Here is a 57,671-nt window from a genome sequence, read left to right on the forward strand (position 1 = left end):
TAAACGATCGGCATTAGGAGAGTTCTCCGGCTTTTTTGTTATTTCACCTGCTGACCAGGCTGCGCACCGCTGTCCGGGCTGAGCAGGAAGATATCTTTCCCGCCAGGGCCTGCGGCCATCACCATGCCTTCGGAAACACCAAAACGCATTTTACGCGGTGCCAGGTTGGCGACCATGACCGTCAGGCGACCAATCAGCGCCTGCGGATCCGGATACGCGGAGCGAATACCGGAGAAGACGTTACGCTTCTCACCGCCGATATCCAGCGTCAGACGCAGCAGTTTGTCAGAGCCTTCAACAAACTCCGCGTTCTCAATCAGCGCAATGCGCAGATCGACTTTGGCGAAATCATCAAAGGTGATGGTTTCCTGAATCGGATCGTCCGCCAGCGGGCCGGTGAGCGGCGCGCTGTTCAGTGCTTTCACTTCTTCTTTGGAGGCTTCCACCAACGCTTCAACCTGCTTCATGTCGATGCGGTTATAGAGTGCCTTAAAGGTGTTCACCTTGTGGCCGAGCAGCGGCTGTTGAATGCTTTCCCAGCGCAGTTCGGTGTTCAGGAAAGCTTCGGCGCGTTCAGACAGAGACGGCAGAACCGGCTTCAGGTAAGTCATCAGCACGCGGAACAGGTTGATACCCATGGAGCAGACAGACTGCAGATCGGCATCGCGGCCTTCCTGCTTCGCAACAACCCATGGAGCCTGCTCATCAACGTAGCGGTTAGCGAGATCCGCCAGCGCCATGATTTCACGGATGGCTTTGCCAAACTCACGGCTTTCCCAGGCTTCACCGATGGTCTGCGCCGCGTCGGTGAAGGTTTTGTACAGCGCAGGATCGGCCAGTTCAGCGGCCAGCACGCCGTCAAAGCGCTTGGCGATGAAGCCTGCGTTACGGGACGCCAGGTTCACCACTTTATTGACGATGTCAGCGTTGACGCGCTGCACGAAGTCTTCGAGGTTGAGGTCGATATCATCAATACGGGAGGAGAGCTTCGCGGTGTAGTAGTAGCGCAGGCTGTCGGCATCAAAGTGGTTCAGCCAGGTGCTGGCCTTGATGAAGGTGCCGCGAGATTTGGACATCTTGGCGCCGTTCACCGTCACGTAGCCGTGCACGAACAGGTTGGTCGGCTTACGGAAGTTGCTGCCTTCCAGCATGGCTGGCCAGAACAGGCTGTGGAAGTAGACGATGTCTTTGCCGATGAAGTGGTACAGCTCGGCGTCGGAATCTTTCTTCCAGTACTCGTCAAAGCTTGTAGTATCGCCGCGTTTGTCGCACAGGTTTTTGAATGAACCCATGTAACCGATTGGCGCATCCAGCCAGACGTAGAAATATTTGCCCGGCGCGTTCGGAATTTCGAAACCGAAGTACGGTGCATCGCGGGAGATATCCCACTGCTGCAGGCCATGCTCGAACCACTCCTGCATTTTGTTGGCAACCTGCTCCTGCAGCGCACCGCTGCGGGTCCACGCCTGCAGCATCTCGCTAAAGGACGGCAGGTCGAAGAAGAAGTGCTCGGAGTCACGCATCACCGGCGTGGCGCCGGAAACCACGGATTTCGGATCGATAAGCTCGGTCGGGCTGTAGGTGGCACCGCAGACTTCGCAGTTATCGCCGTACTGATCCGGCGATTTACATTTCGGGCAGGTACCTTTCACGAAACGGTCCGGCAGGAACATGCCTTTTTCCGGATCGAACAGCTGAGAGATGGTGCGGTTCTTGATGAAACCGTTCTCTTTCAGGCGGCCGTAGATAAGCTCGGACAGCTCGCGGTTCTCGTCGCTGTGCGTCGAGTGATAATTATCGTAGCTGATGTTAAAGCCAGCGAAGTCGGTCTGATGTTCCTGACTCATTTCGGCAATCATCTGCTCCGGAGAAATGCCGAGCTGCTGAGCTTTCAGCATGATCGGCGTGCCGTGGGCATCGTCGGCGCAGATGAAATTGACCTGGTGGCCGCGCATTCGCTGGTAACGGACCCAGACATCAGCCTGGATATGCTCCAGCATATGACCGAGGTGGATGGAGCCGTTGGCGTACGGCAGTGCGCACGTTACCAGAATTTTTTTCGCGACTTGAGTCATAGTGAACATTACTTCCTGCTTTTGAAAGGGGTGTCGATAGTACCAAAACGCCCGTTGATACGCTATGTGCGAAGACCCTCCGAAGAATTATTACCGTCGTGCGGCACTCGCAGTTACAATTAGCACTCCAGAACAACGAAAAAGGAGTCGGGATGAGTTCGCAATCCCAGGCCACATCCCCGGAACGTCTGCGCGCGATGGTCGCGGGCACGCTGGCCAATTTTCAGCACCCAACCCTGAAACACAATCTCACCGCCCTGAAAGCGTTGCATCACGTGGCGTGGCTCGACGACACCGTTCATGTTGAAATTCAGATGCCGTTTGCGTGGCACAGCGCGTTTGAAGAGCTCAAAGAGCAGTGCAGCGCTGACCTGCTGCGTATCACCGGTGCGAAAGCGATCGACTGGAAGCTGTCGCACGCCATTGCCACCCTCAAACGGGTAAAAAATCAGCCCGGTATTAACGGCGTGAAGAACATTATTGCCGTTAGCTCAGGGAAAGGCGGCGTGGGCAAATCCTCTACTGCCGTGAATCTGGCGCTGGCGCTGGCCGCCGAAGGGGCAAAAGTCGGTATCCTCGATGCGGATATCTATGGCCCTTCAGTACCGATGATGCTGGGTGCAGAAGGGGGGCGTCCGACCTCCCCGGACGGCACCCATATGGTGCCGATCGTGAAATTTGGTCTTGCCACCAACTCCATTGGTTATCTGGTGACCGACGATAACGCGATGGTCTGGCGCGGCCCGATGGCCAGCAAAGCGCTGATGCAGATGCTGCAGGAGACGCTGTGGCCGGACCTCGACTATCTGGTGCTCGACATGCCGCCAGGCACCGGCGACATTCAGCTGACGCTGGCGCAGAACATTCCTGTTACCGGCGCGCTGGTGGTGACCACGCCGCAGGATATCGCGCTGATTGACGCCAAAAAAGGCATCGTCATGTTCGAGAAAGTCGAGGTACCGGTCCTCGGCATTGTTGAAAACATGAGCATGCATATCTGCAGCCAGTGCGGCCACCATGAGCCTATTTTCGGCACCGGTGGGGCAGAACGCCTGGCGGAGCAGTATCACACTCAGCTGCTGGGGCAGATGCCGCTGCACATCAATCTGCGTGAAGACCTGGATCGCGGCACGCCGACCGTTGTGGCTCGCCCGGACAGTGAATTTACCACGCTGTACCGCCAGCTGGCTGGCCGCGTTGCCGCACAGCTGTACTGGCAGGGCGAAGTCATTCCAGGCGAGATTGCGTTTCGCGCCGTGTGATAGCCTCTGCGTAATCGAAAGCCACCCTGGGTGGCTTTTTTTTTCGCCCGTCAGCCGAGGATTTTTACGCCTTGCGGCGTGTTTATCCAGCGCGGGGCGAGAATGGTGTCTGACAAAAAGCAGGTCAGCTCATACAGCAGCCCCTGTAAGGTCTCTTCAACGCTGATGCTGAGCGGCTGCCCTGACAGCAGCTTGCTCAGCGCCAGGCAGTACTCGCAGAGCAATTCGCTTTCCGTTTCCATCGCCGGGCGGCAATCCGGCAGCACGTTGACGGTGAATTCGGCCATGCGATCGTCGGGAATGGGGTCGAGCAGCGTTGGCTGAAGCTGTGCCAGGCAGGTATGCAGGCGCTGGTAGAGATCGTGCTGTGTCTCCAGATGCTCGGATTCCAGGGCGCTGGCGGCCAGCTCCTCGCACTGCGTGGCGACGTCGACAAAATCGAGATTGGGATCGAATTCGGTAAAAAGCAGGGGATGAGTCCAGACGGCGGGTGCTTCCATGAATAACCTCTCCTGAGTGATACGATGACTGTATTTATATACAGTATATTGTATGCGCTGAGGCGACGCCGACAAGTGGGTTTCCCGGAACGAAGTTCTCAAAATCGAATGAAAATTATGTATGCAAAGGGACGGTGCTCAGGGAAGTAGGTAGTGCATTAACCAGTAGTCGCCCTCTGGCGAAATTCCGCGCGCTTCGGTATGCCAGCCGTGATGCTGATAAAACGCCAGAGCCTGCTCATTTTGCACCAGGCATTTCAGCGCACCGGTACCGGTAAAGGTCGCCTGCACGTGGCGCAGCAGCGCGCTACCCACGCCGTGCCCTTGCCATTGTGGAGCAACAAATAAATTGTGCAGAAAGTTATCGCTTTCCCACACGGAAGCGAACCCTGCCCGGTGACCGTCAATCTCGGCAACCCAGACCTGTTCATCAAGCGTTGCGGTATCGTAATCCTCCAGCGACCAGCCGGAGCTGTCAGCCCAGGGCCAGCTTTGTCTGCGCGAGTGAAGAAACAGAGTCCGAAGAAAAGGACGATCGGAAGGGGTTCCTGGGCGGATATTCATGGCTATCTCCAGGCATTATTGTACGACCTGTGAGCGTCGGTTACGCTCACAGTCTGCGCGGGCTCAGCGGTGATAGAAAATGTCGCCGTCGTAGGCTTTGATGATTTTACCGTCTGCATCGCTAATCAGCACATAGTTGCCGCCCATATAGGTCCAATGGGTGCCCGCATCTGGCGCAGGCAAATTGCGCAGGTTCCACTGCTTGATGTTGTACTCGTCCGTGCGGTACATCTCCGGCACGCTGTCCCCAATCTTGAAATGGGTAAAATCGGCAATGAAGTCGTTCAGCTCATACTGCTGGATCCCTGAGGTCGATACTGTTGCCGGTGCCGCTGATACTGCACCCGCTGTTGCCAGCAGTGCTGCCAGAAGCATCATTTTTGTTTTACGCATACCTTCTCCACATTCCTGTAATACATAACCTGGACTTAAAAATGCCGCCCCGTATCATTCCTGATGCACCCGCCTGCTGGCAAGCTTCTTGCGGGCAAAAAGTGTAAGCAAACCTCGAAAGCATACTGCGAATAGCATTCCCTGAGGCAGCAGACGGGCTTTTTGAGACGATTCCGGGTTTGGCTTACAATGCAGAAAGTGAATGGCTGGAGAAAAAGATGCTCAGACTGGAAGATCTGACCCTGTTCGTGCGCGCGGCGGCGTTGGGCAATTTTAGCGAAGCGGCGCGTGAGGCGGGGTTGCCGCCTGCGCAGGTGAGTACAGCCATTAAACGGCTGGAGACACAGCTCAACATTCGGCTGTTTGCGCGTTCGACCCGGAGCCTGCGATTAACCCCGGAAGGTGAAACCTGGCTGCCGTTTGCCACGCAGATGCTCGACACGCTCCATGCCGGAATGCAGCAGCTTCAGACTTCAGAAGATGAAATCCGCGGTACGCTACAGATTGCTGTGCCTTCAGATCTTGGCCGCAATCTCCTGCTCACGGTCTTTCAGGATTTTCGCCGCCGCCATCCTGCGCTGCGGCTGCGTATTCTGTTTTCCGACAACCTGGCCGACATTTTTAAAGATCCGGTGGACGTCGCTTTTCGCTATGGGCACAACGACGATGCATCGTTCATCTCTTTACCCGTCGCTGCGGAAAACCGTCGCGTGCTGGTGGCATCCCCCGACTGGATAAGCCGCCACGGCGAGCCGAAAACGCTGGAGGAGTTGCGCCAGCACAATGCTCTCACCTACAGCCTGCGCGGCAGACTCTACGATCGCTGGACGCTTTTTCGCGACGGGCAGATGCACGAGGTGCAGGTTTCCAGCGTGATGATGAGCGATGACGCGGAAGTGATCCGCCGTATGGCGATTGCCGGAGAAGGGATTGCCAATAAGTCGTGGCTGGACGTCAGCGATGATATTGCCGAAGGGCGATTGAAGATAATCCTGCCGGACTATCAGGGTGACCCGGTACCGCTGAATATGATTTGCCCGCACCGCAAACAGCTTTCGCCGGCGGTGCGTTTGTTATATGAAGTGGTAAGGGAAAAGTGCGTCCTAAAGCTGCAACATCTTCCGTTTTAGTGTGCTGACGATAGCCTGTCTATATGTCTGAATGATAAGGTAATAGTGTAAGGATTTTCCCTTCATTTTGGCGCTTAGTCTCTATTCATTGCCAGAGGATACGTTATTGTCCAGGGTGTCCAGCAAGGTGGTTCTGAAATTGAGAAGCGTTCTGGTCGACTAAACAGAGGGTATACCAACATGATTGCCACACCTGAAATTGTGACCGACAGGCTTATCCTTAAACCATTGCGCTCAGAAGATGCGCAGCAGATTCAGCGCAAATTTCCTCGTTGGGAGATAGTGCGCTATCTGATTTCAACCGTGCCCTGGCCTTTTCCTGAGGGTGCTGCACAGCATTACGTTGATAACGTCGCGCTTGCCGCCAGTAAAAAAGGGACAGGATGGTTCTGGAGCCTGCGACCCAAAGAAGACGAAAACGAGCTAATCGGCGTCATTTCACTGATGGATATCCCTGATAATAACCGCGGTTTCTGGCTGGTGCCGGAATGGCAGGGGAAGGGGCTGATGGCCGAAGCCTGCGAGGCGGTGAATGAATTTTGGTTTGAAACGCTGAACAAAGAGGTGCTCAGGGCGCCAAAAGCTGCTGATAATCAACGTTCTAAAAATCTGTCCATGCGAAATGGAATGCGTTTAGTCCGTACCGAAAAAGCGCAGTACGTATCCGGTGAGCTGGATTCAGAACTGTGGGAAATTACGCGGGAGATGTGGCGCGGGCGTCAGGGCTGAGTTGGAGAGACGTGTTTACATCCTCGGCCCGCAGCATTATCCTCCCCATGGTTTAACGTCACGTTAACCACAGAATTTGATTCAAATGACTCGGGGTGCCCTTCTTTGTGAAGGCTGAGAAATACCCGTATTACCTGATCTGGATAATGCCAGCGTAGGGAAGTCAGAACCCATATCGGGTATCGCTTCTTCACCGTCTGGCAGGAGCGAACCATGCAAGCTGACCTGCTAAACCCCGCGCTCGTTGCGCATACTTCACACCTTTTTCGTTCCCGCTCGCCGCTCGTTCACTGTATGACCAATGACGTCGTGCAGACTTTTACCGCCAACGTTTTACTGGCTATCGGCGCTTCTCCGGCGATGGTGATTGACGCTGATGAGGCTCGCCAGTTTGTCGCAATGGCGGATGCGTTGCTGATTAACGTCGGCACGCTGACGAAAGAACGTGCGTTGGCAATGCGTCTTGCCGTGGAAAGTGCGAGCGCGAACAATAAACCCTGGACGCTGGATCCTGTTGCCGTTGGCGCGCTGGCGCTGCGCACTGAATTTTGCCATCAGCTGCTGGCACTGAAGCCTGCGGCGATTCGCGGCAATGCTTCTGAAATTATGGCGCTGGCAGGGATGAGCCTGGGCGGACGGGGTGTAGATACCACGGACACCGCAGCGGCGGCATTGCCTGCCGCACAGGCGCTGGCCCGGCAAATTTCTACCGTCGTGGCGGTAACGGGTGAAGTGGATTACGTCACTGATGGACGGCGAACGCTGATGGTCATCGGCGGTTCATCGCTAATGACGCGCGTGGTCGGTACCGGCTGCGCTTTATCTGCGGTGGTGGCGGCAAGCTGCGCATTGCCGGGCGACAGGCTCGACAACGTGGCAGCAGCCTGCGGAATAATGAAACGGGCCGGAAGCCTGGCGACGGAAAACAGCGCCGGGCCGGGAAGTTTTGTCGCTGTGTTCCTTGATGCGCTGTATGGGGAGGGCCAGGCATGAAGCGGATTAACGCCTTAACTATCGCCGGCACGGATCCGAGCGGCGGCGCGGGTATTCAGGCCGATCTTAAAACGTTTTCAGCGCTGGGTGCTTATGGCTGTTCGGTCATTACTGCGCTGGTGGCGCAGAACACCCGTGGCGTGCAGTCGGTTTATCGGATTGAGCCTGACTTTGTTGCAGCACAGCTCGATTCGGTGCTCAGCGATGTGCGAATCGACACTACCAAAATAGGGATGCTGGCGGAAACCGATATTGTGGAAGCCGTCGCGGAAAGGCTCGCGCGATACCAGAGCCAGAACGTGGTGCTGGATACGGTAATGCTGGCGAAAAGCGGCGATCCGCTGCTCTCTGAATCGGCGGTTGAAACCCTGCGTAAAAGGCTGTTGCCGCAGGTTTCGTTAATCACGCCGAATCTGCCGGAAGCCGCTGCGTTACTGGATGCGCCACACGCTCAAAACGAGCGGGAGATGCTGGAGCAGGGACGTGCGCTGCGGGCTCTGGGCTGCGAGGCGGTGCTGATGAAGGGCGGGCATCTGGACGATGCGGAAAGCCCGGACTGGCTGTTTACCGCCGAAGGGGAACATCGCTTCACCGCACCGCGAGTACCAACGAAAAATACCCATGGAACCGGATGTACCTTGTCAGCGGCGTTAGCCGCGCTGCGTCCACGACATTCAGGCTGGCTGGAAACGGTGCCGGAGGCGAAACGCTGGCTCTCTGCGGCGCTCGCAAAAGCCGACTCGCTGGAGGTGGGGAATGGGATCGGTCCGGTGCATCATTTTCACGCCTGGTGGTAGTATACTGGCTGAAACTGTCTGTCAGGAAAATCAGAGATGGAACAAGCGCATACCCGGCTTCTTGCTCAACTGAATGAGCGCATCGCCGCCGCCGACAACACGCCGCTGTACCTGAAGTTTGCCGAAACGGTGAAGAACGCAGTGCGCAGCGGCTGGCTGGAGCACGGCAATATTCTGCCCGGCGAGCGCGATCTCAGCCAGCTCACCGGGGTATCGCGCATCACCGTGCGCAAGGCGATGCAGACTCTCGAAGACGAGGGTGTTGTGACGCGTGCCCGCGGCTATGGTACGCAGATCAACAACATCTTTGAGTATTCTTTGAAAGAGGCGCGCGGGTTTTCTCAGCAGGTGGTGCTGCGCGGGAAAAAGCCGGATACGCTGTGGGTCAACAAACGCGTGGTGGAATGCCCGGCTGAAGTGGCTGAGCAGCTGGCGATAGAGCCAAAAAGCGATGTGTTTCTACTCAAGCGCATTCGCTATGTCGATGAAGAGGCGGTGTCCATTGAGGAGTCGTGGGTGCCGTCGCATCTGATTGCGGATGCAGACGAGATCGGCATTTCGCTGTACGACTACTTCCGTAGCCAGCATATTTATCCGCAGCGCACCCGCTCGCGGGTCAGCGCCCGGATGCCGGACGCCGAGTTTCAATCGCACATCAAAATGGATGACAAAATTCCGGTGCTGGTGATTAAACAGGTGGCGCTGGACCAGCAGCAGCGGCCGATTGAGTACAGCATCAGCTACTGCCGCAGTGATTTATACGTGTTTGTGTGTGAGGAGTAGTTCGTCGCGCGTCGGTGCACAGTCGCCGCCGCGATGGCTTACCACCCACGATGCCACCGCATTGCCCAGCGTCACCGCTTCGTTTAAAGACCAGCCCGCAGCTAAACCGGCCAGCACGCCGCCCGCGTGGCTGTCACCCGCCCCGATGGTGTCGACCACCGTCGTCGGAAATGCCGCTGCTTGCCCGCAGCCTTTCTCACTGAAATACCATGCGCCGTCTTTGTCTTGCCTGACAATCAGCGGGGCATGCCAGCGTTCCAGCCACGCTTTGCCCAGCGCTTCAGTCTCGTCGGGAAGCTGGTAAAGTTCAGCCACGATCTCCGCTTCCTGACGGTTCAGGGTGATAAGCGGCTTGCAGGCCATGATGCGGGCGAAGCGCTCCGGTGGAATATCAGCAATACGCGGCCCGAAATCGATAAGCGCAGTGACGCCTGGCGTCAACGCCAGCCAGCCAATCAGCAAATCCGCGCAGGAGGCGGTGAGCTGATAGCCGGAAAGATAAACCAGACCGTCGGCATGGCGCGGCAGGCGTGCCAGCCATTCATTCGTCCATGCGTTTTCCACGCCGGTAAAGGACATGAAGGTACGCTCACCGTCGGGTTCAACCAGCGCCAGGCACCAGCCGTTATCACCTCTGTCGGTTTCAATCACGCTGGTGATGCCCTGCTTGTGCAGATTGTTACGCACGATGTCAGCCCAGACGCCCTGGCCCAGCGGCAGGGCATTGCAGGCATCGATATCCAGACGCTTCAGCGCCACGGCGACGTTCAATGCACAGCCGCCAATATTCACGCTTTGCTGCTGGAGCTCGATATCACAGCCGCGCCAGGGCAGGGCGTAGGCGTCGGCGATGACGTCAATCACCGCCGAGCCGATCACCGTCACCGGGCGCCGCTGCTGAAGCTGCCTCAGTTTGTCGCTCAGCATTTTTCCTCCCGCCGTTGACGGAACTGCAGCAGGGCATCGGCGTAGCGCCCAAAGTCGAGCTGATTCACTTCGTCCAGTTCCCGCTTCAGCGCAGGGTCAATGCCGTCGACGCCGTGCAGCGCGCCGCAGATAGCGGTTGCCATTGCGCCGATGGTGTCGGTGTCGCCGCCGAGGTTTGCGCAGAGGATGGCGCAGCGGTTCGGATCGGTTTCGGCCAGCTCCACCATTGCAATTGCACAGGCTACCGATTCAATGGTGCTGGTGCCCGCGCCAACCAGCTGGTAGAGCTGCTCGCAGGCGGATTCCACGCCGTGGGCTTCACGCACCGTTTTAAGCGCCAGCTCAATGCGCATCGCAAGAGAAGCATTGAAAGTGGTGACGCGTTTTTCCTGTGCGTGGTGGGCGATGGACGGTAGCGCATCGACAATGTTCTGCCAGCTTTCACCGTCAATCGCGCGGGAAACCGCCCAGCCAATGGCCACGGCGCCAGCGAGGGCGAGATCGGATTTGTGCGTCGGGCTGGAGGCCTGCGCGACATCATCAATAAAGGCATCCAGATTTGCCGTTGGCAGCACGCAGCCGAGTGGGGAAACGCGCATCGCCGCGCCGTTAGTCACGCCGTTGTTCTCAAGCTGGCTGACCGGCTTGCCGTCGCGGATCGCATTCAGCGCAATTTTTGACGTCGGGCCGAGCACGTTTTTATTGAACGCGTCGAAGCCCTCAGCCCATGCCAGGATGTGGCGACCGATGACGTCCGGGACGATTTCACCGTCGCATTCGATTAACGCGTCGGCCAGGCACAGCGCCATTGAGGTGTCGTCGGTAAATTCTGCGCGTTTGAAGTAGCAGGCGGCGTTATTTTCCGCCGGGCCATCGAGAAAACGGTCAATCCACCCGAAGTGCGCCTTCACGCGGGAGCGCGGCCACAGCTCAGAAGGCATTCCCATCGCATCGCCTAACGCCTGCCCATAGAGGGCACCGAGAATTCGTTGGTGTTTCATTTCACTTCCTCATGTGTCATCGCCATATCGCGTTCGTCGGTGTCGACGTGGATGGCGGTAATCTCTTTGTCCGATTCACGGAAGAACAGCATAAACAGCACGGCAATCACCGCGATCATCACCGCACCGAAGGTCCACATTCCGGCCCAGTTAAAGGTCAGTCCGTTAACGGGCTCCTTATAGGCGAACATTTTTTCCATCATCACCCCGCCCAGACGGTAGCCGAGCAGGCTGCCGAAGCCCTGACAGCAGAGCGTAATCAGGCCCTGCGCGGCGTTGCGCATCTGCACCGGCGCTTTTTTATCCACATAGATATAGGCCGTGACGTAGTAAAAATCGTAGCTCACGCCGTGCAGCAAAATACCGAGGAAAAGCAGGCCGTAGGTGAAGTAATGTTCTGCGCCACCGTAGACGAAGAAGCCATAGCGAATCGCTGCGGTGATCAAACCCAGTAATAATACCTTTTTAATACCAAAGCGTTTAGTGAAGAACGGCAGCGCCAGCATAAAGAAGATTTCGGAGAACTGACCGAGGGTCATCCAGCCGGTGGCATTGTGCATGCCCACTTCCGTTAAATAGCCATTGGCGAAGATGTAATAGAACGCCAGCGGCATCGCGAACAGGAAAGAGCAGAAGAAAAAGACGAGGAAGTTTTTATCGCGCAGCAGGACCAGCGCGTCCAGGCCAAGCATCACCTTCAGGCTCAGCTTGCCGGTGCTCTTCGGTGGCGTATCCGGCAGGAACAGCGCGAACACGCCGAGCAGCGCGGAGCTGCCTGCGGTAATCAGCAATGGAATGCTGGTTGGCGAAATGTCGTCATAGCCCATCATCTGCGGTAAGAATCCGCACACCAGCCCCGAGCCAATCCAGCCGATGGTGCCCATCACGCGGATGCGCGGGAAGTCACGCTCGACGTCCGGCACGTGGGAAAACGCGATGCTGTTGGTCAACGCGATGGTCGGCATATAGGTGAGCGAGTAGGCCAGCAGCAGCGGGAAGAAGCCGCTGAAGGTGGTTTGCTGTGCGGCGAAGTACATCAGGATGGCGCCTGCGAACATCAGCACGGCCAGCACTTTCTGCGCAGGGAAGAAGCGGTCCGTCAGCGAGCCGACGAGGATAGGCGAGAGGATCGCGGCGATGGCGGTACAGGCGTAAGACCAGCCGATTTCCCCGGCGCTGAAGCCATTTTTACTGAGCCACAGCCACAATGGCACGAACCATGCGCCCCAGATAAACCACTCTACGAACATCATGAACGACAGCTTTACCGTAGTTTTCATCTTTAAATCCTTCATGACAGGTAAGGTACGCCTGCACACTACCATTGAATAATACCTTTAAAATACCTTTGCGATGATTCCTTGAGCGACTTAACACTTTTCTGCACCTGAATCGTGCCAGCGGATTGTGCTTAAAAGCGCACGAATAGGCTGGAAAAATCAGGTCCAGAGGTCCAGGCTTAGGGTTGCCTGAAATCAGGCCCAGGACATTCATGCTCGTTTTTACGGGCACTTACGGGAGTTATCGCTATGACTGATATTGCGCAGTTGCTTGGCAAAGACGCCGACAGCCTTTTACAGCATCGTTGTATGACCATTCCGTCCGGGCAGCTTTATCTTCCCGGTCCCGATTATGTTGACCGCGTGATGATCGACAATAACCGCCCACCTGCCGTGCTGCGGAACATGCAGACTCTGTACAACACCGGCCGCCTGGCGGGCACCGGCTATCTCTCTATTTTACCGGTAGACCAGGGCGTTGAGCACTCTGCGGGCGCATCGTTTGCGGCAAATCCGCTCTATTTTGACCCGAAAAACATTGTCGAGCTGGCGATTGAGGCAGGCTGTAACTGTGTGGCCTCCACTTATGGTGTGCTGGCGAGCGTGTCGCGCCGCTATGCGCACCGCATTCCTTTCCTCGTGAAGCTCAACCACAATGAAACGCTGAGCTACCCGAACACCTTCGATCAAACCCTCTATGCCAGCGTCGAGCAGGCTTTTAACATGGGCGCGGTGGCTGTTGGGGCGACTATCTATTTTGGTTCGGAAGAGTCTCGTCGCCAGATTGAGGAGATTTCAGCCGCCTTTGAACGTGCGCACGAGCTGGGGATGGTGACGGTACTGTGGGCCTACCTGCGAAATTCTGCCTTTAAGAAAGACGGCGTCGACTATCACGTTTCGGCGGATTTGACCGGACAGGCCAACCACCTTGCGGCCACTATCGGCGCCGATATCGTGAAGCAAAAAATGGCGGAAAATAACGGTGGCTACAAGGCCGTCAATTTCGGCTACACCGATGAGCGCGTTTACAGCAAGCTCACCACCGACAATCCTATCGATCTGGTGCGTTACCAGCTGGCAAACTGCTATATGGGGCGCGCCGGGTTAATTAACTCCGGCGGTGCTGCCGGGGATAATGATCAGGCCGACGCGGTTCGCACGGCGGTGATTAATAAACGTGCGGGCGGTATGGGACTTATTCTTGGCCGCAAAGCGTTTAAGAAATCGATGGCTGAGGGCGTGAAGCTGATAAACTCGGTGCAGGATGTTTATCTGGACGAAAAAGTCACCATCGCCTGATCGCCTGCTGAAAAAAGCCTCCTGAATTTGGGAGGCTTTTTTCGCCGCTAGCGCAGTAAAGGGCAGCCTGGCGGCAGGCGGCATTTCAGAGCGTGCGGCAAAATCTCGATACGAAATTCCCGGCCGCTCATCGGCTCGCCGTCCAGGTTAAACGTGATGTCGTGCGGGGCGGAAATTTCAAACCACGATGACACGCCATCAATCAGGTTAGGGCTCTCCTGCGGGCTTGAAAGCGTAGTGAGCAGAGCAGGAAGCAGCTCTTCGCCGGTAAAGATACGCAGATGAAGCAGGCCGTCGTTAATGAGTGCGTCCGGGCAAAGCTGCTGGCCGCCTCCGGCCTGACGCCCGTTGCCAATGCCTATCACCAGCGCGTCGCCTTGCCAGTGGAATCCTTCTCCACGAATTTCACAGCGGTCGGCTTTCAGCGTATCAGGCCGCATCAGACCGTGAATCAGATAAGAGACGCCGCCCAGCGCTGCCTTCAGCTTTTCTGGCGTCTCGCTGGTAATTCTCGTCCCGAAACCACCGGTCGCCATATTGATAAAGCAGGTTTTTTCGTTCACCCGGGCGATATCGATAGCCGCGGCATTTCCCGCCATCGCCAGCTTCAGCGCTTTATCCAGTTCGCCGGGTACACCGACGCTGGTGGCAAAATCGTTGGCAGTGCCGAGCGGTAAAAGGCCGAGCGCCGGCGTATGCGGGTGTTTGCAGTGAATTAACGCCGTCGCCACTTCATTGATCGTGCCGTCGCCGCCGCCTGCGATCACCGTCGCCACGCCCAGCTCACAGGCTTCTTCAAGATAGCGAGCGGCATCCCCTTTCTCCCATGTCACCCGCACGTGGATCTCCACGCCCTCATCGCGAAGCTGGTTGATGGCCTCACGCAGCTCAGGGTTACCCGCGCCTTTGCCGTTCAGGATCAGTAAGCCAGGTGGAAAGTCAGTCATCTTTTTATCCATTTATTCAACATGATAAAAGTGTAACGCAGGAAGCAGGGATGCGCCTGGGGAATAGGCTGAAATGGGGCTGAATAGCAGACAAAAAAATAAGCCCGCCAAGGGCTGTGAGTTAATGGGTCGATGCAACACTATCCTTAAACAAGGAGGACGCAACCCTCTGTCATTATTTTGGGGATTGATTTTTATATCATCAGGAAGGGCTGGAAATAGTGCCCGAGGCATTGAAATTCTCATGGCGATCGCACAGGCTGAATGTAGCAGTGCCGGGAGAATCTTTACGTAACATTAACCTTAATACCTGGAGGATTTATATGTTGGTTCGTGCTGATCTTATAATCTCGCTCGATGGTTTCGCCACCACGACGGATCAAACTCCAGAAAAGCCATTCGGCGAGGACTGGTCGCGCCTGGTGGGGGCTTATGTTGCTACCCGGACTTTTCGGGAGCGCGTTCTCCATGACACCAGTGGCCAGGGCACTACTGGCCTGGACGATGATTATGCGAAGGACTACTTTGAGAACGTCGGGGCAGAGATCATGGGAGCCGGTAAGTTCGGACTGCACAACTATCCCGACGATCCGAACTGGAAGGGATGGTGGGGAGATGAGCCTCCATTTCACTATCCGGTCTTCGTCCTGACAAACAAGCCACGGCCTGCTATTGAAATGAGCGGTGGAACCACTTTCCACTTCATTACGGCATCGCCGGCCGATGCGCTGAAGCGTGCAGCAGCAGTCGCCAGGGGCAGGGATGTTCGCATAGGTGGCGGACCGACAATTGTTCGCGACTATCTCAGAGCCGGACTCATCGACCGCCTTCACGTTGCCATTACTCCCATTCTTCTCGGAGATGGCATACGTCTGTGGGACGATCTGCGTGGTCTGGAGGCCGGTTATAAGGTCACTTCGCAAACGGCTGAGAGCGGAACTGTTCACATCACATTTCAGCGCTAGCGCAGCTGTACGGCCCATCGTGTTAAAACAAAAAAATTAGCCCGCGTAAGGGAGATTACGCAGGCTAAGGAGGTGGTTCCTGGTACAGCTAGCATTTATGGGTTATGTTTTTCAGCGCCTCGGATAATACCCTTATCAAGCGAAGCGGTATGTGATCCGATTCTAAGAATTTTCCCACAACGAAAAAATAACTATGCTAAATCACTTCGCGTGAGGATTCACGGTGGTTTGCTGTCCCACGAAGTTGCGCATCAATAGCGCATAGTCGAGGCTGATCTCTTCCGGGACCGGGATCCACACCGTATGACCGTCGCCTGGCGCGACGTCGGTCGGCTGGCCTTTGCTGTTTTCCATGTGCTCCAGCACGAAGTTCACGTTGCCCTGCGGGGTCATCAGCTCCAGGCTGTCGCCTTTGAGGAACTTATTTTTTACCGCCACGGCGGCGAGGTTGCCTTTGCGCTCGCCAGTGAAATCACCCACAAACTGCTGGCGCTCAGATACGGAATAGCCATGCTCGTAGTTCTGATAGCTGTCATGGGTGTGCCGGCGCAGGAAGCCCTCGGTGTAGCCGCGGTGCGCCAACCCTTCGAGGGTTTCCAGCAATGATTCGTCAAAAGGCTTACCCGCAGCGGCATCGTCGATGGCCTTGCGATACACCTGCGCGGTGCGGGCGCAGTAGTAATAGGATTTGGTACGGCCTTCAATTTTCAGGGAGTGCACGCCCATCTGCGTCAGGCGCTCCACGTGCGCGATGGCGCGCAGATCTTTGGAGTTCATGATATAGGTGCCGTGCTCGTCTTCGAAAGCGGTCATGTATTCGCCCGGACGCTTGGCTTCTTCAATCATAAATACGCTGTCGGTCGGCTGGCCTTCACCAAGGGTTGGCTCGACGTTTTGTACCGGGATCGGCTCATGCTTGTGCACGATGTTGCCAATATCGTCCTCTTTACCTTCCTGAACGTTATATTCCCAGCGGCAGGCGTTGGTGCAGGTGCCCTGGTTCGGGTCGCGCTTGTTGATATAGCCGGAAAGCAGGCAGCGGCCGGAATAGGCCATACACAGCGCGCCGTGGACGAAGATTTCAATTTCCATGTCCGGGACCTGGGTGCGGATCTCTTCGATTTCTTCCAGCGACAGCTCGCGGGAGAGGATCACGCGGGTCAGGCCCATCTGTTTCCAGAACTTCACGGTCGCCCAGTTGACGGCGTTCGCCTGTACGGAGAGGTGAATATCCATCTGAGGGAAGTGCTCGCGCACCAGCATGATCAGGCCAGGGTCAGACATGATCAGCGCATCCGGCCCCATTTCCACCACCGGCTGCAGGTCGCGAATAAACGTTTTCAGCTTTGCGTTGTGCGGCGCAATGTTCACCACGACGTAGAATTTTTTACCGAGCGCGTGGGCTTCGTTAATACCCAGCTGCAAATTCTCGTGGTTGAATTCGTTATTGCGCACGCGCAGGGAGTAGCGCGGCTGGCCCGCGTAAACAGCATCGGCACCATAGGCGAAAGCGTAACGCATATTTTGCAGCGTTCCCGCCGGGGAAAGGAGTTCCGGTTTAAACATGATTTTCTCGTTCTGATGACAGGTCAGACTCGCTCACGGACGGAGCGGGCGGGGAGGTTCCCCTACATTAAGGGCGGGAATTGTAGCGCCGCGGGGCAGGGGAGTAAACCTTTTGCTTTGAGGCTATGCCCGGCGGCACTTCATTTGCTCGGGCCTACAGAAAATCGTAGGCCGGGTAAGCGTCAGCGCCTCCCGGCAAAACCTAAGCAAGACGGCAGGAATCCGCTTCCCAGCGATAGCCCACGCCGTACACCGCGCGAATAAAAGACTGCTCGGCATCCTGCGCTTCGAGCTTGCGGCGCAGGTTTTTGATGTGGCTGTCGATGGTGCGGTCGGTCACCACACGGTAGTCGTCATATAAATGATTGAGCAACTGTTCGCGCGAAAAGACTTTGCCCGGCTCCTGAGACAGCGTTTTCAGCAGACGAAACTCCGCCGGCGTTAAGTCCAGCAGCTTGTTTCGCCATGAGGCCTGGAAGCGACTTTCATCGACGATAAGCGGGCTTTCCGCATCCATGGCCTGCAGTTCACGGTGAGGGCGGCAGCGGCGCAGAATGGTTTTGACGCGCGCCACCACTTCTCGTGGGCTGTAAGGTTTGCAGATGTAATCGTCTGCGCCAATTTCCAGCCCCAGCAGGCGGTCAATCTCCTCGATTTTAGCGGTCACCATGACGATGGGTACTTCGGAGAAGCGGCGGATTTCACGGCACAGCGTCAGCCCGTCGGTGCCCGGCAGCATCAGATCGAGCAGGATCAGATCCGGCGGCGTCTGATGGACATAATTCAGCACCTTATCGCCATGATTAATCAGCGTCGGCGCGTAGTTGGCGGCCAGCAGATAATCAATCAGCAGCTGGCCCAGTTTTGGCTCGTCCTCAACAATCAGGATGCGCGGGGTTTTATCATCAATCGGTAATTCGGTCATACGGTTCCCGGTAAGTCGCGGTCCAGAGGTAAATCTACTTTAATGCTAACCCCACCAAAAGGCGAATGCACGGCGCGAAGCTGGCCACCGTGGGCGGCGACGATGTTCACGCAGATAGCAAGCCCCAGGCCCGAGCCACCGCTGGCGCGGTTGCGTGAGCCTTCAGTGCGGTAGAAACGTTCGCAGAGCATTTGCAGTTGTTCATCGGTGACGCCAGGGGCGCTGTCGGCGAAGGTCAGGATCAGATTATGGCCCGTTCTTTCCGCCGAGATTTGCAGCTGGCCGTCGGGATCGGTATAGCGGAGGCTGTTTTCCAGCAGGTTGTTAAACAGCTGCATCAGGCGATCCCGGTCGCCAAACACCATCGCGCGTTCCGGCAGCTTGAGGCTGATATTCAGCCCGCGGCTGGCAAAGCGCTCGCGGAAAGCGCCCGCAGCCATCTCCAGCAGCGAGATGATGTCCAGCGAGGTTTTCTGATAGGCCAATGCGCCTTCGTCGGACATCGACAGCTGATGGAGATCGTCCACCAGCTTGGTAAGCGTGCCAACTTCTGCCTGCAGCGAAGCCACCGATTCCGGGGTGAATTTCCGCACGCCATCCTGAATAGCTTCCAGCTCGCCGCGCAGCACGGCCAGCGGGGTGCGCAGCTCGTGGGAAATGTCTGCCATAAAGTCGCGGCGCATCTGCTGATTGCGCTCCAGCGTGCTTGCCAGCTGGTTAAAGTCCTGCGCCAGACGCCCCAGTTCATCGGTTCCGGTCGCGGCGACACGAGTCGAGAAATCTCCTGCGGCCAGCCGGTGGGTGCCTTCCACAAGACGTTTTACCGGGGCGAGCAGCCCACGCGCCAGCGGGAAGGTGGCGAGAGCAGCCAGCAAGGTTGCCAGTGCCACAATAAGCCAGCTGGTGCGGCGCTGCTGACGGTCAAAGTTAATGTCGGTATTGCGGGTCAGCCTTTCCACCGGTGAAGCGATGACGGCGCCAACTTCGATGCCGTTCACTACGATGCCGCGGCGGGTTCCATCCTTTGGCACCGGTGAACGTGGGCCAACCAGCACTTTGGCATTCTGGTCAACTACCCAGAACTGGGTGCGCCAGCCGTGGGGGGCATTTCAGGCGGGCCGCGACGATCGTCCGGGCCTGCTCCTGGACCGCGTTTATCATCAGGGCCGTCATGTTCGAACGAGCGCAGGATCTGGAAGATAAAGCGGTCATTGCCGCGCAGGAAGCGCCAGTTGTTATTGTGCGTGGCGTACTGCTCGGCAAGCGCATCGCTTAACAGCTGTAAACGCTGCTCGTTGCCGCGCTTGATGTAATCGATAAACCCGTGCTCAAAGCTCAGACGCACCGCCCAGTGCATGCTGATCAGCAGCACGATGCAGGTGGTGAGAATGGCGAGAAACAGCTTCGCGGTAATGCCTGGGCGCCAGACTTTCACGGTTCGCTCCTTTTGCGTCGTGCAATGATTACGTTTTTACTGGTGTCGTCAGGCACGCGGGCGAAAATCAACGCCGGAAGCGCAACGATCGCCGCCATGCTGAGGTAAGTGTACAAAAAGACCTGATGGGAAACCGCGCTGTCGATGCTGATATGGTGCTGGCCGTACATGCCGAGCAGCAGGCCGGCTACCGTCACGCCGATACTCATTGAAAGCTGCATCACCATCGACAGCATGCTGTTGCCGCTACTGGCGAGATCGTCCGGCAAATCCTTCAGCGTCAGGGTGTTCATCGAGGAGAAACGGCTGGAGTTGATCATCCCTTGCAGGAACAGCACGAGAGGCAGCAGCCAGTACCAGCCCATCAGCGCCACCGTCATAAACAGCAGGCTGATAGCGGCGAGCCCGAGCGTGGCGCTGATCAATACCCGGCGATAGCCAAAACGATTAATCACCTGCACCACCATGCGCTTCATCCCCATGCTGCCCAGCACCATCGGGATCATCATCAGTCCGGCGTGGAACGGCGAAAAGCCGAGGCCAATTTGCAGGAAAACCGGCGTCATAAACGGCAGCATGCCGCTGCCGATGCGTCCGGCGAAGCTGCCCGCCAGGCCGAGCGAGAAGGTGTGGGTTTTGAATAAATGAAGGCTGAACAGCGCATTCTCATTATTGCGGGCATGCCAGAGATAGAACAGCAGCGCCAGCAGGCCTGCAACAATCAATAAGGCCAGCATCATAGGTGAAATGCCAAGGCCTTTCTGGCCGTCCAGCGCCAGGGTCAGGGTTGCCATGCCCAGTGCCAGCATAAAGAATCCGGAAAGGTCAAAGCGCCGGGTTTGCAGGGTGTAGTTCGGCATGAGCCACAGCGTGGCGATGGCCCCGATGATGCCCACCGGAATGTTAATCAGGAAAATCCAGTGCCAGGAGGCGTACTCCACCAGAATACCGCCGAGCGCCGGGCCAACCAGCGGTCCGACCTGGCCCGGGATCGTGACGAAGGTCATCGCTGCCATGTACTGTTCGCGTGGCACGATTTTCATCACCGTGAGCCTGCCGACCGGCACCATCATGGCGCCGCCAAATCCCTGCAACACGCGGGCCATCACCAGTTCATTCAGGGTGTTGGCCCCGGCGCAGAATATCGATCCGGCGGTGAACAGCACGATGGCGGTGAAAAAGATATTGCGTACGCCAACGCGGTCCGCCAGCCAGCCGCTGGCGGGGAGCATCACCGCCACCGTCAGTACATAGGCAACGACGACCATATGCATATGCAGCGGGCTCTCCCCGAGGCTCTTCGCCATTGAGGGCAGGGCGGTGTTGACGATGGTGGTATCCAGCGCCTGCATAAAGAAGCCAAACGCCACAATCCACAGTTGCCAGCGTACGCTGGCGGGCAGCTCTTCCATAGTTACTCAGTTACCGGTTGATGAGATTTACGCGTGAAACGCAGCCGCAGGCGATCGAAGAACAGATACACCACCGGGGTGGTATACAGCGTCAGAAGCTGGCTCATCACCAGACCGCCGACGATGGTTATCCCCAGCGGCTGACGCAGCTCTGAGCCGTCTCCGCCGGACAACACCAGCGGCAGAGCGCCAAACAGCGCCGCCAAAGTGGTCATCATTATTGGCCTGAAGCGCAGCAGGCAGGCCTGGAAAATGGCGTCTTCAGGCGCCAGATCGCCGTTGCGCTGCGCCTCCAGCGCAAAGTCGACCATCATGATGGCATTTTTTTTCACGATACCAATCAGCAGCATGATCCCGATGAGCGCAATCAGGCTGAACGGTGCACCAAACAGCTCCAGCGCCAGCAGCGCGCCGACGCCCGCTGACGGCAGGGTGGAGAGGATCGTTAAAGGATGAACGTAGCTCTCATACAGCATCCCCAGCACGATATACACCGTCAGGATCGCCGCAATAATCAGGATCACCTGAGAGTTCATGGTCTGCTGGAACACCTGCGCCGTCCCCGCGAAGCTGCCACGGATAGTTTGCGGCACGCCAAGCTGCGTCATCGTTCTGTCGATGGCATCGCTCGCCTCCGACAGGGATTTGCCCGTCGGCAGGTTGAAGGAGATAGTTGAGGCCGCCGACAGGCCCTGATGATTGACGGAGAGCGGCGCGTTAGCCGGTTGCCATTTCGCGAAGTAAGAAAGCGGAATGGTTTTGCCTTCGCTGTTAATCACGAACATCTGGTTAAGGGCGCTGATATCCTGGGTGTAAACCGGGTCGACCTCCATCACCACCTTGTACTGGTTGAGCGGCTGGTAAATAGTGGAAATCTGCCGCTGACCAAAGGCGTTATTCAGCAGGCTATTGGCGTCTTCGACGCTGATGCCAAGCCGCGACATGGTTTCCCGGTCATACACCAGGTCCATTTCCGCACCGTTATCCTGTTGGTCAGAGTTCACGTCGGTGAGATCGGGTAGCGCCGATAGCGCCTTGGTGATTTTCGGCGTCCACTCCCGCAGATCGGCGAGATTATCGGACAGCAGCGTGTACTGATAGCCTGCATTCGCCTGGCGTCCGCCCACGCGGATGTCCTGCACCGCCATCAGAAACAGGTTTGCGCCGGGCTCTTTGGCGAGCTTTTTACGCAACCGGTCAATGACCTGCTGCGCCGTTTCGTTGCGCTCGTCGCGTGGCTTCAGGGTGATAAACATCATTCCGCTGTTTACGCGTGAACCACCGGTAAAGCCGGTGACGTTATCTACCGCTTTGTCTTCACGAATGATTTTCATGAAGTCCTGCAGTTTGCCGCGCATCGCCTGGAAAGAGATGCTCTGATCCGCCTGAATGTTGCCCATCACCACCCCGGTGTCCTGCTCCGGGAAGAAGGTTTTCGGAATGGAGATATAGAGCCAGACGTTCAGGGCGATAGTGCCAAGCAGCACCACGCCAACGAGGCGGGCATGGTTCAGCACCCATTTCAGGGATTTGCCGTAACCACGTTGCATCGCGACCAGCACGCGACCAAAGCCCCGATCGCGTGTTGGCTGGTGCTTGCGGGAAGATTTAAGCATCCAGCCGCACATCATCGGCGTCAGCGTGAGCGATACGGCAAGCGAAATGCCGATAGCGACGGAGAGCGTCACGGCAAACTCCCGCAACAGTCTCCCCGGCAATCCGCCCATCAGCAGCAGCGGCAGGAAAACGGCGACCAGCGACAGGCTCATCGACAGGACGGTAAACCCGACTTCCCGGCTCCCCTGGAGTGCGGCCTGCATTGGCTTCATGCCTGCTTCCACGTGGCGAGAAATGTTTTCCAGCACCACGATGGCGTCGTCCACTACAAAGCCGGTGGCAATGGTTAACGCCATTAACGACAGGTTATTGAGGCTGAACCCGCACAAATACATCGCGGCAAAGGTGCCGACCAGCGATACCGGTACGGCGACGGCGGGGATAAGCGTCGCACGGCCCGAGCGCAGGAACAGGAACACGACCAGAATCACCAGCGCGACCGAAATCACCAGCGCCTGTTCCACTTCATCAAGCGAGGCGCGAATGGTGGGCGACCGGTCCTGAGCGATTTGCAAATCGATGGCCGCCGGAATGGTTTCTTTCAGCTCCGGCAACTGGGCGCGAATGGCGTTCACGGTCTCAATGATGTTGGCTTCCGGCAGTTTGCGGATCATCAGCAAGATAGCCGGTTTGGCGTTGGTCATCCCGGCGTTGCGGACGTCCTGCACCGAGTCGGTGACGTTGGCAACGTCGCTCAGGCGCACCGAGGCACCGTTGTTGTAGTGGATTATCAGCGGCTTGTATTCCGCGGCGGTTTTCAGCTCATCGTTGGTGGCGAGCTGCCAGCGCTGGCTGTTGTCCTCAATGGCGCCCTGCGGTTTACGTACGTTGGCGTTGCCGATCGCCGTACGTACATCGTCCAGAGACACGCCCTGATTGAACAGCGCCTGCGGGTTAAGATCGACGCGCACTGCGGGCAGGGAACTGCCGCCGACGTCGACATCGCCGACGCCGTCAATCTGCGAAAGGGTTTGCGCCAGCTGCGTTGACGCGTAATCGTAAAGCTGGCCCTGAGAGTAAGTGTCCGAGGTCAGCGTCAGGATCATGATCGGCGCATCCGACGGGTTTGCTTTGCGGTAAGTAGGGCGGCCTGGCATACCGGTTGGCAGCAGGCTTTGCGCAGCGTTGATTGCCGCCTGCACGTCGCGTGCGGCGCCGTTAATATCGCGGTCAAAGTCGAACTGCAAAATGATGCGCGTGCTGCCAAGCGAGCTCATCGAAGTCATTTCGTTGACCCCGGCGATGCGGCCGAGTGAGCGCTCAAGCGGCGTGGCGACCGATGAAGCCATGGTTTCCGGCGAAGCGCCCGGCAGCGAGGCGCTGATCATGATCACCGGGTAATCCACCTGCGGCAGCGGGGCCACCGGCAATAACCGGAAGCCCAGCGCGCCGCAGAGGGTGATGGCGAGCGAAATTAAAATCGTCGCCACCGGCCGGTAAATGAAGAGGGCGAAAAACTTCACTTACGCCTCCTCTTCACGCGATGGCAGATGGCGTTTCAGGGTCAGCGACAGACGATCGAACAGCAGGTAGATAACCGGTGTTGTAAACAGCGTCAGCACCTGGCTCACCAGCAAACCGCCAACCATGCCAATTCCCAGCGGGCGACGCAGCTCAGCGCCAACGCCGGTACTCAGCATCAGCGGCAGCGCCCCAAGCAGCGCGGCAAGCGTGGTCATCAGAATTGGGCGGAAGCGCAGCAGGCAGGCCTGATAAATCGCCTCACGCGGTGGCATGCCCTGTTCCCGTTCGGCGGCAAGCGCAAAGTCGATCATCATGATGGCGTTTTTCTTCACGATACCGATAAGCAGAATGATGCCGATGATGGCGATAACGTCGAGTTCACTCCCCGAAATCCATAGCGCCAACAGCGCACCGACGCCCGCGGTGGGCAGCGTGGAGAGAATGGTGATCGGGTGAATGAAACTCTCATACAAAATGCCGAGTACGATATACATCGCCACGACAGCAGCCAGAACCAGCCAGACGGTGCTGCCGAGCGCGGCCTGGAAGGCCAGCGAACTGCCCTGGAATTCGGTACGGATATCTGTCGGAAGGTTCAGCGCTTTTTCCGCATCGGTGATGGCCTGTACCGCATCGCCCAGCGATGAATCCTGGGCGACGTTAAAGGAAATGGTCGTCACCGGGAACTGATCGAGGTGGTTAATCGACAGGGGGGCAAAGCGTTCTTCCACTTTGGCAATGGCGTTCAGTGGTACAACGTTGCCGCTGCTGCTGGTGATACGGATGTTATCCAGCGCCGACAGCCCCGGCGTTTCGCGGGTGTCGTGCTCCAGTACTACACGATACTGGTTGGATTGCGTATAAATGGTGGAAATTAGCCGCTGACCGAAGGCGTTATACAGCGCATTATCGACGTCCGCCATGCTGATGCCAAGCCGGCTGGCGCTGTCGCGGTCAACGTTCACATAGGCCGACAGGCCTTTGTCCTGCCAGTCGCTGCTTACGTCTTCGAGCTGCGGCAGCTTTTGCAGCTCCGCCATGAGCTGCGGCACCCATTCGCTTAGGGCATCCAGCGAATTAGCCTGTAGGCTGAACTGGTACTGCGTGCGGCTGACGGTGGTATCAATGGTCAGGTCCTGCGTCGGCTGCAGATAAAGCTCGACGCCAGGTACGCGGTCAATCGCCTGCTGCAGGCGACGAATCACTTTCTGTACGCGGTCGTCGCGCTCTGCCAGCGGCTTAAGGTTAATTTGCAGGCGTGCGCTGTTGAGCGCCGGGTTGGTGCCATCGACGCCGACGAAGGAAGTCAGGCTTTCTACCGCCGGATCTTTCAGGATGATGTCGGAAACCTGCTCCTGACGCTGGGCCATGCTGGCAAACGAAGCGGACTGCGGTGCCTGTAAAGTGCCCTGAATGATGCCGTTATCCTGAATCGGGAAGAAGCCCTTCGGAATAAAGATCCACAGCATAATCGACAGCGCCAGGGTACTGAGCGCTACGCCAAGCGTCAGCCACGGGTGGTTCAGTACTTTAGCCAGCATGTGCCCGTAAGCGGCAATCACGCGTTCGAAAAAGCGCTCGCTGGCGCGGGAGAAGCGGTTCTGTTTGCGCAGCGATTCATGGCTCAGCATGCGCGCGCACATCATCGGCGTCAGCGTCAGCGACACCACGGCGGAGATTAAAATCGCCACTGCCAGAGTAATCGCAAACTCGCGGAATAAACGCCCGACGATGTCGCCCATAAACAGCAGCGGAATCAGTACCGCAATCAGCGAGAAGGTCAGTGAGATGATGGTAAAACCGATTTCGCCTGCGCCCTTGAGCGCCGCCGCCATCGGCTTCTCGCCTTTTTCGATGTAGCGCGAGATGTTCTCGATAACCACGATGGCGTCATCGACCACGAAGCCCGTGGCGATGGTCAGCGCCATTAGCGTCAGATTGTTGATGGAAAAATCGAGGAAAACCATGACCGCAAAGGTGCCAACCAGGGACAGCGGCACCGCCACGCCGGGAATAATCGTTGCCGGGACGTTGCGCAGGAAGACGTAAATGATCATCACAACCAGCGCGATGGCCAGCATCAGCTCGAACTGGGTGTCGCTCACCGATGCACGGATATTGTTGGTGCGGTCAGACAATACCTTCACCTGCACGGACTTCGGCAGGCTGCTGGTGAGCTGAGGCAGCATCTGGCGGATGCTGTCGGCGGTGGCGATGATGTTCGCGCCGGGCTGGCGCTGAACGTTCATCACAATCGCCTGTTGTTTATTGGCCCACGCGCCAAGCCAGGTGTTTTCTGCGCCTTGCTCAATGGTAGCGACGTCGCCGAGGCGGACGGGCGATCCGTTCACATAGGCGATGATCAGCTTGCGGTATTCGGCGGCGGACTGCATTTGATCGTTGGCGGAGAGCGTGACCGCGCGGGTCGGGCCATCGAGGCTACCTTTCGCTGAGTTAACGTTGGCGTTGGTGATGGCGGTGCGTACGGTTTCGCTGGTCAGCCCCATTGCGGCGATAGCCTGCGCGTTAAGCTTCACGCGTACGGCAGGTCGCTGGCCGCCCGCAAGCGTCACCAGGCCGACGCCGGACACCTGAGAAATTTTCTGTGCCACGCGCGTTTCTACCATGTCTTCCACCTGCGTCATCGGCAGGGCAGAAGAGGTGACGGCGAGCGTCATGATCGGCGGATCCGCCGGATTGACCTTGCTGTAGACCGGCGGGTTCGGTAAATCGCTCGGCAGCAGATTTGTGGCGGCGTTAATGGCGGCCTGAACTTCCTGTTCGGCAACGTCGAGCGACAGCTCAAGCTGGAACTGCAGCGTCACCACGGATGCGCCCCCTGCGCTCTGGGAAGACATCTGCTTCAGGCCGGACATTTGCCCAAACTGGCGCTCAAGCGGGGCGGTAATGGAAGAGGTCACCACATCCGGGCTGGCACCAGGATAGAGCGTAACCACCTGGATAGTCGGATAGTCGACTTCAGGCAGCGCAGAGACCGGCAAAAAACGGTAGCCGATAATTCCCGCCAGCATAATGGCCACCATCATGAGCGTGGTGGCGACCGGGCGCAGGATAAACAGGCGGGATGGCCCGCCCGTATTGCCGGGAGGTAAAACGTGCATCAGGAGCGGGCTCCTTTTTTGCCGCTGTGCTCAGCCGCCGGTTTCTGATCGGAGGTGGAGGTATGGGCTTCAACCACCTCAACTTTGGCCCCTTCGGTCAGGCGGTCGATGCCGTCTGTGACGACCTTATCGCCTGCCGACAGGCCGTCGCTGATAACCACTTTCTGACTGTCCTGAATGCCCGGCACGACGATGTGTTTGCTGACTTTGTTTTCGTCATTCAGTACCCAGACGAAGTTGCCTTCGTTGCCCATCTGCAGGGCGGCGGCAGGAATGACCACGGCGTTTTGTTCGGTATCCACCAGCAGGCGAGCGTTGACGAACTGATTCGGGAACAGCGCGTCGTCCATGTTGTTAAAACGCGCTTTCAGCTTGATGGTCCCGGTGGTGGTGTCTATCTGGTTGTCCAGACTCAGTAATGCGCCGGTGCTGAGCTTCTGCTTATTGGTCCGATCCCATGCTTCTACCGCCAGGTTTTGCCCGGCTTTTTGCGCTTTGACCACCGTTGCAATATCGTTTTCCGGCAGGGTGAAGACCAGATCAATCGGGTGAGTTTGGGTTAATACCACAATGCCCGTGGTATCGCTGGTGGAGATTTGGTTCCCGATATCCACCTGTTTCAGGCCCACGCGGCCATCAATGGGGGCGGTGATGCGCGTCCAGTCGAGCTGCAATTGTGCGCTGGCAACGGCGGCTTCATCCGCTTTCACGGTGCCGAGACTTTCGGTGACCAGCGACTGCTGGGTATCCATTTCCTGGCGAGAGATAAGATTGGTTTTAACCAGCTGTTGATAGCGAGCAAGATCGCGGCGTGCGTTGGCGAGCGTGGCGTTATCTTTTGCCAGCTGACCCTGTGCCTGAGCGAGCGCCACTTTGAACTGGCTCGGATCGATTTCCGCCAGTAAATCGCCCGCTTTCACCTGTTGGCCTTCCTGGAAATGCAGCGCCAGCAGCTGGCCGTTAACGCGGCTGTGAACCGTAACCGTATTTGCCGCTGTGATCGTGCCAAGACCGGTCAGGTAGCGGGGCACGGCTTCGCTGGTGGCAGTTGCCGCCTGAACGGGGGCTAATGCGCCGCCGAAGCGCCCACCGTGACGACCCCCTCCGGCATGCTGACCCTGAGATGCTGCGGGAGCAGCGCCCGATTCGGACGTGCCGCTGCTGTGCCAGAAATACACGGCGACGCCTGCGATCGCCACTACGCCCAGCGCGCTTAACCAACGGGATTTATTGCTGCCTTTCATCGTTATACGTATCTCGTCCTGAAACCTTTCGCGGAATGATACTAGTTTAGTAACGGAACACCCCGGAATAATGGAGGAAATATGAAAGACTGTCTGGAAACGTCTGAATGACGGCAGGAAAGGCGAGGGTTGTGAAAGTAAAAACAGAGGCTAATGACAAACTTCAGTTGCCTGATGGCGCTACGCTTATCAGGCCTACAGGATTCAGGCAATAGACTGGAATTGAAGGAAGTTGTAGGCCGGATCAGGCGTTTACGCCGCCATCCGGCAGAAAGAGGACGAGGTTTGTCATTAATCTGAAGCCCTGTTAAGGGCTTCAATAAAGGAGTTAGCCAAATATCACCTGCGCCCAGCGGGCTAACCCTGCGGTGACCGAGCCAAAATCATCGCCACCGGCTATCTCAATGCCCGGCAGCTGCTGCGCCAGCGCTTTTTTGATCAGCGGTGAACGGGCGCTGCCGCCGGTTAAATAGATAACGTCCGGTTTTTCACGACCGTTATCCAGCGCCAGCTGTACCTGCTCAAGAATACGCGTTAACGGCTGATTGAGTGCGGCTTCCAGCCCCAACTGGTTGATGTCAGCGGCCAGCTCAGGACTGAGGAACGGCAGCGTGGTAGTCACATTCGTTTTATCCGAGAGCGCAATTTTGCTCTCTTCTGCGCTGCGCACCAGGCGATAGCTCAGGCGCTGCTGCCAGGTTTTCAGCAGCAGGGCGACTTTGTCTGTATCGCGTGCATCACGAACCAAATCCCGCAGCAGTCGACCATTAGCCGTGCTGTAAAAATCGGTCTGAGCAGGAACGTCGTTGATGGCGACAGCATTCCACCACGGTAGTACCGGCAGAGCGATGCCCTTTTCGGTTTCACCGCCCATGCCGAGCAGCGGCATCAGGCATTTGAATGCCAGTGCGATATCCAGATCGTTCCCGCCCACGCGGCAACCGCTGTGGCCGAGCAGGCTGCTTTGACGCTCGCGACGTTCGCGCCACTGCGGGCCCATCAACAATAAGGAGCAGTCGGTCGTCCCGCCGCCGATATCGACCACCAGGACGCGTTTTTCAGCCGTCAGCGTGGCTTCGAAATCCAGACCTGCGGCAACCGGTTCGAACTGGAATACCACGTCCGCAAATCCGGCGCGCTGTGCAGCGCGTTCGAGAATTCCCTGCGCCTGTTCGTTGGCGTCATCGCCGCCGAGGCCCTGGAAGTTAATCGGGCGACCAATCACCGCCTGGGTAATGTTCTCGCTGAGCTGAGTTTCTGCCTGCTGCTTGATGTGCAGCATCATGGCGCAAACCAGATCCTCGAACAGCGCCACCTGCTGCGGTTTCAGCCCGCTGGCTCCCAAAAACGATTTTGGCGATTTAACAAAGTAGACTTCTTCCGGATCGTCGATGTACTGCTTCAGCGAGGAGAGGCCGAACTGTACGCTGTTATGCTGCACGTCGATATCTTCTTCGCGATTAAAGCGGATAGCGCGGCGCAGTAAGGCTTCCGTCTCTTCGCCCGTTGCCGGAACGTCATGCTGACGGTACAGCCATTCGCTCACAGCCTCGCGCGTAGGGGCACAAAGCATTGAGGGCAGCAGCGTGCTGCCATTTTCAAGGGTTAAAAGCTGCGGTGAATTACCGCGCATCACGGCCACTGAGCAGTTTGCCGTGCCGTAGTCAAAACCAATAAACACCGTGTAACTTCCCCATGCCAGTGAAGAAAGGGCGACGACTTTAGCCGAATGCGTCAGTGGCGACAATAAATTTTAGTTTTTTTGCGTTCCACCGATACAACTCAACTGAAACCAGTCAAGGGAACGTTATGTCACTCAAGAAATCTGCCTTTATTGTATTACTCTCACTCTTTATTTTTTTTGCTGTCACCTCGTTGACCAATCTCTGGCTTGTCGTGGGCAGCAACAGCGCCCTTAACCAGGTGAATACGGAAATAAAAACGGTGCTGTCGATTATCGATCCCGTTAACCATAGCCGTACCCTGCGCGTGCGCCTGATGGAGCAGATGCGCGAGCGTGAAAGCGCCGGGAGTGAAACGCAAATGCGCGATCCGCAGGCTATCCAGGCGCTGCTGGACAAAGCGGATGCTGCTTTTGCCGCGCTCAGCAACAGCCCGAAGCTCGCCGGCGAAGGGGCATTGTATGAAAACTACTCCCGGCGCTGGACGGCCTACCGCCAGCAGGGGGTGCTGCCGCTGATTGAGGCGGTCAGGCGTAACGATCTTGTGCGCTTTCGGGAGCTGATCCCGCAGATCAGCGTTCTGGACGCGCAGTTTGAATCGGCCCTCGACAAGGTACTTGAGGTTCATCAGCGCTATGCGCTGACGCTGAATAACGACGCACAGCAGCGTTTCCAGCTGGGCATTGCCGGGAACCTCTTCTTTGCCTTGCTGTTTGGTCTGGCAATTGTCGTTGTACAAATGCTGCTTTCCCGACGGGTAATAAGGCCGATGGCGGCGGCGGGTGAGGTCTGCCAGAAGATCGCTGAGGGCGATCTGGCGATATCCGTGCCGGTAAAGGCTGAAGGTGGAAATGAAATGGATGCGCTGATGCGGGCAGTGGAAAGCATGCGTGGTGCGCTGGCCGGAGTGATTAGCCAGGTGCGTAGCGCCAGCGATGCCGTTGCGCACTCATCCCGGGAAATTGTTGCGGGCAGCTGCGATCTGGCTTCGCGCACCGAGGAGCAGGCTGCTGCGCTGACGCAAACCGCCGCCAGCATGGAGCAGCTGTCCGCTACCGTGAAGGCGAACGGCGACAGCGTTACCCAGGCCAGCCAGCAAACCCGCGAGGCGGTGGACAATGCGCGTAACGGTGAGGCGGTCACGCGCGACGTGATTGCCACCATGACGCGCATAGAAGCCAATTCCCGGCTGATCGTTGAGAGCGTCAGTGTCATCAACACCATTGCTTTCCAGACCAATATTCTGGCGCTGAATGCGGCGGTAGAAGCCGCCCGCGCGGGTACCCAGGGGAAAGGCTTTGCGGTGGTTGCCAGCGAAGTTCGCGAGCTGGCGCAGAAAAGTGCGTTGGCAGCCAGGGAAATTGAGGGCCTGATTGGGGAGTCCGTCCAGGCCGTGAAAGCGGGCTCGCAGCAGGTGCTGATGGCGGGGGAGGCCATCGCGGCGATTATTTCATCCGTCAATAAGGTGAATACCCTGATGGATCATGTCTCGACGGCCTCCGACGAGCAAAGCCGGGGGATAGGGCAGATTGAACTGGCGGTGAACGATATGGATAAGGTCACCCAGCAAAACGCGATGCTGGTGCAGCAATCAACCTCGGCAGCGATGTCGATGGAGGAGAAGATGCACCAGCTGACCGGCTCGGTTTCACTCTTCAGATTGGTACCAGAAAAAATATAAAAGCAAGGCGATGGCGCAGCCTGGCGGTTATGCTTGGGGTAAACAAGAGGAGACCGCATGTATACACTGCGCTGGCAGCCGCCCTTTGACTGGGCGTGGATGTTTGGCTTTCTTTCCGCTCGTGCGGTGGAGGGTGTGGAAGCTTTTAGCGATGGCAGCTATATCCGCAGCCTGGCGCTGGGGGAGCATCGTGGGCTGATACGGGCTACGCCAGATGAAGCCACGTGCACGCTACACGTTGAGCTGACGGCGGGCCTGAGGCCGGTCAGCGCGCTGTGTCTGGAAAAGCTGGAGAACCTGTTCGATTTACGCTGCGAACCACAGCAGATTTCAACGGCGCTCGGTGAGCTGGCGGCGGCCCGCCCGGGCCTGCGGCTACCGGGCTGTGTCGATCCGTTTGAGCAGGGCGTGCGGGCGATTCTCGGGCAACTGGTCAGCGTGGCGATGGCCGCGAAGCTCACCAGCCGGGTAGCAATGGCTTACGGTACGCCGCTTGATGATGAGTCGGGGCTTACCTGCTTCCCCACGCCGCAGCAGCTGGTCGTTGCGGATCCGCTGACGTTAAAAGCGCTTGGGATGCCGATCAAACGCGCCGAAGCGTTGGTTCACCTGGCGCAGGCCGCAATCGCCGGTGAGCTGCCTTTAACGCCGCCACAAAACATTGAGGCGGCGATGAAGGCCATTCAGGCGTTCCCCGGCATTGGCCGCTGGACTGCGAACTACTTTGCGCTGCGCGGCTGGCAGGCGAAAGACGTCTTTCTGCCGGACGACTATCTGATCAAACAGCGCTTTTCCGGCATGACGCCTGCGCAAATCCGTCGCTATGCGGAGCGCTGGCAGCCGTGGCGCTCCTATGCGCTACTGCACATCTGGTACAGCGACGCATTTCAGCCCGACTAGTGCGTATGCTGCTCGCGGGTTGTACCCTGCGGCTGGTGGCCAGAAATGACCACGCCGCGGGTTTCGCGACCGAAAGCCACAAACAGGCAAATCAGGATTGCCACCGTCCCCGCTACCAGCGCCATTGCCATCCCGTAGTTGCCGCCGTTAGCTTCAGCGATGCGTGCCTGTAGCGTTGCATTCACCGAAGCCAGCAGATTCCCCAACTGATAGACAAAGCCCGGCAGCACGGCGCGCGCGTTGGCGGGCACCAGCTCGTTGAGGTAGGTTGGCACCACGCCCCAGGCACCCTGCACCATAAACTGCATCAGGAAAGCGCCAAGCCCAATGTTAAATGAGCCAGTCGAGAACGCCCACAGCGGCAGCACGGGCAGGGCGAGAAATGCGGCGATAATCATCGCTTTTTTACGGCCAATCCTTTCGGACAGGGAGCCAAAGAAGATCCCGCCGATCATGGCGGCAATGTTGTAGCTGATGGCGATCAGGCTGACGGTATGCGGGTCAAATCCGTGCTGTACTTTCAGGAAGGTCGGGTATAAATCCTGCGTACCGTGGCTGAAAAAGTTGAAGCAGGCCATCAGCAACACGAGGTAAATGCACAGCTTCCAGTGGCTACGCAGAATGGGCAGCAGGGCAGTGCTCTCCTGACGCTCACGCGCCGCAAGCCATACGGGCGACTCCGGTACTTTGAACCAGATATACGGCAGCAGGAAGATGGGCAGCGCGCCAATCAGGAACATGCCACGCCAGCCGACGGTGCTGTAAAACAGCCCGAAGATGACGGAAGCCAGCAGATAACCGCAGGGATATCCGGCCTGGAAGATGCCCGACATCAGTCCACGTGAACGGTCAGGAATGGTTTCCATCGCAAGAGAAGATGCCACGCCCCAAATCCCGCCCATGGCGATGCCGTAAAGCACGCGGAATGTCAGGAAGGCGGTGAAAGAGGGGGACCATGCCGAAAGCAGTTCGAAGATGCTGAAGAAGAGAATGTTGAGCATCAGGATAGGGCGGCGACCAAACTTTTCCGCCATTCTCCCGAACAGCAGCGCGCCTATCGGCCTTACGGCCAGGGTCAGCATAATGGCAATGGACACCTCGGAGACCGAAGCGTGAAACCAGTTGGCCAGATCGCTGAGTACAAAAACGAGGATGAAAAAGTCGAAAGCGTCGAGCATCCAGCTGGAAAAGCTGGCGACAGCGACGTGTTTCTGAGTCGTGCTCCAGTTAAAAAGCGTATTCATAGTCGGTGTCCTGATAAAGCTGTGCTGAGACAGCGTGGGGCAGGCAGGCGAGGCGCGGCATACTGCGACGGGTCTGTCACCGGAAGAGTATTTTTGTTGTTCTTTTGTATATTACATGTAAAGAATAATTGATTAGCAGGTTAATGGTTAAATTTTGTAAGCATTAGCGTCGTAATAAGTAGACATGGCCTGCGACAGATGCCGCAGGCGGAGAGGTATAAACGTGTCAGTTGATGGCGAAATAGCTGCTGTTGAGCGCCACGTCGAGCGGCTGGTTGACGGCAATAATGTCGCCGTAAATCAGATCCACGCCGATGCCGGAGAGGGTATCCATCATTAATGCCTGGTGAGTTGGCCCGGCAATGGTTTTCATTCCAAGACGCTGGGCGTGGCCCTGGACGATGGTCACCAACATTTCATCCATCAGGCTGGTATGGACGTTGCCGATGATTTCCGGATCCAGCATGACGTAATCGGCGCTGCCGACGGAAAGATGCTCAAACAGCTCCAGATCCTGGCCGACCTGGCTGATGATGATTTTACAGCCCGCTTTACGCAGCTGATTCAACCCTTCCTGCACGCCCGTTTGTAACAGGCTTTCTGCGCTGAAGACCAGATGCAGCAGACGCGCGGGCATCGCACTGTGGGTCAGGCCATCAAGGATTTCGTTGACCAGTACGGGCCCGGTGAGCCCCGCCGCCGAAAGTGGTAGCGTGATGCTTATTCCGCGTGCGGCAACAACGTGTGCCCAGTTACGGAAAAAATCCTGATAGATACGGCGGTCAAGCGCATGGATGAGCTCCTGATCGGCCAGCCCCTTACGGAAAGCCTGCTCCTCAACCATTTCCCCTTCGCTGGTCCATAAACGCAGAGAAAGCAGCCAGAAATGACTGCTTTCCGGCACGCGGGGAGAGGCCACGCCGCGCGCCATCAGCACCAGATGGTTGTCGCGTACCATGCGCCACTGCTCATCGAGCGACATCATACTGCGCTGCTGGTGAAGCCTGTCTAACTGCGGCTCATAGACGCTGATAGTCCCACGCCCGTTATTTTTCGAGGTATAGCAGGCAATGTCCGCCTGAGACATCACTTCTGAGGCCAGATTATTGCTTTCGTCAATCAGGGTGATCCCGGCGCTGGCACCAATGCGGTGCAGGCGGCCTTCCCACATAAAGTGGTAATCGTTAATCGCCTGAACAATACGCCCGGAAATATAGCGGGCGCTTTCGACGTTGCAGTCAGGCAGCAGCAGCCCGAATTCATCTCCACCCAGACGGGCGAGAATATCGCTGGTACGCAGCATCCCGAGCATCATGGAAGAGATCTCGAGCAGCAGGGCATCGCCCGCCGCGTGACCTGCAGTGTCATTCACCGCCTTGAAGCGATCGAGATCGATATAGACCAGCGCGTGACGCTGATGGGTTTCCTGGACGGTCTGCAGCAGGCGCTTGAGATGATGCTCGAAGCTCACGCGGTTTGCCAGGTGGGTGAGGGCGTCATGCGAGGCGCTGTAGCTCAACTGGCGCAGCATTTTGCGCGATTCGGTGACGTCCTGAATCACCAGTACTGAGCCGATGTTTTGCCCGTCCAGGGTGCTGAGCGGAGTAATGCTGTAATGAATATCGTAGCTGCCGCCGTTGCGACAGTGCAGCACCACGTCCTGCTCGATATCGGTTCGGGAGATATCACCGCTGTGGATGTTTTCCATCAGCGGGCCATTGTCGCCAAAGGTGATACGCAGCACGTGCAGCAGCGGCTGCTTCATCGCTTCGTCCTGATTCCAGCCGCTCATCTTTTCCGCTACCGGATTCATAAAGATGACGTTCATGTCGACGTCGGTACAGAGCACCGCTTCGCCGATGGAATCGAGGGTGATGTGCAGGCGCTCTTTTTCCTGGAACAGCGCCTCGTTGAGCTGTTTGACCTCGGTCATGTCCATATTGATGCCGAGCAGGCGATCCACTTCGCCCTGTTTGTTCAGCACCCGGTTAGCCAGCGAACGGATATGCCGAATACCTTCCTTTACCTGAATGCGAAATTCCAGCTTGAACGGTGAACGGGCGCGCAGCGCGTTGCGGATCACCTGCTCCACCTGCTCTCTGTCTTCTTCTACCAGACAATTGTGCCAGAGCTGCCAGGTGGGTTTAAGGTGAGACGGGATTTCATACAGCTCGAACATCCGCTTGTCCCAGGAGATCAGATCGGGCCCCAGCTCCCATTCCCAAATGCCGATTCCCCCCGCTTCGTTAGCGAGCGTAATTCGCTCCATCAGGCGCTTATTCACCCATTCGGTGTGCTTCAGGTCGTTGATATCTTCAATCTGGGCGATGAAATAGAGCGGCGTGCCATCGGCGTGCCGCACCAGTGAAACCGCCAGCAGCGCCCATACGACGTCACCTTTACGCGTGTAGTAGCGTTTTTCCATGGTGTAGGTATTGATTTCGCCGCTGACAAGCTGCTCAAGCTGGGCAAGATCGTTATCGAGGTCTTCCGGCCAGGTCAACTGCTGGAAAGTCATGGCGCGCAGTTCGTTCTGGCTGTAGCCGAGGAAATTACACAGCGCTTTGTTTGCCTGTAGCCACTGACCTTCCGTGCTAACCAGCGCCATGCCGATGGCCGAATATTCCATCGCGTTGCGAAAACGCTCTTCACTTTCGGTGATGTGCTTGCGTTCGGCGCGGAAGGCGTACATCACCATCGTCATTACGTTGGCGGGCAGCAGCATCATCAGGAACGGCAGCCACGGCGCGTTGCTCATCGCATAGGCCTGCGGTGTTACCAGGGTGACGGGATGGGTAGCCATCATCAGCGACACCATCATCACGGTTATCAGAAAGACGCTGAATGCTTCCATGCGCGGTAGACGGACGGCGCTCCACATCAGAAGCACGATGACACAGGTAAACGGCCACGGCAGCCACAACATTGCTATTGCGCTCAGGGCCAGGGTGACCGCCAACGTCAGCAGCGTTTCCAGCAGCAAACGCGGGTTACGGTGGCGTAGCAGATAGTGATTTTTGTAGAGCAGTCCCAGCGGTACCAGCGCCAGTGCGCCGATAGACTCAGACAGCACCCAAAGCAACAAGGTGTTTAGCCAGTTATCGCCGGGTGCCAGGATGATGACCAGAGCGCCGCCAACCAGGGGCGGAACTATGGCGCAGGCTACGGCCAGACGAATCCAGTCGTGCAGGTTTTGCAGCGGATTATAGCCTGGTAAAAATTTACGCAGCAGCAGCGCGCCCAGGGCGGCTTCCACGAGATTAATTCCGGTGAAAATCAGATTGGCGTCGCTGAAGGGGAACAGCACCATTGAGGCCAATACGCTTGAAACCGAACAGACCGCGGCGATGGCCGGCCACATTTTCCCGGCGTGACGGTAGAAGGCCACCATCATGATCGAAGTGGGGAACCATAAAGGTGCTAGAATTGTTCCAAAACGCGTTAATTCGAGTGAGAAAAGCGTAAAGATAAAGGTCAGAAGCCCAAGGCTTGCCATGCGCAACAGCGGGTGACCAGGGGACTCGGAGGCTCTATTTTCGGATATCTTCATTTACCGCTTTCCGCCAGGGCCTTCCGGCCGCGACTTTTCACGAGGAATTGGCCTGAATTCATTAGGATTGTAAATGGGATCATGCTAGTACAAACAATTTACATTTCCTATGCCATCTGCTCATTATTTAACAGCATTGAGAGATAAATTCGCAGTTTGCGCAAAAACGGTCAGGAGCGTCGGAAAAGTGAACATATTAATTTGCGAATAGTCACTTTTTATCCCAACGCGCGGGAATGTCGTTTTCGACTGGTATCGGGGGGCTGAAATCCCTATAATTGCGGCGTTTGGCGCTCAGGCGTCACCCTTCCTCACATCCAGGTTAATCAGGTCGCAAAAACTTATGACTGATAAGTCTCATCAGTGCGTCATTATAGGCATCGCCGGCGCATCGGCTTCGGGTAAAAGTCTCATCTCCAGCACCCTTTACCGCGAATTACGTGAACAGGTTGGCGATGAACATATTGGCGTCATCCCCGAAGACAGCTATTACAAAGACCAGAGTCATCTGTCGATGGAAGATCGCGTCAAAACGAACTATGACCACCCAAGCGCCATGGATCACAGCCTGCTGTATCAGCACCTGCAGATGCTCAAGCGCGGTGAAGCGATCGAACTGCCGGTTTACAGCTATGTGGAACATACCCGTATGCCGCAGACGGTGCATATCAAGCCGAAGAAAGTGATCATCCTTGAAGGGATTTTGCTGCTGACGGATGCTCGTCTGCGTGAAGAGATGAACTTCTCCATTTTCGTTGATACGCCGCTGGATATTTGCCTGATGCGTCGTATCAAGCGTGACGTGAACGAGCGCGGGCGTTCGATGGACTCCGTGATGGCGCAGTATCAGAAAACGGTGCGCCCGATGTTCCTGCAGTTTATCGAACCGTCCAAACAGTACGCCGATATTATCGTGCCGCGCGGTGGGAAGAACCGCATTGCCATCGATATTCTGAAGGCCAAAATCAGTCAGTTTTTTGAATAATTCCCCTGAATTATGTACTGTGCACTATGACCCGGCAGAGGCCGGGCTTGCGGCATTAAAGGAGATAGCGCATGCGTCTGTGTGACCGAGATATTGAAGCCTGGCTGGACGAAGGCCGACTGGCAATTTCCCCACGCCCTCCGGTGGAGCGCATCAACGGTGCGACGGTGGACGTGCGCCTCGGCAATAAATTCCGTACCTTTAGCGGGCACACGGCGGCCTTTATCGATCTCAGCGGCCCGAAAGCGGAAGTCAGCGCCGCGCTCGACAAAGTGATGAGCGAAGAAATCGTGCTTGCCGAGGGCGATGCGTTTTATCTTCATCCGGGTGAGCTGGCTCTCGCCGTCACCCTGGAATCCGTCACTATTCCTGCCGATCTGGTGGGCTGGCTCGACGGTCGTTCCTCTCTTGCGCGACTGGGTCTGATGGTTCACGTTACCGCGCACCGCATCGATCCTGGCTGGTCCGGCTGCATCGTGCTTGAATTCTATAACTCGGGCAAGCTGCCGCTGGCGCTGCGTCCGGGAATGCTGATTGGCGCCCTGAGCTTTGAACCGCTCTCCGGCCCGGCGGCTCGCCCTTACAACCGCCGTGAAGACGCCAAGTACCGTGACCAGCAGGGCGCGGTAGCCAGTCGTATTGACAAAGACTGAGCGTAACGAACGCGCCGGAGACATCATGAGACGAATTCTGACAACGCTGATGATTTTGCTGGTCGTGATTGTGGCCGGCCTGTCGGCGTTGGTGCTGTTGGTCAACCCGAACGATTTTCGTGACTACCTGGTCCGCCAGGTGGCGGATCGCAGCGGCTATCAGCTTCAGCTGGATGGACCGCTGCGCTGGCACGTCTGGCCGCAGCTCAGTATTTTGTCCGGCAGAATGACCCTGACGGAGCCGGGTGCCAGCGCGCCGCTGGTGAAGGCCGACAACATGCGCCTTGATGTGGCGCTGATGCCGCTGCTGTCTCACCAACTGAAGGTCAACCAGGTGATGCTAAAAGGGGCGGTCATCGAACTGACCCCGGCGACCGAAGCCATCAAGGACGCTCAGGCACCGGTAGCACCTCGCGAGAATACGCTGCCGCAGGCACCCGAAGATCGGGGCTGGTCCTTCGATATCGCGAAGTTACAGGTCGCTGACAGCGTGCTGGTGTTCCAGCATGAGGACGACGAACAGGTCACCGTCCGCGATATCAAGCTGCAAATGGATCAGGACGATCACTATCAGGCCAACGTTGATTTCTCTGGTCGTATCAACCGCGATCAGCGGGATTTGAATCTCTCCTTCACCGCAAAAGTCAACGCCGGGGAATACCCACACGCGCTGACCGCAAGCTTCAGCCAGCTCAACTGGCAGCTTAAGGGCGCCGATCTGCCGCCACAGGGCATTGCCGGGCAGGCATCCCTGCAGGCTGAGTGGCTCGAAGAGCAGAAGCGTCTGAGCTTCAGTCAGCTGCAGCTGACCGCCAACGACAGCAAGCTGGGCGGCGAGGGTAGCGTGCTGCTCGGCGATAAACCTCAGTGGCAGCTCGATGTGCATTCCGACAAGCTGAATCTGGACAATTTACTTTCGCAGGCGAACCCCAGCGCGGACAGCGCGGTCAGCCAGCAGGGGCAGAGTCAGCCTCGCCAGCAGCGCCCGGTGATTGCCGACAGCACGAATCAGCCGGATTACAGCAGCCTGCGCGCATTCAGTGCAGCGCTGCAGCTGAAAGCCGGCCAGATCCTCTGGCGTGGTATGAACTTCACCGACGTCAACGTGCAGGCCACTAACAACTACGGCTTGCTTACTCTTGCTGAGCTTCAGGGCAAGCTGGATGGCGGCACGCTGTCGCTGCCCGGCAGACTGGATGCGCGGCAGAGCATGCCGGTTTCTGCGTTTGAACCGAAGCTCGACAACATTCAGATTGGCACGCTGCTGAAAGCGTTTAATTACTCCATCAACCTGACTGGCAAACTTTCACTGACCGGTGAGTTTGAGGGCGGCAAAATTGACGCCGACAGCTTCCGCCGCAGCTGGCAGGGGCAGGCGAAGTTGACGCTACTGGATTCCCGTGCGGAAGGGCTTAACTTCCAGCAGCTGGTGCAGCAGGCGGTGGAACGCAGTACTAACGTGAAGGCAAAGGAAAGCCTGGAGAGCGCGACCCGGCTTGACGAATTTACCAGCAGCATGACGCTGGATAATGGCACCCTGTCGCTGAATGACATGAGCGGAAAATCGCCGATGATGGCCCTTGGCGGCAAAGGGGCGATGGATCTGGTGAAGGAAGATGCTGATATGCGCTTTGACGTAACAGTGCTGGGGGGCTGGCAGGGGGAAAGCAAGCTGATCGATACCCTGAAAAACACCGCCATTCCACTTCGGGTCTACGGCAAGTGGGATGCGCTTAACTACAGCCTTCAGGTTGACCAGGTATTGCGTAAACAGCTGCAAAGCGAAGCCCGCGATCGTCTGAAAGCCTGGGCGGACAAAAACCAGGACAGTCAGTCCGGCAAAGATGTTAAAAAGCTGCTCGACAAACTGTAAGTCCGCTTAATCTTAACACCGGGTGTGAATGCCCGGCGGCAATTCGTTTGCGCGGGCCTGCAGGGTTCGGCAGGCCGGATAAGGCATCAGCGCCACCGGGCAAAAAGAGCCTCTGTGCCGTTTACCGGCCGCTTCATTACACTTCGTAATTCAATTCATCTTCATCGCGCTGTGGTGGAATAACCAGTACCCGCTGCACGCGATGATTTTCCACCTGCAGCGTTTTCAGCATAAAACCACCTACCTCGACGCTTTCACCTGCCTGCGGCACTCGCTGTAAATGCTCCATAATCAACCCGGCAATGGTGTGGTACTCCCGCTTCTCGTCCAGCGGCATCGGCACAAACTGCACCAGATCCTCCAGCGGCATATGCCCGTTGGCCGTCCAGCTGCCGTCGGCATTCTTCTGAATATCATGGCGGGCATCTGTTTCCTGCGCTTCGTTCGGCAGGTTACCGGCGATCGTTTCCATCACGTCGCTCAGCGTCACAATCCCTTCCACGGATCCAAACTCATCGACTACGAAGGCAAAGTGCGTTCTGGCATTACGAAACTGTTCCAGAGCGGGCAAAAGCGGCAGCGTTTCCGGGAAAACCAGAGGCTGGCGCAGCAGCGCGCGCAAATCCAGCGGGTCGCCACGCAGCGACTGTGCGAGCAAATCAATGACGTGCACCACGCCCACCAGTTCCTCTTCGTTTTCTCCGCCGGTGATGACCAGGCGGGTATGCTGGTTTTTTTCCAGCAGGGCGCGCACTTCCTCTTCCGGCGCGCTGAGGTCGATGTGCTCAATATCGTGACGGGAGGTCATGATGCTGCTGACGCTGCGCTGATTGAGGTTCAGCACCCGTTCGATCATGCGTCGCTCCTGCGGCTCGAACACGGGCTCATCTTTATGGTCGGCAATCAGCGAGGCGGTTTGCGCATCCAGTTCCGCATCCTCTTTTTGCCCGCTCAGCAGCCGCATAACGGCTTCCGTCGTTCGGCTGCGCAGGCTCTGGTTAGCGGACAAAAAACGGCGACGATTGAAGTTCGCCAGCTGGTTCAGGGCCTCAATCATCACCGAGAAGCCGATCGCTGCGTACAGATAGCCTTTCGGAATGTAGAAGCCAAACCCTTCCGCGACGAGGCTAAAGCCAATCATCAGCAAAAAGCTCAGACACAGGATGACGATGGTCGGGTGGCTGTTCACAAAGCGCGTCAGTGCTTTGCTGGCGAAGAGCATCATAGAGATGGCAATAACGACTGCCGCCATCATCACCAGCAGATGGTCGACCATGCCGACGGCAGTGATCACTGAATCGAGAGAGAAAACGGCGTCCAGCACCACAATTTGCGCCACCACCGCCCAGAACTTCGCGCCCCTGCGCTGCGTCGGGCCGTCATTGTTCTTACCTTCCAGCCGCTCATTAAGCTCTACCGTGGCCTTAAACAGCAAAAAAAGACCGCCACCGAGCATAATGAGGTCGCGCGCGCTGAAGCTAAGATCGCGGAAGCTAAAGAGTGGGCGGGTGAGGGTCACCAGCCAGGAAATCGAGGCCAGCAGCAGCAAGCGCATCACCATGGCCAGAATCAAGCCGGTGATGCGCGCCCGGTTGCGCTCTGCCGGGGGCAGCTTTTCTGCGAGAATCGCGATAAAAACCAGATTATCGATCCCGAGCACCAGCTCGATAACCACTAAAGTAATGAGGCCTGCCCAGATTGAGGGATCGGCAATCCATTCCATATGTTGTTTAACACCTTCTGCGATATGAAAATTGTCACACCAGGATCATGGATAACGGTGGACGGAATTGCAATATATATTGAGGATAATCTTAAATTGAAGTTATTGCTCAACAACATATTATCCATATTGTTTCTGTTATTAATTATATTGTCACTTTGTTATGCGTGTTTTTGTTCGGGAACGTTATGTCATTTCTGTCAATATAAAGATAATCCTAAAAAGAATCTGACTTTCTTAATATTTATCCTAAAAGCAGGCCTGTCAGGCATTGCGTCCTTGTCGAAAATAACGGTTGCTGCAACAATTCACATGCATAAATAAACGTTATCCGTATGCCACTTACACTTTATTTCTGAAGCGATATTGGGCATGTCTGTTTTATATGCCATCTCACATTGTTCTGGGCGGAATTATCACCGGAACTCTGTATAACCTTATGATTAAGCAGTGGATTGGTAACTGAAAGCCAAGGGCGGTAGCGTGCCTGATGGCCGCGAAATTAGCCTGAATTATTCTGTCAACTGCTGCTGGATCGATAACGGTCTTTTAGGAATGATACCAGTTATATTTCGTTTCGGTTAACGGCATTCTCAATCGAAATGATCGGAATGCATTCTGGTTTGTTTTATTCGCACAGGATAATTTCTCCGCCAAAGTGAAAAATAATCAATGATGAAATCTCAACTGAAATTGATGCCATTATTGGTGTCTGCAATCCTGATGAGCGGTTGCACGGTTCTCCCCGGCAGCAATATGTCGACCTTCGGCAAAGATGTGATTAAGCAGCAGGATGCTGATTTTGACATCGACCGGATGGTGAATGTTTATCCGCTGACCCCGCGACTGATTGAACAACTGCGTCCGCGTCCAAACGTGGCGCAACCGAATATGTCGCTGGATCAGGAGTTAAGCAATTATCAGTACCGCGTGGGCCCCGGTGACGTGCTGAGCGTAACCGTCTGGGATCACCCGGAGCTTACCACTCCGGCGGGCCAGTACCGCAGCTCCAGCGACACCGGTAACTGGGTGCAGCCTGACGGCTCGATTTTCTATCCGTACATCGGCCGCGTGCAGGTGGCCGGGAAAACGCTCTCTGAAATCCGCAGCATGATCACGGGTCGCCTGGCGACCTACATCACCGATCCGCAGGTGGATGTGAACGTGGCGGCGTTCCGCTCGCAAAAGGCCTACGTTTCAGGCCAGGTGAATAAATCCGGGCAGCAGGCCATCACCAACGTGCCGCTGACCGTGCTGGACGCCATCAACAACGCCGGCGGCATGACCGATCTGGCCGACTGGCGCAACGTCGTGCTGACGCACAACGGTAAAGAAGAGCGCATTTCTCTGCAGGCGCTGATGCAAAACGGCGACCTCAGCCAGAACCGCCTGCTCTACCCGGGCGATATTCTCTTCGTGCCGCGCAACGACGATCTGAAGGTCTTCGTGATGGGCGAAGTGAAAAAACAGAGCACCCTCAAAATGGACTTCAGCGGTATGACGCTAACCGAGGCGCTGGGCCAGGCGGAAGGTATCGACATGACCGCCTCCAACGCCAGCGGCATCTTCGTGATCCGTCCACTGAAAAACGACAAGAGCGGCAAGATTGCTAGCGTCTATCAGCTGGATATGTCCGATGCGACGTCGCTGGTCATGGCCACCAACTTCACGCTGCAGCCGTACGACGTGGTGTACGTTACTACCGCGCCGGTCGCGCGCTGGAACAGGCTTATCAACCAACTGCTGCCAACCATCAGTGGCGTTCGCTACATGACGGATACGGCGAAAGATATCCATACCTGGTAACCCTTATGTTCAACAAAATTCTGGTGGTATGCGTCGGCAATATCTGCCGCTCCCCGACGGCGGAGCGGCTGCTGAAAAATTATCTTCCGTCTCTTAGCGTCGAGTCTGCGGGCCTGGGCGCACTGGTCGGTAAAGGGGCAGATGAATCCGCCGCAAGCGTGGCAGCGGTACACCAGATTTCCCTGGACGGGCATTGCGCCCGTCAGCTCTCCGGCAAGATGTGCCGCGAATACGATCTCATTCTGACCATGGAAAAAAGCCACATTGCCCGGCTGTGTGAGATCGCACCGGAGATGCGCGGCAAAGTGATGCTGTTTGGTCACTGGGACAATGAGCGTGAAATTCCCGACCCTTATCGCAAGAGTCGTGAAGCCTTTGAAGCGGTTTACCACTTACTCGATCAGTCTGCGCGCCAGTGGGCGCAGGCACTGAAAGTACAGCAGGGATAACAATGACAGATAACGTAAAACAGGCGCACCCGCACGCGTCGGGCAGTGATGAAATTGATATTGGCCGCCTGGTCGGTACGGTGGTGGAGGCCAAATGGTGGGTGCTTGGCATTACCTCGCTGTTTGCCGCCGCAGCGGTGATTTATACCCTGTTCGCCACGCCTATCTACAGTGCGGATGCATTGGTGCAGATTGAGCAGGACACCAGCAGCTCGCTGGTGCAGGATTTAAATTCGGCCCTGAGCAACAAACCCCCCGCGTCCGACGCGGAGATCCAACTGATTCAGTCGCGTATGGTGCTCGGCAAAACGGTGGACGATCTGAATCTGGATATCGCGGTCACCAAAAACACGATGCCGGTGTTTGGGGCTGGCTGGGAGCGCCTGATGGGGCGCGCGAACGAAAGCGTCAGCGTCGAAACCTTCACCGTTCCGGCGGGCATGCATGACCAGGTTTTCACTCTTGAAGTGCTCGGGCATAACCGCTACCAGCTGACCAGCGACGGCGGATTCAGCGCGCGCGGTGAAGTTGGCCAGCCGCTCAGTAAGTCGGGTGTTACCCTGCTGGTCAGCGCCATTCACGCGCAGGCGGGCGGTGAGTTTACCGTCACCAAATACTCCACGCTCGGCATGATTAACACGCTGCAAAACAACCTTTCCGTGACGGAAAACGGTAAAGACACCGGCGTCCTGAGCCTGACCTATACAGGTGAAGATAAAAACCAGATCCGCGAAATTCTCAACAGCATTGCGCAGAACTATCTGGCGCAGAACGTGGAGCGCAAATCGGAAGAGGCCTCCCGCAGCCTGAGCTTTCTCGCGAAGCAGCTGCCGGAAGTGCGCGAGCGTCTGGATTCCGCTGAAAACAAGCTCAACGCCTACCGCCAGCAGAAAGATTCTGTGGATATGTCTCTGGAAGCGAAGTCTGTTCTTGATTCGGTGGTGAACATTGATGCCCAGCTCAACCAGCTGACCTTCAGCGAAGCGGAGATTTCCAAGCTCTACACCAAAAAACATCCTGCCTATCGCACGCTGCTGGAAAAACGCCGCACGCTGGAAGAAGAGAAGGCCAATCTGAACAAACGCATCACCGCGATGCCGGAAACCCAGCAGGAAATCGTACGCCTGACGCGCGACGTAGAGTCCGGCCAGCAGGTTTATATGCAGCTGCTGAACAAACAGCAGGAGCTGAAGATTCAGGAAGCGAGCACCGTCGGCGATGTGCGCATCGTTGACCCGGCAATCACCCAGCCGGGCGTGCTGAAGCCGAAAAAGGCGCTGATTATCCTCGGCGGCATTATTCTCGGCCTGATGTTCTCCATTCTCGGCGTGCTGCTGCGCTCGCTGTTTAACCGCGGCATTGAAAGCCCGCAGGTGCTGGAGGATAACGGCATCAACGTTTATGCCAGCATTCCGCTCTCTGAGTGGCAGAAGCAGCGCGATCAGGTCAAAACGGTTAAGGGCGTTAAGCGCTTCAAGCAGAGCCAGCTGCTGGCGGTGGGTAACCCAACGGACCTCGCGATTGAAGCGGTGCGCAGCCTGCGTACCAGCCTGCACTTTGCCATGATGCAGGCCAGCAACAACGTGTTGATGTTAACCGGGGTCAGCCCGTCAATCGGTAAAACGTTCGTCTGCGCCAACCTGGCGGCGGTGATCAGCCAGACCGGCAAGCGTGTGCTGCTGATCGACTGCGATATGCGTAAGGGCTATACCCACGAACTGCTGGGAACGACGAATGAGAGCGGCCTGTCAGATGTGCTGGTCGGCAAAGCGGATATCGCGAACTGTGCTAAACGCACGTCCATTACTAACTTCGACCTGGTGACCCGCGGGCAGGTGCCGCCGAATCCGTCTGAGCTGTTGATGAGCGATCGCTTCAGCGAGCTGGTGAACTGGGCGAGCAAAAACTACGACCTGGTGCTGATCGATACGCCGCCAATCCTCGCGGTAACCGATGCCGGCATTATTGGGCGTCATGCGGGCACCACGCTGATGGTGGCTCGTTATGCGGTCAATACCCTGAAGGAAGTGGAAACCAGCCTCAGCCGCTTTGAGCAAAACGGTATTCAGGTGAAAGGCGTGATCCTCAACTCCATCTTCCGCCGGGCTACCGGCTACCAGGATTACGGCTACTACGAGTACGAGTACAAGTCTGACAGTAAATAACGATCCGTTTAAACCCCTCTCCCTAACCCTCTCCCGAAGGGAGAGGGGACCGACCAGGCCGATTTTCTCCCTCTCCTTTCGGGAGAGGGCCGGGGAGAGGGGATATCTCAGCCTTTCAGAGGAACACAATGACAACAGCAAACCCTTTGATCTCCATTTATATGCCGACCTGGAACCGACAGCAGCTGGCCATTCGCGCCATCAAATCGGTGCTGCGCCAGGACTATCCGCACTGGGAAATGATCATTGTTGACGACTGCTCCTCTTCCTTTGAACAGCTGGAGCAGTTCGTCGCGGGACTGGACGACGCGCGTATCAGCTACGTTCGCAACGACTTTAACTCCGGCGCTTGCGCGGTGCGTAATCAGGCCATTTTGCAGGCCAGGGGCCAGTTTATTACCGGCATCGACGACGACGATGAGTGGACACCGAACCGTCTTTCGGTCTTCCTCGAGCACAAACATCAGCTGACGACACATGCCTTTTTGTACGCTAACGACTACGTCTGCGAAGGGGAAGTCTACTCCCAGCCGGCGAGCCTGCCGCTGTACCCGAAATCACCGTTCTCCCGCAAGCTGTTCTTCAAGCGCAACATCATCGGCAATCAGGTGTTCAGCTGGGCCTGGCGCTTCAAAGAGAGCCTGTTCGATACCGAACTGAAGGCGGCGCAGGACTACGACATTTTCCTGCGTATGGTGACGGAATACGGCGAACCGTGGAAGGTGGAAGAGGCGACCCAAATTCTGCACATCAATCATGGCGAAATGCAGATAACGTCGTCGCCGAAGAAGTTCTCAGGCTACTTCCACTTCTACCGCAAGCACAAAGACAAGTTCGACCGGGCGAGCAAAAAGTATCAGCTTTTCACGCTCTACCAGATCCGCAATAAGCGCATGAACTGGCGCACACTGCTGACCTTATTGTCCGTGCGCAACGGCAAACGCCTGGCCGACGGCCTGCGGGGGAAATGATGTGGCTTGAAGATCTACGCGCTAACAGCTGGAGCCTGCGCCCGTGCTGTATGGTGGTCAGCTATCGCATCGCCCACTTCTGTTCGGTGTGGCGCAAGAAAAGCGTCATCAACAACCTCTGGGCTGCTCCGATCCTGCTGATGTACCGCTTTATCACCGAATGCCTGTTCGGCTACGAAATTCAGGCGGCTGCCACCATTGGTCGCCGCTTCACCATTCATCACGGCTATGCCGTCGTTATCAATAAATTCGTGGTGGCGGGCGATGATTTCACCATTCGCCACGGCGTGACGATTGGTAATCGCGGGCCGGATAGCCTGGCGTGTCCGGTTATTGGCAACGGCGTAGAGCTGGGTGCCAACGTGGTGATGATTGGTGATATCACCATCGGCAACAACGTCACCGTTGGGGCGGGCAGCGTGGTGCTGGAGAGCGTGCCGGACAACGCGCTGGTGGTAGGTGAAAAAGCGCGGGTAAAGGTAATTAAATGAATATTCTGCAATTTAACGTCCGTCTCGCGGAAGGCGGGGCGGCAGGCGTGGCGCTGGATCTGCACCAGCGGGCGCTGCAAAAGGGGCTGCCGTCGCGTTTTGTGTACGGCTATGGCAAAGGCGGCAAGAAAAGCGTCAGCCATGACGACTACCCGAACGTCATTAAACAAACGTCACGCGTGACCTCAATGGCGAATCTGGCGCTGTTTCGCCTGTTCAATCGCGATGTGTTCGGCAACCTCAACAATCTGTACCGCACCGTAACCCGCACCGCCGGGCCGGTGGTGCTGCATTTTCACGTGCTGCACAGCTACTGGTTGAATCTGGAAGAGGTGGTGGATTTCTGCCACAAGCTGAAAGAGCACAAGCGGGATGTGCGATTTGTCTGGACGCTGCACGATCACTGGAGCGTGACCGGGCGCTGTGCGTTCCTCGACGGCTGTGAGGAGTGGAAAAGCGGCTGCGGAAAATGCCCGACGCTGACCAATTACCCGCCGGTAAAAATCGACCGCGCGAGCCAGCTGGTGAGCGGTAAGCGTCAGCTGTTTCGCGAGATGATCGCGCTGGGCTGTCAGTTTATCTCTCCGAGCCAGCACGTTGCCGATGCCTTTAACCGTCTGTATGGGGAAGGCCACTGCCAGATCATTAACAACGGCATTGATGTGGCGACCGAAGCGATTCTCGCCGAGCTGGCGCCACAGAGCGTGACGGGAAGCAAACCGAAAATTGCCGTTGTTGCCCATGACCTGCGCTATGACGGAAAAACGAATCAGCAGCTGGTGCGCGACATCGTGGCGCTCGGCGATGCGGTGGAAGTGCACACCTTCGGCAAGTTTTCACCCTTTGAAGGGCGCAACGTCATTAACCACGGCTTTCTGACCAACAAGCGCCAGCTGATGAGTGAGCTCAATCAGCTTGACGCACTGCTGTTCACCTCACGGGTTGATAACTACCCGCTGATTTTATGCGAAGCGCTCTCCATCGGCGTGCCGGTGATCGCCACCCCAAGCGAGGCTGCGCAGGAAGTGCTGGAAAAATCCGGCGGACGGACCGTCACTGAAGAAGAAGCGCTGGCGCTGGTCACGAAGCCGAAAGCGGAGATTGCGCAGGCGATTTTTGGCACCACGCTTGAGGCGTTCCGTGACCGCAGTCGCCAGGCGTACAGCGGACAACAGATGCTGGAGGAGTATGTCTCGTTCTATCAGAATCTGTAGCTATCTGCTGCTGCCGCTGATTTACCTGCTGGTTAACGTCAAGATTGCCCAGCTTGGTGAAAGCTTCCCTATTACCATTGTGACCTTTTTGCCGGTGCTTTTATTGCTCTACGTTGAGCGCATCAACCTGAAAAAGCTGATGATTGCGCTGGGGGCCGGGGCCGGACTGACGCTTTTTAACTACATTTTTGGTCAGTCGCTGGATGCCAGCAAGTATGTCACCTCGACCATGCTGTTTGTCTACATCGTCATCATTATTGGGATGGTGTGGAGTATTCGCTTCAAAACGGTTTCCCCCCACAACCATCGTAAGATTTTGCGCTTCTTTTATGTGGTGGTTGCGCTGGTGGTGATGCTGGCGGCACTGGAAATGGCGCAGATTATCCTCAGCGGCGGCAGTAGCCTGATGGAGACGATTTCGAAATATCTGATTTACTCCAACAGCTATGTACTGAACTTTATCAAGTTCGGCGGTAAGCGAACCACCGCGCTTTATTTCGAACCGGCATTCTTCGCTCTGGCACTAATCTCAATTTGGCTCAGCATCAAACAGTTCGGTATCAAAACGCCTAAGACCGATGCTATGATTCTGGCAGGAATCGTTCTCTCAGGATCGTTTTCAGGGGTGATGACCTTTATCCTGTTTTATTTGCTGGAGTGGGCTTTCCAGTATCTGAATAAGGAAGCGATCAGCAAAAAGCTGCCGCTGGCAATTATTTCGCTGGCCGTATTTTTAGTGGGGCTTGTTTTTGCCTTTCCGTATATATCGGAGCGCCTTGGCGATCTCGGAACGGAAGGGTCGTCATCGTATTATCGTATTATCGGGCCGCTGGTCATGGTGGGTTATTCATTGACCCATATCGACGGCGTTGTGCGTTTCGGATCGCTTTATGAATATGTCGCATCATTCGGAATCTTTAACGGTGCGGACGTCGGCAAAACCATAGACAATGGTCTGTATCTGCTGATTATTTATTTTTCCTGGTTCGCCGTATTACTGACTGCCTGGTATATGTCGAAAGTGGGGAAAATGATGGTTAGCGCATTTGGTAATAACCAAAACTTTCGCGTGCAGTTGTATCTGTTTTTCCCGGTGTCGCTGTTCTTTACCGGTTCGATATTTAGCCCGGAATATGCGTTTTTAATTGTCTGTCCTTTTATTCTGCGTAAAGCACTAAAGCTCACGGACAGCTAATAAGGAGTCAAAACATGCTGCTGAGTGTGATTACCGTTGCATTTCGAAATTATGAAGGCGTGGTGAAAACCTGGGCGTCACTGGCTCATCTGGCACGCGATCCGGGCATAGAGTTTGAGTGGATTGTCGTCGATGGCGGCTCTGCGGATGGCACCGAGGATTTTCTAAAAAAACTCAACGGTGACTGTGGCTTACGCTATGTCAGTGAAAAGGATAACGGCATCTACGACGCCATGAACAAAGGGATAGCCATGGCGCAAGGTCAGTTCGCCATTTTCCTCAACTCTGGCGACGTGTTCCATGAAGATATTGCCGCGAGCGTGCGTCAGTTAAGGAACAAAAACGATCGGGCCATGTATATCGGTGATGCCATGCTGGATTTTGGCGAAGGTCACAAAGTGCGTCGTAGTGCGAAACATGGCTGGTATATCTACCACAGCTTGCCGGCAAGCCATCAGGCTATTTTCTTTCCGCTGAGTGGATTGCAGAAATACCCTTACGATTTGCAGTATCGGGTCTCTTCCGATTATGCGCTGGCGGCAAGAATGTATAAAGAGGGCTATGCCTTTAAACGCATCAAAGGTCTGGTGTCTGAATTTTCCATGGGTGGGGTGTCAACCTCAAATAATCTGGAATTGTGCCAGGATGCGAAGAAAGTGCAGCGCCAGATATTGCGGGTTCCGGGTTTCTGGGCAGAAATATCTTATATGCTCAGATTGCGCACGACGGGTAAAACGAAAGCCTTATATAACAAAGTCTGAATATAAGGATAACGCATGCAGGAATTAAAGGGTTTCTCGGTGCCAAAAGGGTTTCGGGGGGCGGGTGGTATTAAAGTTCAGCTGTGGTGGGCGGTACAGGCAACGTTATTTGCCTGGTCACCACAAATACTGTATCGCTGGCGGGCATTTTTATTACGTCTGTTTGGCGCAAAAATCGGAAAAAACGTAGTCATTCGTCCGTCGGTAAAGATTACCTATCCGTGGAAATTAACGCTGGGCGATTATGCCTGGGTCGGCGATGACGCGGTGTTATATACCCTGGGTGAAATCACCATCGGTGCAAATTCAGTGGTTTCCCAGAAGTGTTATTTGTGTACCGGCAGTCACGATTATATGAGCGCGCACTTTGACATTAACGCGACGCCGATTGTGATTGGCGAGAAATGCTGGCTGGCAACGGATGTGTTTGTGGCACCCGGCGTGACGATCGGTGACGGCACCGTCGTGGGCGCCCGCAGCAGCGTTTTTAAATCGCTACCGGCAAACGCGATTTGCCGTGGCAATCCCGCAGTAACGATACGCCAACGAGCGTGAGTGCTTTCACTCTCACCCTAACCCTCTGAGAAGAGGGGACAGTTTTCTCCCTCACCCCTTTGGGGAGAGGGCTGGGGTGAGGGGCAAGGGCAACCTGAACTATTTACAGAGGAAAATTATCATGACTAAAGTCGCACTCATTACCGGCGTTACCGGGCAAGATGGCTCCTATCTGGCCGAACTGCTGCTTGAGAAAGGCTATGAAGTTCACGGTATCAAGCGCCGTGCGTCTTCCTTCAACACCGAGCGCGTGGATCACATTTACCAGGATCCGCACGCCAGCAACCCGAAATTCCACCTGCACTACGGCGATCTGACCGATACCTCCAACCTGACCCGTATTCTGCAGGAAGTGCAGCCGGATGAAGTCTACAACCTGGGCGCGATGAGCCACGTTGCGGTCTCCTTTGAATCACCGGAATACACCGCTGACGTGGATGCCATCGGCACGCTGCGCCTGCTGGAGGCGATTCGCTTCCTGGGCCTCGAGAAGAAAACCCGTTTCTATCAGGCCTCCACCTCCGAACTGTACGGCCTGGTGCAGGAAATCCCGCAGAAAGAAACCACGCCTTTCTACCCGCGATCTCCGTATGCGGTAGCGAAAATGTACGCCTACTGGATCACCGTTAACTACCGTGAATCCTACGGCATGTACGCGTGCAACGGCATTCTGTTCAACCATGAATCTCCGCGCCGTGGCGAAACCTTCGTGACCCGCAAAATCACCCGTGCGATTGCCAACATTGCTCAGGGTCTGGAGAAGAAGCTGCACCTCGGCAATATGGACTCCCTGCGCGACTGGGGCCACGCCAAGGACTACGTAAAAATGCAGTGGATGATGCTGCAGCAGGAAAAACCGGAAGACTTCGTTATCGCCACCGGCGTGCAGTACTCCGTGCGTCAGTTCGTGGAAATGGCGGCGGCACAGCTGGGTATCAAACTGCGCTTTGAAGGCACTGGCGTGGACGAGAAAGGTATCGTCGTTTCCGTAACCGGCCATGACGCACCGGGCGTGAAGCCGGGCGATGTGATTGTTGAGGTTGACCCGCGTTACTTCCGTCCTGCTGAAGTGGAAACCCTGCTGGGCGATCCGACCAAAGCGCACGAAAAACTGGGCTGGAAACCAGAAACCACCCTGCAGGAAATGGTCAGCGAAATGGTCGCCAAAGATCTGGAAGCGGCGAAGAAACACTCCCTGCTTAAGGCTCACGGCTACGAGGTAGCCATCGCGCTGGAGTCCTGATTAATGACTAAGCAACGTATTTTCGTCGCGGGCCACCGCGGCATGGTGGGGTCGGCGATTGAACGCCTGCTTGAACAGCGCGGTGATGTGGAGCTGGTTGTGCGCACCCGCGATGAGCTGAATCTGCTCGACAGCAAAGCGGTGAACGATTTCTTCGCCGAACAGCGTATCGACCAGGTGTATCTGGCGGCGGCGAAGGTCGGTGGGATCGTGGCGAATAACACGTTCCCGGCGGATTTCATCTACGAGAACATGATGATCGAGAGCAATATCATTCACGCGGCGCACATGCACAACGTGAACAAGCTATTGTTCCTCGGCTCATCATGCATTTACCCGAAGATGGCGAAGCAGCCTATCCCGGAAAGCGAGCTGCTGCAGGGCACCCTTGAGGCAACCAATGAGCCGTATGCGATCGCTAAAATTGCCGGGATCAAGCTGTGCGAATCGTACAACCGTCAGCATGACCGCGACTACCGTTCGGTGATGCCGACCAACCTGTATGGCCCGCACGACAACTTCCATCCGAGTAATTCGCACGTGATCCCTGCGCTGCTGCGCCGTTTCCACGAAGCGACGCAGGAAAACGCCGCTGACGTGGTGGTGTGGGGTAGCGGCACGCCGATGCGTGAATTCCTTCACGTGGACGATATGGCCGCCGCCAGCATCCACGTGATGGAGCTGGATCGCGAGGTGTGGCAGGAAAACACCGAGCCGATGCTGTCGCACATCAACGTCGGCACCGGCGTGGACTGCACCATTCGCGAACTGGCGCAAACCATCGCCAAAGTGGTGGGCTACAAAGGGCGTGTGGTATTCGATGCGACTAAACCTGACGGCACGCCGCGCAAGCTGCTGGACGTTTCCCGCCTGCATCAGCTGGGCTGGTATCACGAAGTGACGCTGGAAGCGGGGCTTGCGAGCACGTACCAGTGGTTCCTTGAAAATCAGCATCGCTTCCGGGGGTAACGCATGTTTCTGAAGCCAGAAGATTTTGCCACCGTGGTGCGTTCCACGCCGCTCATCTCCATTGATTTGATTGTCGAGAACGCCCAGGGCGAATTTCTGCTCGGGAAACGCAATAACCGTCCGGCACAGGGCTTCTGGTTCGTGCCGGGCGGGCGAGTGCAGAAAGATGAGCGTCTCGCCGATGCCTTTACGCGCCTGACCGAAGCGGAACTGGGCATGAGCCTGCCGATGTCTGCGGGCGAGTTTTACGGCGTCTGGCAGCACTTCTATGACGACAACTTTTCCGGCACGGATTTCAGTACCCATTACGTGGTGCTGGGCTTTCGCCTGAAGGTGGACGGCAGCACGCTGACGTTGCCTGACGATCAGCACAACGATTATCGCTGGCTGACGAAAGAGGCTTTGCTGGCGGCGGACAACGTGCACGCCAACAGCCGCGCCTACTTTCATGATGAAAAAACCACGGAGGCACCGCTTCTGTGAAAATTTTAGTGTACGGCATTAACTATTCGCCTGAATTGACGGGCATCGGCAAATACACCGGTGAAATGGTGGAGTGGATGGCGCAGCAGGGCCATGAAGTGCGCGTTATTACCGCACCGCCTTACTACCCGCAGTGGCAGGTCGGTGAGCGTTACTCCGCCTGGCGCTATCGTCGCGAAGAGGGAGAGGCGACCGTCTGGCGCTGCCCGCTGTACGTGCCGAAACAGCCTTCGACGCTCAAGCGTCTGATTCACCTCGGCAGCTTTGCGCTCAGCAGCTTTTTCCCGCTAATGGCGCAGCGCAGCTGGAAGCCGGACCGCATCATCGGCGTGGTGCCGACGCTGTTTTGCACACCGGGCATGCGCCTGCTGGCAAAACTTTCCGGTGCCCGCACGCTGTTGCATATTCAGGATTACGAAGTCGACGCGATGCTTGGCCTCGGCATGGCCGGAAAAGGCAAGGGCGGGGTGGTGGCGAAGCTTGCCAGCCGCTTTGAGCGCAGTGGCCTGCACGGCGTCGATAACGTCTCCACCATCTCGCGCTCAATGATCAATAAAGCGCAGGAGAAAGGCGTGGCGGCGGACAAACTCATTTTCTTCCCGAACTGGTCGGAAGTGGCGCGTTTTCGCGACGTCAACCCGACCCAGATCGCGGTGCTGCGTGAGCAGTTCGGTCTGCCCGCAGATCAAAAAATTGTGCTCTATTCCGGCAACATCGGCGAAAAGCAGGGGCTGGAAAACGTCGTGGCGGCGGCAGAGCAGCTTCAGGATAAACCCTGGCTGTTCGTGATTGTCGGCCAGGGCGGCGGCAAAGCGCGGCTGGAGAAACTTGTCGCCGAACGCGGGTTGCGCAATGTGCGCTTCTTCCCGCTGCAGTCTTACGAAGCGTTACCCGCCTTGCTGAAAATGGCGGACTGTCATCTGGTCATCCAGAAGCGCGGTGCGGCGGACGCGGTGCTGCCCTCAAAGCTGACCAACATTCTTGCGGTAGGCGGCAATGCGGTGATTACCGCGGAAGCTGAAACCGAGCTTGGCCAGCTGTGTGAGGCGCATCCGGGCATTGCGGTCTGCGTGGAGCCGGAGTTGGTCACGGCGCTGGTCGACGGTATCGAACGCGCACTTGCCATGCCGCAGCACAACGCCATTGCGGCCGAGTACGCCGGGCGCACGCTCGAAAAATCGAACGTGCTGACACACTTTATCAACGCTATTTCGTCTAATGACGTCGGGGTTACGTTATGAGTCAGACTCAACTCTTTCCGGTAGTGATGGCCGGTGGCTCCGGCAGCCGTTTGTGGCCGCTCTCCCGGGTGCTTTATCCCAAACAGTTTCTGTGCCTGAAAGGCGAGCTGACCATGCTGCAGGCCACCATCAACCGCCTGAACGGCGTGGAGTGCGAAAGCCCGGTGGTTATCTGCAATGAGCAGCACCGTTTTATCGTCGCCGAACAGCTGCGTAAGCTGAACAAGCTCACTGAAAACATCATTCTGGAGCCTGCGGGTCGTAACACTGCTCCGGCGATTGCGCTGGCGGCGCTGGCTGCCCGTCGCAGCTGCCCGAACGGCGATCCGCTGATGCTGGTCCTCGCCGCTGACCACGTGATTCAGGATGAAGAAGCGTTCCGTCAGGCGGTACGCAATGCGGTGCCGTATGCTGAAAGCGGCAAGCTGGTGACCTTCGGGATCGTGCCGAACCTGCCGGAAACCGGCTACGGCTACATTCGGCGTGGCGAAGTCAGCCCGGGCGAAAAAGATGCCGTGGCGTTTGATGTCGCCCAGTTTGTTGAAAAACCGAATCTTGAGACCGCCCAGGCCTACGTCTCCGGCGGCGACTATTACTGGAACAGCGGCATGTTCCTGTTCCGCGCCGGGCGCTATCTGGAAGAGCTCGGCAAATTCCGCCCGGACATTCTTCAGGCCTGCGAGCAGGCGATGAGCGTGGTGGATCCCGATCTTGATTTTGTCCGCGTCGACGAAGCCGCGTTTCTGGCCTGTCCCGAAGAGTCCATCGACTATGCCGTCATGGAGCGCACGGCGGATGCCGTAGTGGTGCCGATGGATGCGGGCTGGAGCGACGTGGGCTCCTGGTCTTCGCTGTGGGAAATCAGCAATCACACCTCCGAGGGCAACGTTCACCACGGCGATGTGATCAGCCACAAAACTGAGAACAGCTACGTGTATGCGGAATCCGGGCTGGTAACCACCGTTGGCGTAAAAGATTTAGTTGTGGTGCAGACCAAAGACGCGGTGCTGATTGCCGATCGCAATGCGGTGCAGGACGTCAAAAAAGTGGTGGAAAAAATCAAGGCCGATGGCCGCCATGAGCACCACATTCACCGCGAAGTCTATCGCCCGTGGGGGAAATATGACTCCATCGATTCCGGCGAGCGCTATCAGGTGAAACGCATCACCGTGAAGCCGGGGGAAGGGCTGTCGGTGCAGATGCATCATCACCGCGCGGAGCACTGGATTATCGTGGCGGGCACCGCAAAGGTGACCATTAACGAGGAAGTGAAGCTGCTCGGCGAAAACGAGTCTATCTACATTCCGCTGGGCGCCACGCACTGCCTGGAAAACCCCGGCAAGATTCCGCTTGACCTGATTGAGGTCCGCTCCGGATCGTACCTCGAAGAAGACGACATCGTGCGCT

The 57,671-nt window shown here is 56.7% G+C and carries 45 protein-coding genes, 1 pseudogene and 1 riboswitch (1 of these 47 running past the window's edge); of the genes and pseudogenes, 27 read left to right on the forward strand and 19 right to left on the reverse strand.

Features of this window, described 5'->3' with window-relative positions; all coding sequences use genetic code 11:
- Positions 1 to 38: 38 nt before the first annotated feature.
- The gene (gene metG / locus AB1287_RS20770) at positions 39 to 2,141 is read right to left on the reverse strand and encodes a methionine--tRNA ligase (RefSeq protein WP_409438244.1); all 2,103 of its coding nucleotides are present in this window, start codon (positions 2,139 to 2,141) and stop codon (positions 39 to 41) included.
- An 86-nt stretch (positions 2,142 to 2,227) separates the two neighbouring features.
- Here metG and apbC point away from each other — a divergent pair, with 86 nt between their 5' ends.
- Positions 2,228 to 3,337, forward strand: a complete 1,110-nt coding sequence (apbC, locus tag AB1287_RS20775) for an iron-sulfur cluster carrier protein ApbC (RefSeq protein WP_435618944.1) — start codon at positions 2,228 to 2,230, stop codon at positions 3,335 to 3,337.
- A gap of 50 nt (positions 3,338 to 3,387) precedes the next feature.
- Here the strand turns inward: apbC and AB1287_RS20780 are convergent, their stop codons facing one another.
- The 3 genes from AB1287_RS20780 to AB1287_RS20790 form a co-directional block, all read right to left on the reverse strand.
- Complete coding sequence (locus AB1287_RS20780; protein WP_312626975.1) at positions 3,388 to 3,837, reverse strand: hypothetical protein; 450 nt, start codon at positions 3,835 to 3,837, stop codon at positions 3,388 to 3,390.
- 138 nt (positions 3,838 to 3,975) lie between these two features.
- The gene (locus AB1287_RS20785) at positions 3,976 to 4,401 is read right to left on the reverse strand and encodes a GNAT family N-acetyltransferase (protein ID WP_435618945.1); all 426 of its coding nucleotides are present in this window, start codon (positions 4,399 to 4,401) and stop codon (positions 3,976 to 3,978) included.
- A 63-nt stretch (positions 4,402 to 4,464) separates the two neighbouring features.
- Entirely contained in the window at positions 4,465 to 4,794 is a 330-nt protein-coding gene (locus tag AB1287_RS20790; protein ID WP_312626973.1) for an RcnB family protein, read from the reverse strand.
- Positions 4,795 to 5,012: 218 nt separating this feature from the next.
- Between AB1287_RS20790 and AB1287_RS20795 the strand changes: the two genes are divergently transcribed.
- The 5 genes from AB1287_RS20795 to AB1287_RS20815 all read left to right on the forward strand — a co-directional run bounded on the left by AB1287_RS20795 (position 5,013) and on the right by AB1287_RS20815 (position 9,226).
- Positions 5,013 to 5,924: a LysR family transcriptional regulator gene (locus AB1287_RS20795; protein ID WP_435618946.1), complete on the forward strand. Its 912-nt coding sequence runs from the start codon at positions 5,013 to 5,015 to the stop codon at positions 5,922 to 5,924.
- A gap of 180 nt (positions 5,925 to 6,104) precedes the next feature.
- Positions 6,105 to 6,653, forward strand: a complete 549-nt coding sequence (locus AB1287_RS20800; RefSeq protein WP_435618947.1) for a GNAT family N-acetyltransferase — start codon at positions 6,105 to 6,107, stop codon at positions 6,651 to 6,653.
- Between the two features lie 81 nt (positions 6,654 to 6,734).
- A riboswitch (TPP riboswitch) is annotated at positions 6,735 to 6,831 on the forward strand.
- Between the two features lie 35 nt (positions 6,832 to 6,866).
- Positions 6,867 to 7,646, forward strand: coding sequence for a hydroxyethylthiazole kinase (gene thiM / locus AB1287_RS20805; protein ID WP_435618948.1), 780 nt, complete (start codon positions 6,867 to 6,869; stop codon positions 7,644 to 7,646).
- Positions 7,643 to 8,443 (forward strand): bifunctional hydroxymethylpyrimidine kinase/phosphomethylpyrimidine kinase, encoded by an 801-nt coding sequence (gene thiD / locus AB1287_RS20810; RefSeq protein WP_435618949.1) that lies wholly within the window; start codon positions 7,643 to 7,645, stop codon positions 8,441 to 8,443. The genes thiM and thiD overlap by 4 nt, the downstream gene beginning before the upstream one ends.
- A gap of 36 nt (positions 8,444 to 8,479) precedes the next feature.
- Positions 8,480 to 9,226: a GntR family transcriptional regulator gene (locus AB1287_RS20815; RefSeq protein WP_435618950.1), complete on the forward strand. Its 747-nt coding sequence runs from the start codon at positions 8,480 to 8,482 to the stop codon at positions 9,224 to 9,226.
- Here AB1287_RS20815 and AB1287_RS20820 read toward each other — a convergent pair.
- The 3 genes from AB1287_RS20820 to AB1287_RS20830 are packed head-to-tail and all read right to left on the reverse strand — an operon-like array spanning position 9,200 to position 12,434.
- A complete protein-coding gene (locus AB1287_RS20820) occupies positions 9,200 to 10,153 on the reverse strand; it encodes a PfkB family carbohydrate kinase (protein ID WP_435618951.1) in 954 nt (317 codons plus the stop codon). The two genes, AB1287_RS20815 and AB1287_RS20820, sit on opposite strands and share 27 nt — an antisense overlap.
- Positions 10,147 to 11,154 (reverse strand): ADP-ribosylglycohydrolase family protein, encoded by a 1,008-nt coding sequence (locus AB1287_RS20825; protein ID WP_435618952.1) that lies wholly within the window; start codon positions 11,152 to 11,154, stop codon positions 10,147 to 10,149. Before AB1287_RS20825 ends, AB1287_RS20820 begins: the two co-directional genes overlap by 7 nt.
- Entirely contained in the window at positions 11,151 to 12,434 is a 1,284-nt protein-coding gene (locus tag AB1287_RS20830) for a nucleoside permease (protein ID WP_435618953.1), read from the reverse strand. The genes AB1287_RS20825 and AB1287_RS20830 overlap by 4 nt, the downstream gene beginning before the upstream one ends.
- 249 nt (positions 12,435 to 12,683) lie before the next feature.
- On the opposite strand from AB1287_RS20830, the gene fbaB reads away from it, so the two are divergent.
- Entirely contained in the window at positions 12,684 to 13,733 is a 1,050-nt protein-coding gene (gene fbaB, locus AB1287_RS20835) for a class I fructose-bisphosphate aldolase (protein WP_435618954.1), read from the forward strand.
- Positions 13,734 to 13,780: 47 nt separating this feature from the next.
- On the opposite strand, the gene yegS is transcribed toward fbaB, so the two are convergent.
- A complete protein-coding gene (gene yegS / locus AB1287_RS20840) occupies positions 13,781 to 14,680 on the reverse strand; it encodes a lipid kinase YegS (protein ID WP_435618955.1) in 900 nt (299 codons plus the stop codon).
- A gap of 323 nt (positions 14,681 to 15,003) precedes the next feature.
- Between yegS and AB1287_RS20845 the strand changes: the two genes are divergently transcribed.
- Complete coding sequence (locus tag AB1287_RS20845; RefSeq protein ID WP_435618956.1) at positions 15,004 to 15,645, forward strand: dihydrofolate reductase family protein; 642 nt, start codon at positions 15,004 to 15,006, stop codon at positions 15,643 to 15,645.
- Positions 15,646 to 15,846: 201 nt separating this feature from the next.
- Here the strand turns inward: AB1287_RS20845 and AB1287_RS20850 are convergent, their stop codons facing one another.
- The 8 genes and pseudogenes from AB1287_RS20850 to yegD all read right to left on the reverse strand — a co-directional run bounded on the left by AB1287_RS20850 (position 15,847) and on the right by yegD (position 30,111).
- On the reverse strand, positions 15,847 to 17,211 hold the full coding sequence (locus tag AB1287_RS20850) for a prephenate-dependent tRNA uridine(34) hydroxylase TrhP (RefSeq protein ID WP_435618957.1): 1,365 nt from the start codon (positions 17,209 to 17,211) through the stop codon (positions 15,847 to 15,849).
- A gap of 202 nt (positions 17,212 to 17,413) precedes the next feature.
- On the reverse strand, positions 17,414 to 18,136 hold the full coding sequence (gene baeR, locus AB1287_RS20855; protein ID WP_435618958.1) for a two-component system response regulator BaeR: 723 nt from the start codon (positions 18,134 to 18,136) through the stop codon (positions 17,414 to 17,416).
- Positions 18,133 to 19,571: pseudogene (baeS, locus tag AB1287_RS20860) on the reverse strand (two-component system sensor histidine kinase BaeS). The gene baeR and the pseudogene baeS overlap by 4 nt, the downstream one beginning before the upstream one ends.
- Positions 19,568 to 20,983 carry an MFS transporter gene (locus AB1287_RS20865; RefSeq protein WP_435618959.1) on the reverse strand — a complete coding sequence of 472 codons (1,416 nt, stop codon included), beginning with the start codon at positions 20,981 to 20,983 and terminating at the stop codon, positions 19,568 to 19,570. Before AB1287_RS20865 ends, baeS begins: the two are co-directional and overlap by 4 nt.
- Positions 20,984 to 20,985: 2 nt before the next feature.
- On the reverse strand, positions 20,986 to 24,063 hold the full coding sequence (gene mdtC, locus AB1287_RS20870) for a multidrug efflux RND transporter permease subunit MdtC (protein WP_312627657.1): 3,078 nt from the start codon (positions 24,061 to 24,063) through the stop codon (positions 20,986 to 20,988).
- Entirely contained in the window at positions 24,064 to 27,186 is a 3,123-nt protein-coding gene (locus AB1287_RS20875; RefSeq protein WP_435618960.1) for an MdtB/MuxB family multidrug efflux RND transporter permease subunit, read from the reverse strand.
- Entirely contained in the window at positions 27,186 to 28,430 is a 1,245-nt protein-coding gene (locus AB1287_RS20880; protein WP_312627659.1) for an MdtA/MuxA family multidrug efflux RND transporter periplasmic adaptor subunit, read from the reverse strand. Before AB1287_RS20880 ends, AB1287_RS20875 begins: the two co-directional genes overlap by 1 nt.
- A 328-nt stretch (positions 28,431 to 28,758) precedes the next feature.
- Complete coding sequence (gene yegD / locus AB1287_RS20885) at positions 28,759 to 30,111, reverse strand: molecular chaperone (protein ID WP_312627787.1); 1,353 nt, start codon at positions 30,109 to 30,111, stop codon at positions 28,759 to 28,761.
- A gap of 128 nt (positions 30,112 to 30,239) precedes the next feature.
- On the opposite strand from yegD, the gene AB1287_RS20890 reads away from it, so the two are divergent.
- Both AB1287_RS20890 and alkA read left to right on the forward strand, forming a co-directional pair.
- The gene (locus AB1287_RS20890; protein ID WP_435618961.1) at positions 30,240 to 31,793 is read left to right on the forward strand and encodes a methyl-accepting chemotaxis protein; all 1,554 of its coding nucleotides are present in this window, start codon (positions 30,240 to 30,242) and stop codon (positions 31,791 to 31,793) included.
- Positions 31,794 to 31,850: 57 nt separating this feature from the next.
- A complete protein-coding gene (gene alkA, locus AB1287_RS20895; protein ID WP_435618962.1) occupies positions 31,851 to 32,693 on the forward strand; it encodes a DNA-3-methyladenine glycosylase 2 in 843 nt (280 codons plus the stop codon).
- Here alkA and AB1287_RS20900 read toward each other — a convergent pair.
- Together AB1287_RS20900 and AB1287_RS20905 are read right to left on the reverse strand one after the other, a co-directional pair.
- A complete protein-coding gene (locus AB1287_RS20900) occupies positions 32,690 to 33,937 on the reverse strand; it encodes an MFS transporter (RefSeq protein ID WP_312627661.1) in 1,248 nt (415 codons plus the stop codon). The two genes, alkA and AB1287_RS20900, sit on opposite strands and share 4 nt — an antisense overlap.
- Positions 33,938 to 34,163: 226 nt before the next feature.
- Positions 34,164 to 37,487: a diguanylate cyclase gene (locus AB1287_RS20905; RefSeq protein WP_435618963.1), complete on the reverse strand. Its 3,324-nt coding sequence runs from the start codon at positions 37,485 to 37,487 to the stop codon at positions 34,164 to 34,166.
- 343 nt (positions 37,488 to 37,830) lie between these two features.
- Here AB1287_RS20905 and udk point away from each other — a divergent pair, with 343 nt between their 5' ends.
- The 3 genes from udk to asmA all read left to right on the forward strand — a co-directional run bounded on the left by udk (position 37,831) and on the right by asmA (position 40,998).
- Positions 37,831 to 38,472 (forward strand): uridine kinase, encoded by a 642-nt coding sequence (gene udk, locus AB1287_RS20910; RefSeq protein WP_312627665.1) that lies wholly within the window; start codon positions 37,831 to 37,833, stop codon positions 38,470 to 38,472.
- 71 nt (positions 38,473 to 38,543) lie between these two features.
- Positions 38,544 to 39,125, forward strand: a complete 582-nt coding sequence (gene dcd / locus AB1287_RS20915) for a dCTP deaminase (protein WP_312627667.1) — start codon at positions 38,544 to 38,546, stop codon at positions 39,123 to 39,125.
- Between the two features lie 25 nt (positions 39,126 to 39,150).
- Positions 39,151 to 40,998, forward strand: coding sequence for an outer membrane assembly protein AsmA (asmA, locus tag AB1287_RS20920; RefSeq protein ID WP_435618964.1), 1,848 nt, complete (start codon positions 39,151 to 39,153; stop codon positions 40,996 to 40,998).
- Between the two features lie 136 nt (positions 40,999 to 41,134).
- Here asmA and AB1287_RS20925 read toward each other — a convergent pair whose 3' ends face one another.
- Positions 41,135 to 42,721 (reverse strand): TerC family protein, encoded by a 1,587-nt coding sequence (locus tag AB1287_RS20925; RefSeq protein ID WP_312627670.1) that lies wholly within the window; start codon positions 42,719 to 42,721, stop codon positions 41,135 to 41,137.
- 672 nt (positions 42,722 to 43,393) lie between these two features.
- Here AB1287_RS20925 and AB1287_RS20930 point away from each other — a divergent pair.
- From AB1287_RS20930 to cpsB, 14 genes are all read left to right on the forward strand, one after another.
- A complete protein-coding gene (locus AB1287_RS20930) occupies positions 43,394 to 44,527 on the forward strand; it encodes a polysaccharide export protein (protein WP_312627671.1) in 1,134 nt (377 codons plus the stop codon).
- Positions 44,528 to 44,532: 5 nt separating this feature from the next.
- Positions 44,533 to 44,976 (forward strand): low molecular weight protein-tyrosine-phosphatase Wzb, encoded by a 444-nt coding sequence (gene wzb / locus AB1287_RS20935; protein ID WP_312627673.1) that lies wholly within the window; start codon positions 44,533 to 44,535, stop codon positions 44,974 to 44,976.
- A gap of 2 nt (positions 44,977 to 44,978) precedes the next feature.
- Positions 44,979 to 47,141, forward strand: coding sequence for a tyrosine-protein kinase Wzc (wzc, locus tag AB1287_RS20940; RefSeq protein ID WP_435618965.1), 2,163 nt, complete (start codon positions 44,979 to 44,981; stop codon positions 47,139 to 47,141).
- 128 nt (positions 47,142 to 47,269) lie between these two features.
- Entirely contained in the window at positions 47,270 to 48,112 is an 843-nt protein-coding gene (gene wcaA / locus AB1287_RS20945) for a colanic acid biosynthesis glycosyltransferase WcaA (RefSeq protein WP_312627676.1), read from the forward strand.
- Entirely contained in the window at positions 48,112 to 48,603 is a 492-nt protein-coding gene (gene wcaB, locus AB1287_RS20950; RefSeq protein ID WP_435619009.1) for a colanic acid biosynthesis acetyltransferase WcaB, read from the forward strand. The genes wcaA and wcaB overlap by 1 nt, the downstream gene beginning before the upstream one ends.
- Positions 48,600 to 49,817: a colanic acid biosynthesis glycosyltransferase WcaC gene (gene wcaC / locus AB1287_RS20955; RefSeq protein ID WP_312627678.1), complete on the forward strand. Its 1,218-nt coding sequence runs from the start codon at positions 48,600 to 48,602 to the stop codon at positions 49,815 to 49,817. The genes wcaB and wcaC overlap by 4 nt, the downstream gene beginning before the upstream one ends.
- Positions 49,792 to 51,012 carry a colanic acid polymerase WcaD gene (wcaD, locus tag AB1287_RS20960; RefSeq protein ID WP_435618966.1) on the forward strand — a complete coding sequence of 407 codons (1,221 nt, stop codon included), beginning with the start codon at positions 49,792 to 49,794 and terminating at the stop codon, positions 51,010 to 51,012. The genes wcaC and wcaD overlap by 26 nt, the downstream gene beginning before the upstream one ends.
- 14 nt (positions 51,013 to 51,026) lie before the next feature.
- The gene (gene wcaE, locus AB1287_RS20965; RefSeq protein ID WP_435618967.1) at positions 51,027 to 51,773 is read left to right on the forward strand and encodes a colanic acid biosynthesis glycosyltransferase WcaE; all 747 of its coding nucleotides are present in this window, start codon (positions 51,027 to 51,029) and stop codon (positions 51,771 to 51,773) included.
- Between the two features lie 15 nt (positions 51,774 to 51,788).
- Positions 51,789 to 52,328 carry a colanic acid biosynthesis acetyltransferase WcaF gene (gene wcaF / locus AB1287_RS20970; protein WP_435618968.1) on the forward strand — a complete coding sequence of 180 codons (540 nt, stop codon included), beginning with the start codon at positions 51,789 to 51,791 and terminating at the stop codon, positions 52,326 to 52,328.
- 121 nt (positions 52,329 to 52,449) lie between these two features.
- Entirely contained in the window at positions 52,450 to 53,571 is a 1,122-nt protein-coding gene (gmd, locus tag AB1287_RS20975; protein WP_435618969.1) for a GDP-mannose 4,6-dehydratase, read from the forward strand.
- 3 nt (positions 53,572 to 53,574) lie between these two features.
- Positions 53,575 to 54,540 (forward strand): GDP-L-fucose synthase, encoded by a 966-nt coding sequence (gene fcl, locus AB1287_RS20980; protein ID WP_435618970.1) that lies wholly within the window; start codon positions 53,575 to 53,577, stop codon positions 54,538 to 54,540.
- A 3-nt stretch (positions 54,541 to 54,543) separates the two neighbouring features.
- Positions 54,544 to 55,023, forward strand: coding sequence for a GDP-mannose mannosyl hydrolase (locus AB1287_RS20985; protein ID WP_435618971.1), 480 nt, complete (start codon positions 54,544 to 54,546; stop codon positions 55,021 to 55,023).
- The gene (gene wcaI, locus AB1287_RS20990) at positions 55,020 to 56,264 is read left to right on the forward strand and encodes a colanic acid biosynthesis fucosyltransferase WcaI (protein WP_435618972.1); all 1,245 of its coding nucleotides are present in this window, start codon (positions 55,020 to 55,022) and stop codon (positions 56,262 to 56,264) included. Before AB1287_RS20985 ends, wcaI begins: the two co-directional genes overlap by 4 nt.
- Positions 56,261 to 57,671: the 5' portion of a mannose-1-phosphate guanyltransferase gene (gene cpsB / locus AB1287_RS20995; RefSeq protein WP_435618973.1), read on the forward strand. The gene runs 26 nt beyond the window's last position; the window shows 1,411 of its 1,437 coding nt (coding positions 1-1,411); its start codon is at positions 56,261 to 56,263; the stop codon falls past the right edge of the window. Before wcaI ends, cpsB begins: the two co-directional genes overlap by 4 nt.

Source organism: Scandinavium sp. UTDF21-P1B, from assembly GCF_040750395.1.
Lineage (GTDB): Bacteria > Pseudomonadota > Gammaproteobacteria > Enterobacterales > Enterobacteriaceae > Scandinavium.

Excerpts from the sequence above, each read along its gene's own strand:
- AB1287_RS20790 (WP_312626973.1), bottom strand. The coding sequence starts at position 4,794 with ATGCGTAAAACAAAAATGATGCTTCTGGCAGCACTGCTGGCAACAGCG.
- AB1287_RS20795 (WP_435618946.1), top strand. The coding sequence starts at position 5,013 with ATGCTCAGACTGGAAGATCTGACCCTGTTCGTGCGCGCGGCGGCGTTG.
- wzb (WP_312627673.1), top strand. The coding sequence starts at position 44,533 with ATGTTCAACAAAATTCTGGTGGTATGCGTCGGCAATATCTGCCGCTCC.
- alkA (WP_435618962.1), top strand. The coding sequence starts at position 31,851 with ATGTATACACTGCGCTGGCAGCCGCCCTTTGACTGGGCGTGGATGTTT.
- fcl (WP_435618970.1), top strand. The coding sequence starts at position 53,575 with ATGACTAAGCAACGTATTTTCGTCGCGGGCCACCGCGGCATGGTGGGG.
- wcaC (WP_312627678.1), top strand. The coding sequence starts at position 48,600 with ATGAATATTCTGCAATTTAACGTCCGTCTCGCGGAAGGCGGGGCGGCA.
- AB1287_RS20905 (WP_435618963.1), bottom strand. The coding sequence starts at position 37,487 with ATGAAGATATCCGAAAATAGAGCCTCCGAGTCCCCTGGTCACCCGCTG.
- AB1287_RS20880 (WP_312627659.1), bottom strand. The coding sequence starts at position 28,430 with ATGAAAGGCAGCAATAAATCCCGTTGGTTAAGCGCGCTGGGCGTAGTG.
- udk (WP_312627665.1), top strand. The coding sequence starts at position 37,831 with ATGACTGATAAGTCTCATCAGTGCGTCATTATAGGCATCGCCGGCGCA.
- AB1287_RS20875 (WP_435618960.1), bottom strand. The coding sequence starts at position 27,186 with ATGCACGTTTTACCTCCCGGCAATACGGGCGGGCCATCCCGCCTGTTT.
- AB1287_RS20865 (WP_435618959.1), bottom strand. The coding sequence starts at position 20,983 with ATGGAAGAGCTGCCCGCCAGCGTACGCTGGCAACTGTGGATTGTGGCG.
- thiM (WP_435618948.1), top strand. The coding sequence starts at position 6,867 with ATGCAAGCTGACCTGCTAAACCCCGCGCTCGTTGCGCATACTTCACAC.
- asmA (WP_435618964.1), top strand. The coding sequence starts at position 39,151 with ATGAGACGAATTCTGACAACGCTGATGATTTTGCTGGTCGTGATTGTG.
- wzc (WP_435618965.1), top strand. The coding sequence starts at position 44,979 with ATGACAGATAACGTAAAACAGGCGCACCCGCACGCGTCGGGCAGTGAT.
- AB1287_RS20815 (WP_435618950.1), top strand. The coding sequence starts at position 8,480 with ATGGAACAAGCGCATACCCGGCTTCTTGCTCAACTGAATGAGCGCATC.
- fbaB (WP_435618954.1), top strand. The coding sequence starts at position 12,684 with ATGACTGATATTGCGCAGTTGCTTGGCAAAGACGCCGACAGCCTTTTA.
- wcaD (WP_435618966.1), top strand. The coding sequence starts at position 49,792 with ATGTCTCGTTCTATCAGAATCTGTAGCTATCTGCTGCTGCCGCTGATT.
- AB1287_RS20820 (WP_435618951.1), bottom strand. The coding sequence starts at position 10,153 with ATGCTGAGCGACAAACTGAGGCAGCTTCAGCAGCGGCGCCCGGTGACG.
- AB1287_RS20780 (WP_312626975.1), bottom strand. The coding sequence starts at position 3,837 with ATGGAAGCACCCGCCGTCTGGACTCATCCCCTGCTTTTTACCGAATTC.
- thiD (WP_435618949.1), top strand. The coding sequence starts at position 7,643 with ATGAAGCGGATTAACGCCTTAACTATCGCCGGCACGGATCCGAGCGGC.
- gmd (WP_435618969.1), top strand. The coding sequence starts at position 52,450 with ATGACTAAAGTCGCACTCATTACCGGCGTTACCGGGCAAGATGGCTCC.
- AB1287_RS20830 (WP_435618953.1), bottom strand. The coding sequence starts at position 12,434 with ATGAAAACTACGGTAAAGCTGTCGTTCATGATGTTCGTAGAGTGGTTT.
- AB1287_RS20890 (WP_435618961.1), top strand. The coding sequence starts at position 30,240 with ATGTCACTCAAGAAATCTGCCTTTATTGTATTACTCTCACTCTTTATT.
- AB1287_RS20900 (WP_312627661.1), bottom strand. The coding sequence starts at position 33,937 with ATGAATACGCTTTTTAACTGGAGCACGACTCAGAAACACGTCGCTGTC.
- apbC (WP_435618944.1), top strand. The coding sequence starts at position 2,228 with ATGAGTTCGCAATCCCAGGCCACATCCCCGGAACGTCTGCGCGCGATG.
- AB1287_RS20850 (WP_435618957.1), bottom strand. The coding sequence starts at position 17,211 with ATGTTTAAACCGGAACTCCTTTCCCCGGCGGGAACGCTGCAAAATATG.
- baeR (WP_435618958.1), bottom strand. The coding sequence starts at position 18,136 with ATGACCGAATTACCGATTGATGATAAAACCCCGCGCATCCTGATTGTT.
- yegS (WP_435618955.1), bottom strand. The coding sequence starts at position 14,680 with ATGACTGACTTTCCACCTGGCTTACTGATCCTGAACGGCAAAGGCGCG.
- dcd (WP_312627667.1), top strand. The coding sequence starts at position 38,544 with ATGCGTCTGTGTGACCGAGATATTGAAGCCTGGCTGGACGAAGGCCGA.
- AB1287_RS20930 (WP_312627671.1), top strand. The coding sequence starts at position 43,394 with ATGATGAAATCTCAACTGAAATTGATGCCATTATTGGTGTCTGCAATC.
- AB1287_RS20800 (WP_435618947.1), top strand. The coding sequence starts at position 6,105 with ATGATTGCCACACCTGAAATTGTGACCGACAGGCTTATCCTTAAACCA.
- wcaB (WP_435619009.1), top strand. The coding sequence starts at position 48,112 with ATGTGGCTTGAAGATCTACGCGCTAACAGCTGGAGCCTGCGCCCGTGC.
- AB1287_RS20845 (WP_435618956.1), top strand. The coding sequence starts at position 15,004 with ATGTTGGTTCGTGCTGATCTTATAATCTCGCTCGATGGTTTCGCCACC.
- wcaA (WP_312627676.1), top strand. The coding sequence starts at position 47,270 with ATGACAACAGCAAACCCTTTGATCTCCATTTATATGCCGACCTGGAAC.
- AB1287_RS20785 (WP_435618945.1), bottom strand. The coding sequence starts at position 4,401 with ATGAATATCCGCCCAGGAACCCCTTCCGATCGTCCTTTTCTTCGGACT.
- AB1287_RS20985 (WP_435618971.1), top strand. The coding sequence starts at position 54,544 with ATGTTTCTGAAGCCAGAAGATTTTGCCACCGTGGTGCGTTCCACGCCG.
- wcaE (WP_435618967.1), top strand. The coding sequence starts at position 51,027 with ATGCTGCTGAGTGTGATTACCGTTGCATTTCGAAATTATGAAGGCGTG.
- wcaF (WP_435618968.1), top strand. The coding sequence starts at position 51,789 with ATGCAGGAATTAAAGGGTTTCTCGGTGCCAAAAGGGTTTCGGGGGGCG.
- AB1287_RS20825 (WP_435618952.1), bottom strand. The coding sequence starts at position 11,154 with ATGAAACACCAACGAATTCTCGGTGCCCTCTATGGGCAGGCGTTAGGC.
- AB1287_RS20925 (WP_312627670.1), bottom strand. The coding sequence starts at position 42,721 with ATGGAATGGATTGCCGATCCCTCAATCTGGGCAGGCCTCATTACTTTA.